The 55,406-nt window shown below is 66.9% G+C and carries 56 protein-coding genes (1 of these 56 only partly in view); 25 read left to right on the top strand and 31 right to left on the bottom strand.

The genetic code is table 11. From position 1 onward, the window contains the following. Positions 1-126 precede the first annotated feature (126 nt). Positions 127-1,041 carry a PfkB family carbohydrate kinase gene (locus tag CXY91_RS01200; RefSeq protein WP_158673219.1) on the bottom strand — a complete coding sequence of 305 codons (915 nt, stop codon included), beginning with the start codon at positions 1,039-1,041 and terminating at the stop codon, positions 127-129. A 288-nt stretch (positions 1,042-1,329) separates the two neighbouring features. Between CXY91_RS01200 and CXY91_RS01205 the strand changes: the two genes are divergently transcribed. Continuing rightward, complete coding sequence (locus CXY91_RS01205; protein ID WP_091829748.1) at positions 1,330-2,100, top strand: DeoR/GlpR family DNA-binding transcription regulator; 771 nt, start codon at positions 1,330-1,332, stop codon at positions 2,098-2,100. Between the two features lie 9 nt (positions 2,101-2,109). Here the strand turns inward: CXY91_RS01205 and CXY91_RS01210 are convergent, their stop codons facing one another. The 8 genes from CXY91_RS01210 to CXY91_RS01245 all read right to left on the bottom strand — a co-directional run bounded on the left by CXY91_RS01210 (position 2,110) and on the right by CXY91_RS01245 (position 10,685). After that, positions 2,110-2,601, bottom strand: a complete 492-nt coding sequence (locus CXY91_RS01210) for a GAF domain-containing protein (protein WP_100958964.1) — start codon at positions 2,599-2,601, stop codon at positions 2,110-2,112. Between the two features lie 375 nt (positions 2,602-2,976). Then, positions 2,977-4,302 carry an LLM class flavin-dependent oxidoreductase gene (locus CXY91_RS01215; RefSeq protein WP_100958965.1) on the bottom strand — a complete coding sequence of 442 codons (1,326 nt, stop codon included), beginning with the start codon at positions 4,300-4,302 and terminating at the stop codon, positions 2,977-2,979. Between the two features lie 282 nt (positions 4,303-4,584). After that, positions 4,585-5,580, bottom strand: a complete 996-nt coding sequence (locus tag CXY91_RS01220; protein ID WP_100958966.1) for a TRAP transporter substrate-binding protein — start codon at positions 5,578-5,580, stop codon at positions 4,585-4,587. Positions 5,581-5,619: 39 nt separating this feature from the next. Then, positions 5,620-6,903 carry a TRAP transporter large permease subunit gene (locus CXY91_RS01225; RefSeq protein ID WP_091829739.1) on the bottom strand — a complete coding sequence of 428 codons (1,284 nt, stop codon included), beginning with the start codon at positions 6,901-6,903 and terminating at the stop codon, positions 5,620-5,622. Then, positions 6,900-7,445 (bottom strand): TRAP transporter small permease, encoded by a 546-nt coding sequence (locus tag CXY91_RS01230; RefSeq protein WP_199777325.1) that lies wholly within the window; start codon positions 7,443-7,445, stop codon positions 6,900-6,902. The genes CXY91_RS01225 and CXY91_RS01230 overlap by 4 nt, the downstream gene beginning before the upstream one ends. Continuing rightward, entirely contained in the window at positions 7,442-8,410 is a 969-nt protein-coding gene (locus tag CXY91_RS01235; protein WP_100958968.1) for an amidohydrolase family protein, read from the bottom strand. Before CXY91_RS01235 ends, CXY91_RS01230 begins: the two co-directional genes overlap by 4 nt. 166 nt (positions 8,411-8,576) lie before the next feature. Then, positions 8,577-9,974: a flagellar biosynthesis protein FlgA gene (locus CXY91_RS01240; protein ID WP_100958969.1), complete on the bottom strand. Its 1,398-nt coding sequence runs from the start codon at positions 9,972-9,974 to the stop codon at positions 8,577-8,579. Between the two features lie 39 nt (positions 9,975-10,013). Further along, the gene (locus CXY91_RS01245) at positions 10,014-10,685 is read right to left on the bottom strand and encodes a cyclase family protein (RefSeq protein WP_100958970.1); all 672 of its coding nucleotides are present in this window, start codon (positions 10,683-10,685) and stop codon (positions 10,014-10,016) included. Positions 10,686-10,803: 118 nt separating this feature from the next. On the opposite strand from CXY91_RS01245, the gene CXY91_RS01250 reads away from it, so the two are divergent. Further along, positions 10,804-11,544 carry a GntR family transcriptional regulator gene (locus CXY91_RS01250; RefSeq protein WP_158673220.1) on the top strand — a complete coding sequence of 247 codons (741 nt, stop codon included), beginning with the start codon at positions 10,804-10,806 and terminating at the stop codon, positions 11,542-11,544. 7 nt (positions 11,545-11,551) lie between these two features. On the opposite strand, the gene CXY91_RS01255 is transcribed toward CXY91_RS01250, so the two are convergent. The 3 genes from CXY91_RS01255 to CXY91_RS01265 are packed head-to-tail and all read right to left on the bottom strand — an operon-like array spanning position 11,552 to position 14,419. Then, positions 11,552-12,436 (bottom strand): NAD(P)-dependent oxidoreductase, encoded by an 885-nt coding sequence (locus tag CXY91_RS01255; protein ID WP_100958972.1) that lies wholly within the window; start codon positions 12,434-12,436, stop codon positions 11,552-11,554. Beyond that, on the bottom strand, positions 12,433-13,215 hold the full coding sequence (locus CXY91_RS01260) for an enoyl-CoA hydratase/isomerase family protein (RefSeq protein WP_091829726.1): 783 nt from the start codon (positions 13,213-13,215) through the stop codon (positions 12,433-12,435). Before CXY91_RS01260 ends, CXY91_RS01255 begins: the two co-directional genes overlap by 4 nt. A gap of 10 nt (positions 13,216-13,225) precedes the next feature. Continuing rightward, a complete protein-coding gene (locus CXY91_RS01265; RefSeq protein ID WP_100958973.1) occupies positions 13,226-14,419 on the bottom strand; it encodes a CaiB/BaiF CoA transferase family protein in 1,194 nt (397 codons plus the stop codon). Between the two features lie 220 nt (positions 14,420-14,639). Between CXY91_RS01265 and CXY91_RS01270 the strand changes: the two genes are divergently transcribed. From CXY91_RS01270 to CXY91_RS01280, 3 genes are all read left to right on the top strand, one after another. Next, positions 14,640-15,467, top strand: coding sequence for a phosphogluconate dehydrogenase C-terminal domain-containing protein (locus CXY91_RS01270; RefSeq protein WP_100958974.1), 828 nt, complete (start codon positions 14,640-14,642; stop codon positions 15,465-15,467). An 86-nt stretch (positions 15,468-15,553) separates the two neighbouring features. Further along, positions 15,554-16,189 (top strand): pyridoxamine 5'-phosphate oxidase family protein, encoded by a 636-nt coding sequence (locus CXY91_RS01275; RefSeq protein WP_100958975.1) that lies wholly within the window; start codon positions 15,554-15,556, stop codon positions 16,187-16,189. Positions 16,190-16,246: 57 nt separating this feature from the next. Then, entirely contained in the window at positions 16,247-16,615 is a 369-nt protein-coding gene (locus CXY91_RS01280) for a winged helix-turn-helix domain-containing protein (protein WP_100959063.1), read from the top strand. A gap of 4 nt (positions 16,616-16,619) precedes the next feature. Here the strand turns inward: CXY91_RS01280 and modC are convergent, their stop codons facing one another. The 3 genes from modC to modA are packed head-to-tail and all read right to left on the bottom strand — an operon-like array spanning position 16,620 to position 19,221. Beyond that, entirely contained in the window at positions 16,620-17,711 is a 1,092-nt protein-coding gene (gene modC, locus CXY91_RS01285; protein WP_100958976.1) for a molybdenum ABC transporter ATP-binding protein, read from the bottom strand. Continuing rightward, on the bottom strand, positions 17,708-18,409 hold the full coding sequence (modB, locus tag CXY91_RS01290; RefSeq protein WP_100959064.1) for a molybdate ABC transporter permease subunit: 702 nt from the start codon (positions 18,407-18,409) through the stop codon (positions 17,708-17,710). The genes modC and modB overlap by 4 nt, the downstream gene beginning before the upstream one ends. Beyond that, on the bottom strand, positions 18,403-19,221 hold the full coding sequence (gene modA, locus CXY91_RS01295) for a molybdate ABC transporter substrate-binding protein (RefSeq protein ID WP_100958977.1): 819 nt from the start codon (positions 19,219-19,221) through the stop codon (positions 18,403-18,405). Before modA ends, modB begins: the two co-directional genes overlap by 7 nt. Before the next feature lie 115 nt (positions 19,222-19,336). Between modA and CXY91_RS01300 the strand changes: the two genes are divergently transcribed. After that, positions 19,337-19,543: a TOBE domain-containing protein gene (locus CXY91_RS01300; RefSeq protein WP_100959065.1), complete on the top strand. Its 207-nt coding sequence runs from the start codon at positions 19,337-19,339 to the stop codon at positions 19,541-19,543. Between the two features lie 367 nt (positions 19,544-19,910). After that, complete coding sequence (locus CXY91_RS01305) at positions 19,911-20,495, top strand: ankyrin repeat domain-containing protein (RefSeq protein ID WP_248307312.1); 585 nt, start codon at positions 19,911-19,913, stop codon at positions 20,493-20,495. Here CXY91_RS01305 and CXY91_RS01310 read toward each other — a convergent pair whose 3' ends face one another. Next, entirely contained in the window at positions 20,496-21,245 is a 750-nt protein-coding gene (locus CXY91_RS01310; protein WP_091829711.1) for a proteasome-type protease, read from the bottom strand. It abuts the gene before it with no gap. A gap of 129 nt (positions 21,246-21,374) precedes the next feature. Between CXY91_RS01310 and CXY91_RS01315 the strand changes: the two genes are divergently transcribed. After that, positions 21,375-22,298 carry a glutaminase gene (locus CXY91_RS01315; RefSeq protein WP_100958979.1) on the top strand — a complete coding sequence of 308 codons (924 nt, stop codon included), beginning with the start codon at positions 21,375-21,377 and terminating at the stop codon, positions 22,296-22,298. Between the two features lie 4 nt (positions 22,299-22,302). Here CXY91_RS01315 and sseA read toward each other — a convergent pair whose 3' ends face one another. Beyond that, positions 22,303-23,157 carry a 3-mercaptopyruvate sulfurtransferase gene (gene sseA / locus CXY91_RS01320; protein WP_100958980.1) on the bottom strand — a complete coding sequence of 285 codons (855 nt, stop codon included), beginning with the start codon at positions 23,155-23,157 and terminating at the stop codon, positions 22,303-22,305. Positions 23,158-23,368: 211 nt separating this feature from the next. After that, complete coding sequence (locus CXY91_RS01325; RefSeq protein ID WP_100959066.1) at positions 23,369-24,091, bottom strand: alanyl-tRNA editing protein; 723 nt, start codon at positions 24,089-24,091, stop codon at positions 23,369-23,371. Between the two features lie 158 nt (positions 24,092-24,249). Between CXY91_RS01325 and CXY91_RS01330 the strand changes: the two genes are divergently transcribed. After that, entirely contained in the window at positions 24,250-25,059 is an 810-nt protein-coding gene (locus CXY91_RS01330; protein ID WP_100958981.1) for an SDR family NAD(P)-dependent oxidoreductase, read from the top strand. A gap of 40 nt (positions 25,060-25,099) precedes the next feature. Here the strand turns inward: CXY91_RS01330 and aac(3) are convergent, their stop codons facing one another. Both aac(3) and CXY91_RS01340 read right to left on the bottom strand, forming a co-directional pair. Then, positions 25,100-25,930, bottom strand: coding sequence for an aminoglycoside 3-N-acetyltransferase (gene aac(3), locus CXY91_RS01335; protein WP_100958982.1), 831 nt, complete (start codon positions 25,928-25,930; stop codon positions 25,100-25,102). Between the two features lie 9 nt (positions 25,931-25,939). Beyond that, a complete protein-coding gene (locus CXY91_RS01340; protein ID WP_100958983.1) occupies positions 25,940-27,397 on the bottom strand; it encodes a cryptochrome/photolyase family protein in 1,458 nt (485 codons plus the stop codon). Between the two features lie 143 nt (positions 27,398-27,540). Between CXY91_RS01340 and CXY91_RS01345 the strand changes: the two genes are divergently transcribed. Further along, positions 27,541-28,131: a DUF2345 domain-containing protein gene (locus tag CXY91_RS01345; protein WP_100958984.1), complete on the top strand. Its 591-nt coding sequence runs from the start codon at positions 27,541-27,543 to the stop codon at positions 28,129-28,131. Between the two features lie 8 nt (positions 28,132-28,139). Here the strand turns inward: CXY91_RS01345 and CXY91_RS01350 are convergent, their stop codons facing one another. The 3 genes from CXY91_RS01350 to CXY91_RS01360 form a co-directional block, all read right to left on the bottom strand. After that, positions 28,140-28,862 (bottom strand): glycine-rich domain-containing protein, encoded by a 723-nt coding sequence (locus CXY91_RS01350; RefSeq protein WP_100958985.1) that lies wholly within the window; start codon positions 28,860-28,862, stop codon positions 28,140-28,142. A gap of 12 nt (positions 28,863-28,874) precedes the next feature. Continuing rightward, positions 28,875-32,060 (bottom strand): efflux RND transporter permease subunit, encoded by a 3,186-nt coding sequence (locus tag CXY91_RS01355; RefSeq protein WP_100958986.1) that lies wholly within the window; start codon positions 32,058-32,060, stop codon positions 28,875-28,877. A 133-nt stretch (positions 32,061-32,193) separates the two neighbouring features. Then, complete coding sequence (locus tag CXY91_RS01360) at positions 32,194-33,327, bottom strand: efflux RND transporter periplasmic adaptor subunit (RefSeq protein WP_091829693.1); 1,134 nt, start codon at positions 33,325-33,327, stop codon at positions 32,194-32,196. A gap of 249 nt (positions 33,328-33,576) precedes the next feature. Here CXY91_RS01360 and gatB point away from each other — a divergent pair, with 249 nt between their 5' ends. From gatB to CXY91_RS01380, 4 genes are all read left to right on the top strand, one after another. Beyond that, positions 33,577-35,058 carry an Asp-tRNA(Asn)/Glu-tRNA(Gln) amidotransferase subunit GatB gene (gene gatB, locus CXY91_RS01365; protein ID WP_100958987.1) on the top strand — a complete coding sequence of 494 codons (1,482 nt, stop codon included), beginning with the start codon at positions 33,577-33,579 and terminating at the stop codon, positions 35,056-35,058. Beyond that, entirely contained in the window at positions 35,055-35,561 is a 507-nt protein-coding gene (locus tag CXY91_RS01370; RefSeq protein ID WP_158673221.1) for a GNAT family N-acetyltransferase, read from the top strand. Before gatB ends, CXY91_RS01370 begins: the two co-directional genes overlap by 4 nt. A gap of 32 nt (positions 35,562-35,593) precedes the next feature. After that, positions 35,594-36,079, top strand: a complete 486-nt coding sequence (locus CXY91_RS01375) for a GNAT family N-acetyltransferase (protein WP_100959067.1) — start codon at positions 35,594-35,596, stop codon at positions 36,077-36,079. A 113-nt stretch (positions 36,080-36,192) separates the two neighbouring features. Then, the gene (locus CXY91_RS01380) at positions 36,193-36,900 is read left to right on the top strand and encodes a glutathione S-transferase N-terminal domain-containing protein (RefSeq protein ID WP_100958989.1); all 708 of its coding nucleotides are present in this window, start codon (positions 36,193-36,195) and stop codon (positions 36,898-36,900) included. 130 nt (positions 36,901-37,030) lie between these two features. On the opposite strand, the gene CXY91_RS01385 is transcribed toward CXY91_RS01380, so the two are convergent. After that, positions 37,031-37,405, bottom strand: coding sequence for a DUF2147 domain-containing protein (locus CXY91_RS01385; RefSeq protein ID WP_100958990.1), 375 nt, complete (start codon positions 37,403-37,405; stop codon positions 37,031-37,033). Positions 37,406-37,767: 362 nt separating this feature from the next. On the opposite strand from CXY91_RS01385, the gene CXY91_RS01390 reads away from it, so the two are divergent. Continuing rightward, positions 37,768-38,037, top strand: coding sequence for a sel1 repeat family protein (locus CXY91_RS01390; protein WP_244543676.1), 270 nt, complete (start codon positions 37,768-37,770; stop codon positions 38,035-38,037). 1 nt (position 38,038) lies between these two features. On the opposite strand, the gene CXY91_RS01395 is transcribed toward CXY91_RS01390, so the two are convergent. Beyond that, positions 38,039-38,581, bottom strand: coding sequence for a GNAT family N-acetyltransferase (locus tag CXY91_RS01395; protein ID WP_100958991.1), 543 nt, complete (start codon positions 38,579-38,581; stop codon positions 38,039-38,041). Between the two features lie 279 nt (positions 38,582-38,860). Here CXY91_RS01395 and ndk point away from each other — a divergent pair, with 279 nt between their 5' ends. After that, on the top strand, positions 38,861-39,283 hold the full coding sequence (ndk, locus tag CXY91_RS01400) for a nucleoside-diphosphate kinase (RefSeq protein ID WP_057192434.1): 423 nt from the start codon (positions 38,861-38,863) through the stop codon (positions 39,281-39,283). Positions 39,284-39,359: 76 nt separating this feature from the next. Here the strand turns inward: ndk and CXY91_RS01405 are convergent, their stop codons facing one another. Then, positions 39,360-40,184 carry a MipA/OmpV family protein gene (locus tag CXY91_RS01405; RefSeq protein ID WP_091829679.1) on the bottom strand — a complete coding sequence of 275 codons (825 nt, stop codon included), beginning with the start codon at positions 40,182-40,184 and terminating at the stop codon, positions 39,360-39,362. Positions 40,185-40,410: 226 nt separating this feature from the next. Between CXY91_RS01405 and CXY91_RS01410 the strand changes: the two genes are divergently transcribed. After that, positions 40,411-42,501 (top strand): molybdopterin-containing oxidoreductase family protein, encoded by a 2,091-nt coding sequence (locus CXY91_RS01410; protein WP_100958992.1) that lies wholly within the window; start codon positions 40,411-40,413, stop codon positions 42,499-42,501. Between the two features lie 169 nt (positions 42,502-42,670). Next, positions 42,671-42,982: a hypothetical protein gene (locus CXY91_RS01415; RefSeq protein ID WP_091829675.1), complete on the top strand. Its 312-nt coding sequence runs from the start codon at positions 42,671-42,673 to the stop codon at positions 42,980-42,982. A gap of 12 nt (positions 42,983-42,994) precedes the next feature. Here CXY91_RS01415 and CXY91_RS01420 read toward each other — a convergent pair whose 3' ends face one another. Continuing rightward, complete coding sequence (locus CXY91_RS01420) at positions 42,995-43,738, bottom strand: glutathione S-transferase family protein (protein ID WP_248307304.1); 744 nt, start codon at positions 43,736-43,738, stop codon at positions 42,995-42,997. An 85-nt stretch (positions 43,739-43,823) separates the two neighbouring features. Between CXY91_RS01420 and CXY91_RS01425 the strand changes: the two genes are divergently transcribed. Further along, complete coding sequence (locus CXY91_RS01425) at positions 43,824-44,570, top strand: helix-turn-helix transcriptional regulator (protein ID WP_091829673.1); 747 nt, start codon at positions 43,824-43,826, stop codon at positions 44,568-44,570. Positions 44,571-44,579: 9 nt separating this feature from the next. On the opposite strand, the gene purN is transcribed toward CXY91_RS01425, so the two are convergent. Together purN and purM are read right to left on the bottom strand one after the other, a co-directional pair. Beyond that, entirely contained in the window at positions 44,580-45,200 is a 621-nt protein-coding gene (gene purN, locus CXY91_RS01430) for a phosphoribosylglycinamide formyltransferase (protein WP_100958993.1), read from the bottom strand. Then, positions 45,197-46,267 (bottom strand): phosphoribosylformylglycinamidine cyclo-ligase, encoded by a 1,071-nt coding sequence (gene purM / locus CXY91_RS01435; protein ID WP_100958994.1) that lies wholly within the window; start codon positions 46,265-46,267, stop codon positions 45,197-45,199. Before purM ends, purN begins: the two co-directional genes overlap by 4 nt. Before the next feature lie 247 nt (positions 46,268-46,514). Here purM and CXY91_RS01440 point away from each other — a divergent pair, with 247 nt between their 5' ends. The 3 genes from CXY91_RS01440 to CXY91_RS01450 all read left to right on the top strand — a co-directional run bounded on the left by CXY91_RS01440 (position 46,515) and on the right by CXY91_RS01450 (position 48,894). Beyond that, a complete protein-coding gene (locus CXY91_RS01440; RefSeq protein WP_091829669.1) occupies positions 46,515-47,045 on the top strand; it encodes a CDP-alcohol phosphatidyltransferase family protein in 531 nt (176 codons plus the stop codon). 69 nt (positions 47,046-47,114) lie between these two features. After that, positions 47,115-48,209: an AI-2E family transporter gene (locus CXY91_RS01445; RefSeq protein ID WP_100958995.1), complete on the top strand. Its 1,095-nt coding sequence runs from the start codon at positions 47,115-47,117 to the stop codon at positions 48,207-48,209. Beyond that, positions 48,196-48,894, top strand: coding sequence for a P-loop NTPase family protein (locus tag CXY91_RS01450; RefSeq protein ID WP_100958996.1), 699 nt, complete (start codon positions 48,196-48,198; stop codon positions 48,892-48,894). Before CXY91_RS01445 ends, CXY91_RS01450 begins: the two co-directional genes overlap by 14 nt. A 4-nt stretch (positions 48,895-48,898) precedes the next feature. On the opposite strand, the gene CXY91_RS01455 is transcribed toward CXY91_RS01450, so the two are convergent. Continuing rightward, complete coding sequence (locus tag CXY91_RS01455; RefSeq protein ID WP_248307305.1) at positions 48,899-50,131, bottom strand: acyl-CoA desaturase; 1,233 nt, start codon at positions 50,129-50,131, stop codon at positions 48,899-48,901. An 82-nt stretch (positions 50,132-50,213) separates the two neighbouring features. Continuing rightward, the gene (locus CXY91_RS01460; RefSeq protein WP_100958998.1) at positions 50,214-50,843 is read right to left on the bottom strand and encodes a hypothetical protein; all 630 of its coding nucleotides are present in this window, start codon (positions 50,841-50,843) and stop codon (positions 50,214-50,216) included. A 148-nt stretch (positions 50,844-50,991) separates the two neighbouring features. On the opposite strand from CXY91_RS01460, the gene CXY91_RS01465 reads away from it, so the two are divergent. The 3 genes from CXY91_RS01465 to ppx all read left to right on the top strand — a co-directional run. Further along, positions 50,992-51,672 (top strand): TetR/AcrR family transcriptional regulator, encoded by a 681-nt coding sequence (locus tag CXY91_RS01465; protein ID WP_100958999.1) that lies wholly within the window; start codon positions 50,992-50,994, stop codon positions 51,670-51,672. A 145-nt stretch (positions 51,673-51,817) separates the two neighbouring features. After that, on the top strand, positions 51,818-54,034 hold the full coding sequence (locus CXY91_RS01470; RefSeq protein ID WP_091829656.1) for an RNA degradosome polyphosphate kinase: 2,217 nt from the start codon (positions 51,818-51,820) through the stop codon (positions 54,032-54,034). Then, positions 53,970-55,406: the 5' portion of an exopolyphosphatase gene (gene ppx / locus CXY91_RS01475; protein ID WP_100959000.1), read on the top strand. The gene runs 126 nt beyond the window's last position; only the first 1,437 of its 1,563 coding nucleotides appear in the window; its start codon is at positions 53,970-53,972; its stop codon lies beyond the right edge, outside the window. The genes CXY91_RS01470 and ppx overlap by 65 nt, the downstream gene beginning before the upstream one ends.

Below are 55,406 nucleotides of genomic sequence, written 5' to 3' on the forward strand. Positions count from 1 at the left end.
GGCTGGTCGGGCCGCTGCCTCGTCACGTTCGCAATGAATGCACGGCGCTTTCGTTATCGCAAGTGATATTATCGTTTTCGCGCATTGCAGCATAAGCCATGTTGCAATGCGCAATCGAAGCGGGCCTCAGCTCGGATAGGTCTCGCCGGTCGCAACCAGGGCCCGAACCGCAGCGCGATCGGGCATGCCGTCCCAGCCATTGGCACGCTCGGCCTTGAGCGCCGCGACGGCGGCTGCGAGGCGCGCTGCCTCGAGAGGACTCTGGCCCTCGCAGAGGCCAAGCGCATAGGCGCCGTGGAAGACGTCGCCGCAACCTGTGGTGTCCTTCGCCGCGACTTTGAAGGCGGGGACACCGACGAACTCGCCGCCGATCAGCCAGAGACTGCCGGCGCTGCCGCGCGTCACGGCGAAGACCTTGTCCGAGCCATCGGCGCAGCGCCGTAACAGCTCTTCGGCCGAGCCGTCGCCGGCGTAATCGCGCAGGCCCTCGGCCGAGAAGACGATGTGGTCGGCCTTGGCGATCAGGCGGCGATTATCCTCCGGCGTGCCGCCATCGACATCGAGGACGCTGGGAATGCCGGCGGCATGGGCGCGATCGAGGACGATTCCCGCGCCGCCCGGCCAGCGCGTATCAGCCAGCACGGCGCCTGCTTCATCGAGCCCATCCTGCGGCAGCACGCTCGCATCCTGCGACAGGCTGCGCCGGTTCGAGACGATGCTGCGCTCGCCGCGCCGGTCGACCAGGACGATTGCTCGCAGCGTGCGCCCTTCGGGCAGGATGGCGACGCCGCTACAGTCGACGCCGTGGCCGCGCAGCAGCCGCAGGCCCGTCTCGCCGGCGGCATCGGCGCCGACCCGGCCCCAATAGGAGGCTTGCCCGCCGAGATGGCAGATCGCCACCGCGGCCGTCGCGGCCGGTCCGCCGAAGCGCTCGGTATAGCCCAGCACGCCGGTCTTGATGCCGGCCGAGGGCAGGGCCTCGACCTCGAAGACCTCGTCCTGGACGAGGTTGCCGACGCAGACGATCAGGCGGCCGCTCATGCCCGCCATCCCGTGCCGGCAAAGGCGAGCAATTGGGAGAGGTGGGCATGGCGGCGGATCCGCCGGCTTCCTGGCCGCGTGGTCAGCATGTTTCGTCCCGCCGGATCTCATTCTCTATCGTGCTGGCAGGATCCGGTTGCGCAGCGAAAGTGATGATGCCCGACGCTTTCACTTTCGCAACACCATTTTCGCAAACGCGCATTGCGTGTAGAGACGCTGTGGTCGTAGAGAGTTCCAGCCAATCGGGCTATGAAGCCGGCCCGGATTCGGCTCTGAGGCAGGCCTGCAATGGAACCGCTGAGCAAACGTCACGCCGACATTCTCGATATCCTCGGCAAGCGCGGCTATGTCGCGATCGAGGAGATCGTCTCGGCCTTCAATGTCACACCCCAGACCGTGCGGCGCGATCTGCAGGACCTCGCAGACCGCGGCCTGCTGCGGCGCCATCATGGCGGAGCGAGCGCCAATCTCTCCACGGCGAACACCGACTACGGCTTGCGCGTCGTCGAGACGGCGGGCGAGAAGGCCGCGATGGCGCAGGCCGCCGCCGAGCTGGTGACGCCGGGCACCTCGCTGTTCATGACGCCCGGCACGACCATGGACGCGCTCGCCAAGGCGATCGCCGAGCGCCGCCCGCGCGGCCTGCGCGTCGTCACCAACAGCACGGCAGCCGCGGCGATCCTCGACAAATGCCCGGAGATCTCGATCCTGATCACCGGCGGGCACTGGCTCGGGCCGAACCGCGCCTGCGGCGGCATGCACGCCGCCGCCTTCATCGAGAATTATCGCTGCGACCTGCACATGACCAGCATCGGCGGCATCGATGCGGCCGGGAATCTGCTCGAATACCGCGACGACGAGGCGGTGGTCGGACGCACCATGCTGCGCAATGCCCGCCGCTCGGTGCTGCTCGCCGACCACACCAAGTTCAGCCGGGTGGCGATGTCGCGCCTGGCGCATCTCAGCGAGATCTCGACGCTGGTGACCGACCGCCAGCCGGCAGCGTCGACGGCGCAGATGATCCGCGACGCACGCTGCGAATTGATCGTAGCCAGCTGAGCGGCCCGATCAGAAGCGGTCGCTGGCTTCGAGATAGATATTGGCGATCGCTTCGATGCCGGCCTGGTCGTCGGCGTCGAAGCGGCCGGGGTCCGGACTGTCGAGATCGATCACGCCGATGACATCGCCATCGCGGATCAGCGGCACGACCAGCTCGGAGCGCGAAGCGGCGTCGCAGGCGATATGGCCGGGGAAGGCATGGACGTCCTCGACCAGAATGGATTCACGCTTGGCAACGGCCGTGCCGCAAACGCCGCGCCCGACCGGGATACGCACGCAGGCCGGCTTGCCCTGGAACGGGCCGAGCACGAGTTCGCCGCCGCGCATCAGGTAGAACCCGGCCCAATTCAGCCGCGGCATCGCGTCGAAGAGCAGCGCCGAAAGGTTGGCGGCGTTGGCGATCGCGTCGCGCTCGCCATGCAGCAGGCCTTGGAGCTGCTGGACGAGCTCCCTGTAGAAACCCGGCTTGTCGCTGGCCGAGATCGTCGCCGCTTGGAACATCGTCGCCTCCGTACCGTCGAGGCTGGATATGCGCCGCCCGCGCGGATTTTGCGAGGGTTATGACGGGTCGGAGGGTGGGGGGCAGCTGCGCGTCCAGAGCAGGAAGGCAGAGAGGCGCCGCAGCTGCCGTGTAGCGAAATAGAGGACGTAGACCATCATGCGTCTCCTGACTGGGAGCCCACGACAGTCTCGTGGCGCTTTTAGCTTTGGTGACGCGGTGCAAGCTGCTCCGGCAAATCCCGCGACCGGCTCGCATCGCTGCGGCTCGATATTCAGATCATTCGCAATCGCCGCTGCCGGGTCAATGAAACGGCTGTTCAAAGATTTGATGACAGCAGGCGCAATTGTCCCCGGCGGCGGTCTCCCGGGGAATATTCAGGCGAAATGCCGGTTGGCCGGCCGCGGCAGGCCGAGATGGTCGCGCAGCGTCGGCCCCTGATACTCCCGGCGGAACAGGCCGCGTCGCTGCAATTCGGGCACGACCTTGTCGACGAAGTCGTCGAGCCCCTCCGGCAGATAGGGGAACATCACGTTGAAGCCGTCGCTGCCGCGCTCGGTGAGCCATTGCTCCATCTCGTCGGCGATCGTCTTCGGCGTGCCGACGAAGGCGAGCCCGCCATAGCCGCCAAGGCGCTGGGCGAGTTGCCGGACGGTCAGGTTCTCGCGGCGGGCGAGCGCGATCGTCCGCTCGCGGCCGCTCTTGCTGTGGTTGGTCTCGGGAATCTCGGGAAGCGGGCCGTCCGGATCGAAGCCGGTCGCGTCATGGCCGAGCGCGATCGAAAGCGAGGCGATGGCGCTGTCATAGTGCACGAAGGAATCGAGCAGCGCCCGCTTCTCGCGCGCTTCCTCGACACTGTCGCCGACCACGGTCAGCACGCCGGGCAGAATCTTCAGGTGGTCGGGATTGCGGCCGGCCTGCTCCATCCGGCCTTTCACATCGGCATAGAAGGCCTGGCCGGCCGCGAGCGTGCCATGCGCCGCGAACACGACCTCGGCCGTCTCGGCGGCGAGCTGGCGGCCGGGTTCCGAGGCGCCGGCCTGGACGATCACCGGCCAGCCCTGCGGTGGTCTTGCGATGTTGAGCGGCCCGCGCACCGAGAGATGCTCGCCCTTGTGATCGAGCCGCCGCATTTTATCCGGGTCGAAATAAAGTCCGCTCTCGCGGTCGCGGATGAAGGCGTCGTCGGCGAAGGAATCCCATAGTCCGGTGACGACATCGTAGAACTCGCGCGCCCGGTCATAGCGTTCGCCGTGGTCGACCTCGGCGTCGAGGCCGAAATTCAGCGCGGCGTCCGGGTTCGAGGTGGTGACGATGTTCCAGCCGGCGCGGCCACCGCTGATATGATCGAGTGAGGCGAAGCGCCGGGCGATGTGATAGGGCGCGTCGAAGGTTGTCGAGGCGGTGGCGACGAGGCCGATCCGCTCGGTCACGCCGGCCAGCGCCGAGAGCAGGGTGAACGGCTCGAACGAGGTCACGGTATGGCTGCGCTTCAGGGCCTCGACCGGCATGTTCAGCACGGCGAGATGATCGGCCATGAAGAAGGCGTCGAATTTGCCGGCCTCGAGCTTTTGCGCGAAGCGCTTGAGGTGGCCGAAATTGAAGTTCGCATCGGGATAGGCGCCGGGATAGCGCCAGGCCCCGGTATGGATGCTGACGGGGCGCATGAAGGCCCCCAAGTGAAGCTGGCGCGCGATCGTCATGGCTGGCCTCGGCAGGCGGTTGCTCAGTGGAGGCTGAGCTATGCCTGAGTCCGTCGCTGCGCCATGGCGCCGCGCAAAAAGCCAACAACGTTCTCTCTAGGTCGACAGCTACGCCAAAATCGTCTCCCGGGGCTGTGAGATAGGGAGAATTGCTCTTCTGCCTGTCGAGCGCGTCATGGTCGGGCCTGTCCCGACCATCCACGCCTGTTTGGACACAATGCGGTGTTCAGCACGCGGATGCTCGCCACAAGGGCGAGCATAACGGCGTCGGTGCTGGCCTCCTCAGACCGCAGTCTTCTTGATCGCGTCCAGCACGTCGCTGCCGTACTTGCCGACGAACTCCTTCTCGACCTCGGCGGTGACGACCTTGGCGAAGGAATCGCGATCGGGATTCTCGACCGCCTGCATGCCGGCCTTCTTCAGCGCGTCGAGGCTCGAGCCTTCCGTGTCCTCGTTCATCTTGCGCTGGATGCCGGCGCATTCGAGGGCGATCGAGGCGAGCAGTTGCTGGATGTCGGCCGGCATCGCGTCGAACTTGCCCTTGTTCATCACGACCGGGCCGGTGGTGAAGGCGTGGCGCGTCAGCGAGAGATGCTTCTGCACCTCGTTGAACTTGGCGTTGAGGATCAGCGTCACAGGATTCTCCTGGCCGTCGACCGTGCCGGTCTCCAGCGCGGTGAAGAGCTCGGTGAAGGCCATTGGCGTCGGGATGGCGCCGAGCAGCTGGAAGGCCTTGATATGGGCCGGGTTCGGCGTGGTGCGGATCTTCAGGCCCTTGAGGTCGTTGGCGGTCGCGACCGGGCGGCGGTTGTTGGTGAGGTTGCGCCAGCCGATCTCCCAGGTGGCGAGCGCCTTCAGGTTCGAGCCTTCGAGTTCCTTGCGCAGGCCATCGCCGATCGGGCCGTCCATCACGGCCGCCGCGTGCTTGCGGCTCTGGATCAGGAAGGGCAGGTCGAGCACGTTGAGCTTGGGCGCGAGGCCGGTGAAGAACGGGTTGCCGGTCAGGCAGATGTCGAGCGAACCGCCGCGCACCGCGCTGATCGTCTGCGCGTCCGAGCCGAGCGCGCCGTTCGGGAAGACCTGGACCTCGTAGCGACCCTGGCTCTTGGCCTTGACCTGCTCGGCGAAGAGCAGCGCCGCCTTGTGCCAGCTGTCGGCCTCCGGATGCGGGTGGGCGAAGCGCAATTTCGTCGCCTGCGCCAGGGCCGGGCGGCCGATGGCGAAAAGGGCGATGCCGGCGCCAGCGCCGGCGAGGGCAGTCCTGCGGGTGATGGTCATGAGCGTCTCCTCCCTGTGTTGTCGTATGGGCGGGCGCGGTCAGCGCCCGTAGAGCCAGCGCGCCGGGACCGTGACGATTTCGGGCACGAAGATCAGCAGCAGCAGCACGGCGAGCTGCGCCAGCAGGAACGGCATGACGCCGCGAATGACCTTGTCCATCGGGATGCGGCCGACGGCGCAGACGACGTTCAGCACCGTGCCGACCGGCGGGGTCAGAAGGCCGATCGCGTTGTTGATGATGAACATCACGCCGAAATAGACCGGGTCGATGCCGGCCTGCTTGACGATCGGCATCAGCACCGGCGTCAGGATCAGCACGGTCGGGATGAAATCGAGCGCCGTGCCGACGACGACGACGAGGAACATCATCGCCAGCATCAGCAGCGTCTTGTTGTCGATCAACGGGCCGAGCAGGCTGGAGACCTGTGCCGGAATGTCGGCGATGGTGATCAGCCAGGCCGAAACCATCGCCGCCGCGACCAGGAACATCACGGCCGCCGAGGTCTTCAGCGCCGCGAGCAAGGCCGGGCGCAGATCCTCCAGCTTCAGTTCGCGATAGATGAAGCCGCCGACGAAGGCGGCATAGACCGCGGCGACCACTGCCGCTTCCGTCGGAGTGAACATGCCGGCTTTCATGCCGCCGATGATCAGGACGGGCAGGCCGAGCGCCCAGAGCCCGTCGATCACCGCATGCCCGATCTCGCGAATACTGGCTCTCTGGACGCGGGCGGCCGGCTCGTCGCGGGCGACGATGTACCAGGTGATCAGCAGCGCGAGGCCCATCAGGATGCCGGGCACGATGCCGGCGATGAACAGCCGCGTGATCGAGACGCCGGCGGCGACGCCGAAGACGACGAAGCCGATCGAGGGCGGGATCACCGGGGCGATGATGCCGCCAGCCGAGATCAGCCCGGCGGCGCGCGGCAGGTTGTAGCCGGCCTGCTTCATCATCGGCAGCAGGATCGCAGCGAGCGCGGCGGTGTCGGCGACGGCCGAGCCGGAAATGCTCGCCATGACCAGCGCCGCCAGCACCGCGACATAGCCGAGCCCGCCGCGGACATGGCCGACCAGCGTCACCGCCAGCGCGATGATCCGGCGCGACAGGCCGCCGGCATTCATCAGCTCGCCGGCGAGCATGAAGAAGGGCACCGCCATCAGCGGGAAGGAATCGGCGCCGCCGATCAGGTTCTGCGCCAGGATCTGCGAGTCGAAGGTGCCGAGCTGCAGCATCAGCGCGACGCCGCAGACCAGCAGCGCCATCGCGATCGGCATGCCGAGAGCCATCGCCCCGATCAGCGAGCCCAGGAAGATGAAGACGGTCACGAGCGCTTCTCCGCCGCCTGCTGGTTCTCGAAGGCGGTGAGCTCTTCCGATTCCGCCCCGACGACCAGTTCGTCATCCGGCATGCGGCCGGTCAGGAGCCGCGCCAGCGCGATCAGGTTGAGCGCGCCGATGCCGATGCCGCCGACGAGCCCGGCGAGATAGGTCACCGCGACGGGCACCCCGGTGACCGGCTGGTGGTTCTCGATATTGATCACGCCCTGCTGCCAGCAGCCGACGACCAACATGCCCATGCAGAGCAGCGAGAGCGCCTCGACTGCGAGCCGGCACCACCAGCGGCCATTGCGGCCGAGCATGGTGACGACGGTGGTCATGCCGAGATGCTGGCCCTCCTTCGCCACCAGGAAGGCACCGCCGAAGGTCAGCCAGACGAAGATCAGACGCGACAATTCCTCCGAGGAGATGATGCCGGAGCTGAAGGCATAGCGCAGCACGACGTTGCCGAAGACCATCGCGATCATCACGACAAAGCCGGCGATCAGCACGTCCTCGGTCAGGCGCAGGAGCAGGGCGCGCAATCTCATGGTGTCGCTCCGTTGCCAGCGAGCCCGTACCAGCGCGCGGCGTTGTCGTGGAACAGTGCGAGGCGTTCGATCGCCGGCCGCTCGCTGACCGCCGCCTTGAACACGTCGAAGATCGTGCCGAACGAGGCGCAGAGGCTGTCGACCGGGAAATTGCTCGCAAAAGCGCAGCGTTCGGCGCTGAAGGCCGAGATTACGCCCTCGATCACCGGTGCCTGCAGCTCAAGCGTCCAGGCCTGCCCGGGCACGCCGATGCCGGAGATCTTGGCGACGACATTGGGCTCGCGCGCCAGCCGTTCCAGCGCAGCCTGCCAGGCTGAAAGGCCCTCGGGGCCGCGATCGGCTGGCAAGCCGGCATGGTTGAGGATGATGGTGGTATCCGGGAAATCGCGAGCGAGCTCGGCGGCCTCACCCAGATGCCACCAGGGCGTCTGCAGGTCGAAGCTGAGCCCGGCGCCCGCCAGCAGGGCATAGCCGTCGCGCCACTTTTGATCACGCATCGAGCCCGGCGCGGCGAAATCCGGCCGATAATCCGCGCGGGGTAGGGCCTTGGGCTTGTGCCGGACGCTGCGGACCAGCGGCATCTCGCTATAGGCCGCGACGACCTCGCCGACATCGTCGCGATCGAGCCAGATCTGGCCGATCGCAGCACTCGGCAGGTCGTGCTCGCGCGCGACCTCGGAAGCCCAGCGCATTTCGCCGATCGGATCGCGCGGGTCCCATTCGCCTTCCATCAGCACGCTGCCGACGACGAGATGATCAGTGGTGGCGCGGCGATAATCGGCCGGCATGAAGTCGCGCTTGATCGCACTGTAGTCGCCATAGCGGAAGGCGACAGGATGGTCGCTCAGCCAAGGGTGATAATTGCGGGCGAGGTCGAAGAAATGGTGGTGGGCGTCGATGATCGGCAGGTCGTCATCGGCGCCGGAGGCGAGGAAGCGGGCGCGCTGGTCGGAGCTGGCCACCATGGCTCAGCTCCGCTGCGGCGGAAGGCAGATGTGGTTCGGGCTGTACCCGGCCGGTCCGGTGCTCGCGCCCGTCATCCCCTGCCTCCCGATCGTTTCCTCAGCGGTCGCCCGCCGCGATTAGTTCTATCTGAGTGTTGTATGCTGCATACAGAATGTTGCCGCAAAGTCAAAGCGCGCCGGGGTTGAACAGCGCATCCTGCTCGCGGCGCAGGCGAATCAGGGTCGTGCTTTCGTCGAGCGCGATGTCGGCGCAGGTGACCACCGCGCCGCGGGCGACCTTGCGCACCACCGGCCGGCCGGCGGTGAGGTAGTAGGGAACTGGCTCGTTTCGGCCGAGCGGGCGGGCGGAGGTCAATTGCGGCTCCAGCCCCTCGATCACATGGCGATAGCCCATGGTCAGCGTCTCGCCGGGCTCGAGATCGCGGCTCGCCCGCGCCGTCAGGTCGACGCGCGGAAGGACCTCGGCACCGCCTGTCGACTGGCCGAGCAGGGCGGCCGAGAGCGCCGACATCGGCGCCTCCGCCCCGAGCAGGTGCACAGGATTGTGCAGCAGGACGTAGCGGCCATCCGGCGAGCAGGGGATGCCCTTGCCGGCAAAGAGCTTGCCGGTGGCGAGGTCAGGCGTCTCGGCGATGACGAAGACGCCGCCGGCGAAGGAGAGCTCGTCCGGCCGTCGCAAGCAGTTGAACATGTCGACCCGGCCGATTCCCGAGAGCAGGCCGCCCTCGGCCGCCGGGCGGAACAGGCTCGGCAGCTCGGTGGTGCGAGCGATCGGTGCATGCATCGCGGCCACGTCCGGCATCAGCCCGGTATGGTTGGCGACGATGCCCATCTCGCAGAGATCCGGCACCGTGGCGCGCGGGAAGGGCAGCTTGGCGCGGGCGTCGAGCAGGCTGAGCGGATCGTTGCCGAGCTTGCCGAACGCCGCCGCGAAATTGGCGGCCGGAACGGCCTTTTCCCAGGCCGTGACCGTGCCGGCCTCAGAATCCCAGACGAAATCGGATTCAGACGACTTGCCGGCGGCGACAATCGGCAGCCCGAGCATGCGGGCCCAGCCGATAAGGCCGATCAGCAGGCTCGGCTGGTCGCCGTCGACCGGAGTATGCACGACGCCCTTCAGCCGGGCGCGATGCGCCAGGATCGGGCCGATGATGCATTCGGCTTCCTTGGTCACCATGACGAGATGGCGGCCGGCCTCGATCGCGGCGAGCGCGGTCATCGCCGCGCCTTCCGGGTCTCCGGTCGCCTCGACGACGACATCGACGGGCAGGCCTTCGAGATGGGCGGCATCGCCGATCAGCGCGACCAGCCCGCGATCGAGTGCCGCCTTGGCCTCGGTACCGCTATGGCAGTCGACGATCTCGCTCTCGTCGAGCCCGCCGGCGAGCGCGGCCTTGCGGGCGCGGCCGATGTCGAGGTCGCAGACGACGCGCGGCTCGATATGCGGCGCGCGGCGGGCCTGGCCGATGAAGCTCGCGCCGAACTCGCCGGCGCCGACCAAAGCAGCGGAGATGACGCGATCGGGCGCGCTGGGCTTCAGCGCGAACAGGTTCTCGATGTTCACTGGTGTCGCTTTCGTTCGAGCTGGGCAGGGCGGCGGCCGTCAGACGGCCAGGCCCTCGATGGCGTAGATGCGGGCAGGAGCGCCGTCGGCGTTCGGGATCAGCAGCGGCGCCGCCGAGAACAGGTTGCGCGGCGCCGTCAGCTTGCTGGTGTTGACGACGTATTCGATCAGCGTGACGCCATGGCTGAGCAGGACATGGTGCGTCACATGCTCGGGCTTTGGCACCTCCTTGCCTTCGAGCAGGAGCCGGATCGGGTAGTCCTGCGGGAAGTCGAAAGCGACGGCGCTCGGCTTGCGCTGCGCCAGCCACTGCGCCGCCTCCAGCGTCAGCCAGGGTGCTTCAGTCCAGAAGCTCTTATCGTTGTAATCGCGCCGGTCGTTCCACTGCGTCGCCAGCAGCAGGATCTCGCCATCGGCCCCGCCGGGATCGGCGGCGGCGAGATGCTCGGGGCCGATCGGCTGATTGGCCGGGCGCGCACTCAGATCGAGCACTCGGCAGGGCCCGACCACCTTACTGAGCGGCGTCGCCTCGATCGTCGGCGCTCCGGCGACGAAATGCGCGGCGGCGTCGACATGCGAGAAGCCATGGCAGGGACCGTTGATCTTCGAGACCCGGAACTGGTCGCCCGCCGCGATGTCGCCCTTGATCGAAAGCTCCACCGGCCAGCGGAAATGCGGCGCGATCGGCATGGAAAGGTCGACGATGTGCATGACGCGTCCGGATTGCGGAAAGGGGCGCCGGCAACCCGGCGGCTCCGTTCTAGAGGTCGAAATTCTTGTATGCAAGAATTTTTCGACAGCGGAGCGGCCACGCGATATACAGAGCGTCATGGATAGTCCGGCCGACACGACCCCGCTCGCAGCGCTTCTCGCCAAGGTTCCGCAGCCCGAGCCGGGCCGGCGCAAGGGCGCCCTGCACGGCAGCACGGTTGCGCAATTGCGTAATCTGATCGTCACGGGCGCGCTCGCGCCGGGGGCGAAGCTGAACGAGCGCGAGCTCTGCCTCCAGCTCGGCGTCTCGCGCACGCCGGTGCGCGAGGCGATCAAGACATTGACGCAGGACGGTTTGCTGCGCGCGCTGCCGAACAAGTCGTCCGTCGTCGCCGAGCTCGATGTCGGCGAGATCGAGGCGCTGATCGATGTCGTCTCGACGATCGAGGGCTTGGCCGGCGAGCTCGCCGCAGCGCGCGCCACCGATGAGGCCGTCGCCGAGATCGGCATGCTGCACTACCGGATGATGCTGCATCACACTCGCGACGAGCTGCCGGGCTATTTCGAGGCCAACAAAGCCTTCCACCGCCGCATTGTCGAACTCTCTGGCAATCCCGTGCTGCTCTGGATCTGGGAGTTGCTGGCGCTCCGGGTCGACCGCGCCCGCTATTCCTCGAATCTCTGGCCGAAGCGCTGGAAGATGGCGATCCAGGAGCATGAGCAGATCCTGGCGGCGCTGACCGCCGGGGATGCCGCACTGGCGAGCCAGCGCTTGCGCGAGCATGTCCGCAACGGCTTGTCAGGGCTCGTCGCGGCGCTGAAAGAGAGGGGTGAGGCCGCCAAACCGGGCAGCGCCTGATCGCAGGTCAGTGAGAGGGCTGCCCAACCTCCGGCAGCAGCTTCAGCACCGCGATCGCGTCGAGTTCGCTATCGCCCTGCGCGACCAGCATCCGATAAAGCGTCGTCGCCTGCGCGACCATCGGCATGGCCAGATGCTGCTCGCGCCCGGCCTCCATCAGCATTTCCAAGTCCTTCAGCACCTGCCGGGCATAGCCCTTCGGCGCGAAGTCGCGTGCGACCATGCGCGGCATCATCGCCTGCAGCACCGCCGAATTGCCGAGGCCGGGTGCCAGCGCGGCCGGGATCTTGCCAGCGTCGACGCCATAGGCTTCGGCCAGCCGCAGCGATTCCGCCACGACCACGTAGTTTGTCAGGCACAGTGCCTGGTTGACCAGCTTGGTCGCCTGGCCGGCGCCGACCGCGCCCATATGGGTGAAGAGACCGAGGCTCTCCGCCAATGGCCGCACCGCGGCGATTGCCTCCGGTGTGCCGCCGGCCATGATTGCGAGCTTGCCGGCCTCAGCCGCCGGCGGGCCGCCCGAGACAGGCGCGTCGATGAAGCCGATGCCGGCTTCCGCCAGCGCTGCCGCGAGCGCCTTGGTCACGCCGATCTCTGTGGTCGAGAAATCGATGACGATGGCGCCTAGCTGCAGCTTCGCCGAGAGGATGCCGCCGTCGCCGCTGACCACGGCCTGCACCGCCTTGGTGGTGGTCACCGCGATGCAGACGGGATTGGCGCCCTCGGCCACCTCGGCAGGCGAGGCGGCGAGGACGACGCCGAGCGCTTCGGCTTCAGCCCGCCGGGCCGGGTCGAGATCGTAGCCGACGACGCTGCGGCCGGTCGCGATCAGGCGCTTGCAGAAGCCCGCGCCCATCAGCCCGAGGCCGATGAAGCCGATGGTCTCGCTCATTTGCCTTGCCAGTTCGGCGTGCGCTTGCCGAGGAAGGCTTCCATGCCCTCGCGGAAATCGGCGCTGGTATAGCAGAGGGTGACGAGGTCATCGCCTTCGACATGAGCGCTCGTCGCCGCCGTGAGCCGGCGCAGCGCCTCCTTGGTGGCGCGCATGGTCAGCGGCGCGTGGCCGCGGATCGTCTCCGCCAGCTCCTTCACCCGCGCCATCAGCGCGGCATGGTCGGCGACGAGCTCGTTGTAGAGGCCGATGCGATGGCCCTCCTCGGCCTCGACCAGCCTTGCGGTGAAGATGATGTCCTTGACGCGGGCCGGGCCGAGCAGGCTGGCGAGCCGGGCGTAGTTCGCCATCGACAGGCAGTTGCCGAGCGTGCGCGCCACCGGGAAGCCGAAGCGGGCCGACTGCGTAGCGATCCTGAGGTCGCAGGCGCAGGCGATCGCCGCGCCGCCACCGGTGACCGCGCCGGCGATCGCTGCGATCGTCGGCACCGGGCAGCTCTCGATCGTGGTGATCACCCGCTCGATCCGGTTCTCATAGGCGAGGGCGTCCTCGGCCGTCTTGAACTCGCGGAACTGCGAGATGTCGGTGCCGGCGGCAAAGGCCTTTTCGCCGGCGCCCGTCACCACGAAAACCTTCGGCGCGCCGTGCTTCTCGGGATTGCCGAGGATCTCGGCCAGCCCTTCATACATGGCGAAGGTCAGGGCATTGCGCGCCTGCGGCCGGTTGAGCGTGACCGTGCCGACGCCATCGGCGACGTCGTAGAGGATTTCGTCGTTCATCGGATGCCTTTCAGATCGCGCCTTCGGCCTTGAGGCTGGCAACGGCCGCCTCGTCGAAGCCGAGCTCGGTGAGGATTTCGAGGTTGTGGTCGCCGGCGTCCGGCGTCGGCGTCGCGATGCTGGACGGCGTACGCGACAGGCTGACCGGCTCGCCGACGACGCGGATCTCGCCGAGCTTGGGATGCCGGACCGGCTGCGCGATGCCAAGGTGCTGCACCTGCGGATCATCGAACACGGCATCGACCGCATAGATCGGCCCAGCCGGCACGGAGGCCTTCTCGCAGGCGTCGAGCCAATAGGCGCTGTCCTGCGTCGACATGATCTCCTCGAGCAGCGCGCGCAGTTCCGGCCGCGCCGCGAAGCGCTTCTCCATATTGTCATAGCGCGGATCGGTCGCGAGCTCGGGCCGGCCGAGCGCGCCGCAGAAGGAGCGCCAGTGCCCCTCGGCGCCGACGCCGAGATTGATATGGCCGTCGCGCGTCGCATAGACGCCCATCGGCGTCGCATAGGGGTGGTCGTTGCCAGCCTGCGGCGGCACCTTGCCCTCGACCAGATAGCGCGCGACCTGAAAGTCCATCATGCCGATCTGCGCTTCGAGCAGCGAGGTCTGCACCCATTGTCCCTTGCCGGAGACGGCGCGCTCCTGCAGCGCCACCAATGCGCCGATCGCGCCATAGAGCCCGGCGGCAGAATCGGCGACGGCGATGCCGGCGCGCACCGGCCCCTGGCCGGGCAGGCCGGTGACCGACATCATCCCGCCCATGCCCTGCGCGATCTGGTCGAAGCCCGCGCGCAGCCGATAGGGGCCGCTCTGGCCGAAGCCCGAGATCGAGACCAGGATCAGGCGCGGATTGAGTGCATGCAGCGTCTCGAAATCGAGGCCGAGCCGCTCCTTCACATCCGGCCGGAAGTTCTCGACCAGGAGATCGGCATCGGCGATCAGCTTGCGCAGGATCGCCTTGGCCGGTTCCTTCTTCAGGTTGAGCGTCAGCGAGCGCTTGTTCCGGTGCAGGTTCTGCATGTCGTAGCCATGCCGCGGCCCGCTCATGTTCTCGTTCGGATCGATACCCGGCGGGCTTTCGATCTTGATCACGTCCGCGCCGAAATCGGCGAAGATGCGGGCGCAGGTCGGCCCGGCGCGTACGCGCGTCAGATCGAGCACGCGCAGGGCTTCGAGGGCGGTCGACGGCTTCGGGCGAGGCATGATGATCCGGATGCGTCACAAGGGCCGCGACTATCCCGTCATCGTCCCGGGGCGTCAATCTTTAGCTTCATCTTGCATGCAAGATCGGCAGACGAGCCATGCGCCAGCCGGACGACGGGAGGTGGCGAGCAGCGGAAAATCGGCGTTGACCTCCGGCGGAAAGCCCTGCGAGCTTGGCGGGACAGCGTCGGCAACGGACGCGGAAGCCCGGAGGATAACGATGACGGTGGTCGCACTGTTCGGCGCAGGCGGCAAGATGGGCATGCGCCTCGGCCGCAATCTCGCCCGCTCGCGCTTCGAGACCCGCCATGTCGAGATCAGCCCGGCGGGCCAGGATCGCATCCGCGAAGCTTTCGGTGCGGAGTGCGTCGATCCGGACGCGGCAATCGAGAGAGCCGACGTCGTGATTCTCGCGGTGCCGGATACCGCCGTCGGGGTTGTCGCGGCCGGCCTCGTACCGAAGCTCGCGGCCGGGACGATCGTCGTCATCCTCGACGCCGCGGCACCGCATGCCGGCCATCTCCCCGAGCGAGCCGACATCACCTATTTCGTCACCCATCCCTGCCACCCGCCGATCTTCAACGACGAGACCGAGGCGGCGGCGCGGGCCGACCATTTCGGCGGCATCGCGGCCAAGCAGCACATCGTCAACGCGCTGATGCAGGGGCCTGAGGCGCACTACGCCCTCGGCGAGGAGGTCGCGCGGGCGATCTGGGCGCCGGTGATGCGCTCGCACCGCGTCACCGTCGAGCAGATGGCGATCCTGGAGCCCGGCCTCTCGGAAACCGTCTGCGCCACCTTGCTCGATGCGATGCGCGAGGCGATGGAGGAGGCGATCGCCCGCGGCGTGCCGCGCGAGGCGGCGCGCGACTTCCTGCTCGGCCATATGAACATCCTGGCGGCGGTCACCTTCGGCGAGGTCCAGGGTGTGTTCTCGGACGCCTGCAACAAGGCGATCGTCTTCGGCAAGGAAACGATCCTCCGGCCGGACTGGAAACGCCTGTTCGAGCCGCAGGAGATCGCGGACAGCGTCCGGCGCATCACCTAGAGGTTGTGCGGTGAGGCTTCGGCAGCATTCGCAGGCATGTTATGGCTGCTTCGCCGGCTCGGCTGGCATGCCTGCGGAGACAAAAAATGAGCGCGATCAGCGAGAAGCCGGACACGACTGTCGATGATGCTGCCCAACTGCGCGCGCTCGTCGGCGAAGTGCACCCGCTGGCCGAGAAGAAGGTGCTCGACCGGCTCGACCGGTTTTGCCGCGATTTCATCGCGCTATCGCCCTTCCTCGTGCTGGCCAGCGCCGACAGCGAGGGCAGGGCGGATGCCAGTCCGCGCGGTGACGGACCGGGCTTCGTCCAGGTGCTCGACGAACGGACGTTGCTGATCCCCGACCGGCGTGGCAACAACCGGGTCGATTCCCTCGGCAATGTGCTGAGTGCGCCCGGTGTCGGCCTGGTCTTCTTCGTGCCGGGCATCAATGAGACCCTGCGCGTCAACGGCAGGGCGCGGATGACCACCGACGCCGCTCTGCTCCAACCCCTGGCGATGCAGGACAAGGCGCCGAAGCTCGGCCTGATCGTCGAGGTCGACGAAGCCTACTTCCATTGCGGCAAGGCGCTGATCCGCTCGAAGCTCTGGGCGCAAGGATCGCAGGTCGAGCGCGCGAGCTTCCCGACGCTCGGCCGCATCGTCGCCGAGCAGACCAGGGCGATCGATGCCGTCCAGGCCGACGCCACCATGGAAGAAGGCTACCGCACGCGGCTCTATTGAGCGCTGCGCAACCGCGGAGGGCCGACCTTGTCGAAGGCTGACCAGTCCCTGCCCGAGATGCGCTTCAGCTTCCGGCTCGACTTCACGCCGGGCGGGCGCCTCGGCCCCGGCAAGGTGCAGCTGCTGGAGGCGATCGGCGAGACCGGCTCGATCTCCGCCGCCGGCCGCTCGATGAAGATGTCCTATCGCCGTGCCTGGCTGCTGGTCGACGATCTCAACCGCATCTTCCGCTCACCACTGGTCGAGGCCCAGCCTGGCGGAGCGAAGGGCGGCGGCGCGCATCTGACGCCGCTCGGCCGCGAGATCGTCGCGAACTATCGCGCCATCGAGGCGAAGGCGTTGGAGGCAGGGGCGGCGGAGATCTCTGCGCTGCGTGCGGCAGTCTCGCCGAAGGCTCCGGTGCGCGCGCCCGGCGAGAAGTCCTGAACCCTCACGGCGTGCCGATCGAGACGCTCTTGATCACCGCATAGACCGGGCTGCCGGGCACCAGCCGCAATTGCTCGGCCGACTTCACGGTGAGGCGGGCGAGAAGGCCGACGCCATCGCAGTCGAGCCTGACTTCCAGCGCGCCACCATCGCCGTGAGGCGCCCCGATCGCCGAGACCCGTCCGGGCAGGACGTTGAGCGCGCTGATCCCGTCGAGCGGCTTCAGGCTCAGCATCACGTCGCTGGCGAGGATGCGCACACGCAGCGCCGTCCCTTCCGGCACCTTGCGCCGAGCGATCTGTAAAGGCCCCGCCGCGGTCTCCAGGACCGTCAGGCCGTGCTCCGGCTCATGGCGCAGCACGCGCGCCTCGAGGATCGCGCCGGCCTCCGCCGAGGTGGACAGGATCGGAACGTCGGGGCGCGACATCAATTCGGCCGTCGGCCCGCTCATCGAGACCTTGCCCTGCTCGAGGATGACGAGATGGGTGGCGAGCCGGGCCACCTCGGCGATGGAATGCGAGACATAGACGATCGGGATCCCGAAGCCGTCGCGCAGGCGCTCGATGTAAGGCAGGATCTCGGCCTTGCGTTGCTCGTCCAGCGAGGCGAGCGGCTCGTCCATCAGCAGCAGCCGAGGCTTGGCCAGCAGCGCCCGGCCGATCGCGACGCGCTGCTTCTCGCCGCCGGAGAGCCCGCCCGGCTGCCGTTCAAGCAGATGGCCGATGCCGAGCAGGTCGAGCACGTCGTCGAGCGTGCTGCCGCCATCCTCGGCCTTGGGCGCGAACCAGCGGCCATAGAGCAGGTTCTGCCTGACGGAGAGATGCGGGAATAGCCGCGCTTCCTGGAATACGTAGCCGATGCGGCGCTTGTGCTTCGGCACAAAAATGCCAGCGGCGCTGTCGACCATCACCCGCCCGTCGATGACCACGCGGCCCGCTTGCGGCCGGATCAGGCCCGAGATCACGTTGACCAGCGAAGTCTTGCCCGAGCCGGAGCGGCCGAACATCGCCGTCAGGCGCCCGTCCGAGGTGAAGTCCGCATCGAGCGCGAAGGCGTCCAGCCGGTGCGCCACGGAAACTTCGATAATGGCGCTCATTCGACGGCGATCCGCCGGCCGACCAATCGCGCCAGGAACTCCGAAGCGAACAGCGCCGCGACCGAGATCGCAATCGAGATCAGGGTCAGCCGCATCGCCCCGGCATCGCCATTGGGCACCTGCGTGAACGTGTAGATCGCCGAGGGCAGGGTCTGCGTCTCGCCGGGGATGTTGGAGACGAAAGTGATGGTCGCTCCGAACTCGCCCACGGCCTTGGCAAAGCACAGGATCATCCCGGCGAGGATGCCGGGCAGCGCGAGCGGCAGCGTCACCGTCAGGAACACCCAGAACGGACCGGCGCCGAGCGTTCCGGCCGCATCCTCGAGCTTGCGGTCGATCGCCTCGATCGAAAGCCGGATCGCCCGGACCATCAGCGGAAAGCCCATCACCGCGCAGGCCAGCGCCGCCCCCGTCCAGCGGAAGGACAGGACGATGCCGAACCAGTCATAGAGGAACTGGCCGATCGGCCCACGCCGGCCAAAGCCGATCAGCAGGAGATAGCCGGTGACGACCGGCGGCAGGATCAGCGGCAGGTGGATGACGGCGTCGAGCAGCGACTTGCCCCAGAAGCGGCCGCGCGCCAGCAGCCAGGCGATCGCGAGCCCCAAGGGTAGGCTCGCCAGCATGGCGGTGGTGGCGACGATCAGGCTGAGGCGGACGGCCGTCCACTCCTCCGGGGACAGCCAGTCGCTCACGATGAGGAAGCGGGCTTGTTCAGGACCGTGAAGCCCTGCTTCTCGAAGCTGGCCTTGGCGCCGTTGCCGCGCAGCCAGGTCAGAAAGGCCTGTGCGTCGGGATTGGCCGATTCCTTGGTGATGGCGACGGGATAGACGATCGGTGGGTGCGTATCCTCCGGGAAGGTCGCGATCACCTTGACCTTCGGGTCGGCGGCCGCGTCGGTGGTGTAGACGATGCCGAGCGGCGCCTCCCCGCGCGAGACCAGGAGCAGCGCGGCGCGGACATTGTCGGCTTGCGCCACCTTGTCCTTGACCTTGTCCCAACTGCCCAGCTTCTCTAGCGCCGCCTTGCCGTATTTGCCGGCCGGCACCGAATCGACATTGCCCATGGCAAGCCGGCCCTGGCCGAGCGCGGCGGAGAGGTCGACGCCCGGTGCCACGGTCGCCGTGGTCTTGGCGTCGGACGGCGCGATCAGCGCGATTCGGTTGGCGAGCAGGCTGACCCTGCTCTCCTTGACGATCAGGTTCTTCTGCTGGGCGTAGTCCATCCAGTTGAGATCGGCCGAGAGGAAGAGATCGGCCGGTGCGCCGTGCTCAAGCTGCTTCGCCAGCGCATTGCTTGCCGCATAGGAGATCTTCGGCGCGGGCTTGCCGCTATCCTTGACCCAGTTGGCCGTGGCCTCGTCGAGCGCGTTCTTCAGGCTCGCGGCGGCGAAGACCACCAGTTGCTTGCTCTGGGCGAAGGCCGGGCCGGTGAAGCAGGCGACGCCGATCAGCAACGCGCCCGTGAAGCCCAGGAAGCTGAAGCCCACGTTTCGGCGGTTCGATGACATGAGGGGCCTCGCTGCGGCAGCCGTCGCTATGTGCGGCTGAATATAACGGCGAGTGCCCAAAGGTCGAGTCCGTCTGGTGCGGACTTGGCGAGGACGTCAGATCGGGGAGACCAGACTGAAGATTTCAGCCCGCAACCCGCTCAATGGCACCGTCGTCGAGATCGTGAAGGGCGCGACCACCGCCCATGTGAAGCTCGATCTCGGCGGCGCGATCGTCATCTCGGCGATCAGCAATGCCGCGGTCGACGAGCTCAAGCTCGCAGTCGGGCGACAGGCCTATGCCGTGGTGAAGACTTCCGACGTGATGATCGCGATCGATTGATCGTTGCGTGGCCGATGCCGGCCGGGCTAGCCTTCCCGCAAAAGAAAAAGGCCCACGCCGGAGCGCAGGCCCAAGTCTAGGGAGGAAACGCCCAAGGAGGGCGCCGCAACATCGCTGCTGCGGTGCACAAGAGATAGGGCGCTTCGGGCCGGCCTGCAAGAGGGAAGGGACAGCAGGGCTGACCTTAATTTGTGCAAGATGCGATTTTTCGCGCCGTTCGGGCGAAGTGGCGGATAAGGGACAGATGCCTGGGACGAAACGACGCGGGGCGAACGTTTGCCGAAATGGATTTTCGGCGCTGCTGATCACTTTGGCAGTGAGCGCGGGCGGGACTGCCGGTGCTCAGGTTCCGCCATCGTTGGCAGAGGTGTCAGCCTATGACGGGCTGCACCTGTCGGCTTATCGTGGCGATCTTGCAGCCCTTCGGCAGGCGATCGCGACCGGCCGCGGCCTCGAAACCCGCGACGGCGAGGGCCGCACCGCACTGCTGGCCGCCGCCCATGCCCGCCAGCGCGAGGCGATGCAGGAGCTCGCCAAGGCGGGAGCCGATCCGCGCGCGCTCGACAACCGCGCCTATGACGCGATCACCATCGCGGCGGTCGCTGACGATATCGAGACCATGCGCACTGCGCTCGCCATCGGTGGCGACCCGCGCGCCATCACCAGCCCCTATCTCGGCACGGCTCTGATCGCAGCTGCCCATCTCGGCCATGACGGCGTGGTGCGCGAATTGATCGCGGCCGGCGCGCCGCTCGACCATGTCAACAATCTCGGTTGGACCGCCCTGATCGAGGCGGTGATCCTCGGCAATGGCGGGCCGCGCCATGTCGAGACGGTGAGGGCACTGGTCGGGGCAGGTGCACGGCGCGACCTCGCCGATCGCGATGGTGTAACCCCGCTCGATCATGCCCGCCGCCGCGGCTACGCGGCGATGGTCGCGCTGCTGCAGTAGTCAGGCGGGGAAATCCGGCGCCGGCAGGCTCGCGACCAGCGCGCTAAGCCCGTCACTGTAGCGTTGGCGTAAATCGGCCCAGTAGGGATGGTGGCTGTCGTATTTGGCGAGATGCTTGGTCGAGAAGCTGTCGGCCTCGTAGCGCAAGAGGTCGATAGGCGGTGCGACCGAGAGGTTCGACCGCACCGTCGCATCGAAGGACAGCAGAGCGAGCTTGGCCGCCTCGTCGAGGCCGCTGGCCTCCTGCAGCGCCCGGTCGAGGATCGGTTTGCCGTATTTTGTCTCGCCGAGCTGCAGGAACTGCGTGCGCCCGGAGGCCTCGACGAAGTTGCCTGCCGAATAGACCTGGAAGAGGCGATGCGGCTCGCCGGCGATCTGGCCGGCGACGATGAAGGAACCGTTCGGATCGCCATAGGGTTCGACGAAGCTGCGGTTGAGCCGAAGCACCTCGCGCAGCACGCCGCCGACGATCTGCGCCACGTCGAACATGGTCCGCGCCGCCAGGATGTCGCGGTTCTCGCCGCCCGCGGCGCTATCCTGCTTATGGCGGGTGTATTGCCTGATCATCGTGATCACGGCCTGCGTCGTCGCCAGGTTTCCGGCCGAGAGGATCGCGATCACGCGCTCGCCCGGCACCTCGAACAGAGCGAGCTTCTTCACCACCGCGATCTGGTCGACGCCGGCGCTGGAGCGCGAATCGGAGGCGAGGATCAAGCCCGACGGCAGCAGGATCCCGAGGCAATAGGTCATGCGTGGCTCCCCGGCACGGGCGGCAGCATGCGCAGGGGCAGGGACTTTGCCAAGCTCTCTCGGCCGCGATTGCGGCACGGTCGGACGAATGCCAAGGTCACCTTGACCAGGCCGTGGCGGAGTTCGGACATGCGCAACCTGTCGGACATCGTCGCGAGCGTTCATGCCGACATGGCCGAGCATATCGGCGCCGGCAAGGTCGCCGACTACATCCCGGCATTATCGCGGGTCGATCCCCGCCGTTTCGGGCTCGCCGTCGTCACCTGCTCCGGCGAGCATGCGCAGGCAGGCGACGCCAATGTCCCGTTCTCGATCCAGAGCATCTCCAAGGTCTTCACCCTGACGCTCGCGCTGGAGCGGGTCGGTGCCCGGCTCTGGCACCGGGTCGGGCGCGAGCCGTCGGGATCGCCATTCAATTCCATCGTCCAGCTCGAGCAGGAGCGCGGCGTGCCGCGCAACCCGTTCATCAATGCCGGAGCGCTGGTCGTCACCGATGCGCTGCTGACCGGCCGGACCCCGAGGAAGACGGCGGCCGAGATCCTCGCCTTCCTGCGCAAATGCTCGGGCGATCGCGCGGTCGCGATCGACCAGGAAGTGGCGGGCTCGGAAGCACAGACCGGATTCCGCAATGCCAGCCTCGCCAATTTCATCCGCGCCTTCGGCAATCTAAAGAATCCGGTCGCCGAGGTGCTCGACGTCTATTTCCATCAATGCGCGCTGAGCCTGAGCTGCGTCCAGCTCGCCCGCGCCGGTCTCTTCCTCGCCGGTGACGGCGTCGATCCCTTGACCGGCGCCGTCGTTTGCCGCCCGGCGCGGGCGCGCCGCGTCAAGGCGCTGATGATGACCTGCGGCCATTACGACGCGTCCGGCGAATTCGCCTTCAAGGTCGGCCTGCCCGGCAAGAGCGGCGTCGGCGGCGGCATCCTCGCCATCGTGCCGAAGCAGGCGGCGATCGCGGTCTGGTCGCCCGGCCTCAACGCCGCCGGCACCTCGCATGTCGGTGCGCTCGCGCTCGAACGCCTGGTCGAGCGCACCGGCTGGTCGGTTTTCTGAAGCTTCAGCCCTTCGCCGGCCCGGTCGCGATGGGACGGTCGCTCGCGCCCCATTCCGACCATGAGCCGTCATAGACGGCACGGGTCGGCTTGCCGATCGATTCCAGCGCCGTCGACAGGATCACGGCGGAGACGCCCGAGCCGCAGGTCGTCATCACCGGCCGGTCAAGATCGACGCCGGCATCCTTGAAGGCGGCGAGGATGGCTTCGGGCGATTTGAGCTTGCCTTCCGCCACCAGCGCCGAGGAGGGCAGATTGAGAGAGCCGGGAATGTGGCCGGAGCGCAGGCCGGCGCGCGGCTCCGGCGCTTCGCCTCGGAAGCGGTCGGCGGCGCGCGCATCGACGACCTGGGCCGAATTGCTCGCGATGGCGCGCTCGATGTCATGGGCGTCGGCGACGGCGGAATGGTCGAGCCTGGCGGTGAAGCTGCGCGGCGTCCGCGGTCGTGGCGGACCGTCCTCGACCGGCCGGCCCTCGGCCAGCCATTGCGGCAGGCCGCCATCGAGGATGACGACGTCCTTGGCGCCGAAGGTACGGAACGTCCAGCGCACGCGCGGCGCCGAGAACAGGCCGAGCCCATCATAGACGACGATACGCATGCCGTCGCCGATGCCCATGGCGCCGACCGCGGCGGCGAAGGCGTCCGGCCGCGGCAGCATGTGCGGCAGGCTCGAGCTCTTGTCCTTGACCGCGTCGATGTCGAAGCGCACTGCGCCAGGAATGCGCTGCTGCGCATATTCAGCGTCCGCGTCGCGGTTCTGAGCCGGCAGGTAGTACGAGCCGTCGAGCACGACGATGTCGGGGGCGTCGAGCCGCTCGGCCAGCCATTGCGTGGAGACGAAGATATCGTTGCGGGCCATGCGCGGGTCCTCGAAAGAGTCTGTTTTCATAACGTTATGGCGGAAAGCTCAAGCCAGTGTCCCGATTCTGAAATTCGCCACTGCCAGATATCAAGCGCGGAGCGAATTTCAGAATCATAGGGGACACGGGCAACTCATAGGTTTTCTAGTGTCGTTTTTTGATTTCGAAGTTCGCGCTTCACTTGATATCGAACGAAAGCGAACTTCGAAATCACGACACTAGCGCGATGCGCACGCGCCGGTTCTGCTTGCCCTTCTTCTCGACGTCGGTGACCACGACCGCGCCGATCTCGGCGGTGTTGCGCACATGCGTGCCGCCGCAGGGCTGCAGGTCGATGCCATCGATCGAGACCAGCCGGACTCGCCCCGAGCCGCGTGGCGGCTTGACCGACATGGTCTTGACCAGGCCGGGATTGGCATCGAGCTCCTCGTCGGTGATCCAGCGCTCGCTGATCGCGGCGTTCTTGGCCACCAATGCGCCGAGCTTCTCGGTCAACTCCGCCTTGTCGAGACCGCCCTCGGGAATGTCGAAATCGAGCCGGCCGTCGCCGCTATCGCCGATCGCGCCACCGGTGACCGGATAGGGCAGGACAACGCTGAGCAGATGCAGCGCGGTGTGGATTCGCATGCGTTTCAGCCGGCGTTCCCAGTCGAGCTTCGCCGTCACGGTATCGCCGACAGCGGGCGTGCCTTGGCCTTCGAGCGGGACATGCAGGATGCGGCTCTTGTCCTCGGGATTGTAGATCGCCGTGCCGATCGTGATCTCGGTGCCGTCGCTGCGGACGAGGATGCCGGCATCGCCCGGCTGGCCGCCACCGGTGGCGTAGAATACGGTCCTGTCGAGCTCGATGCCGCCGCGCTCGTTGATCGCGACGACGGTCGCGGGGGTCTCGGTGAGATAGGCGTCGTCTCGGAACAGCAATTCGGTCGGCATCGCGATCTCCTTCATCGCCCGAGGTTATCGCAGGCGCGGCCGGTGCGGAAAAGATGGTGGGTAGCCAGGCGGAGATGCCGCTGGCAGGGCTTCCGCTGCGGCCTCCGCATCACTAGGGTCCGGCCAGGACTGCCGCGGCATGGAGGCCCGAACGCAACATGACCCCGCCGCGCATGCAGCCCAAGGACGGCATCGCCTGGGTGACCGGGGCGAGTTCGGGGATCGGCGCGGCCGTGGCGCTGGAGCTGGCGCGCCGCGGCTGGACGGTCGCGGCGACTGCGCGCCGGCTCGACAAGCTCGAGGCGCTGGCGCTCGGAGCAGACGGGTTGCCGGGGCGGATCGTCGCCCATGTCGGTGATGTCGTCGATCCCGCCGCGATGGCGGCGGTGGTCGAAGGCATCGAGAGCGTGCATGGGCCGATCGCGCTCGCCTTCCTCAATGCCGGCATCGCACCGCGCAATGGGCCGGGCCTGATCGACGTCGCGGCTTTCGAGCAGGTTTTCGCGGTCAATCTCATCGGTGTCGTGCGTGGTGCCGCCGCAGTCGCCGAACGCATGGCCTCGCGCGGCAAGGGCCAGATCGCGGTCAATGCCTCGCTGGCGGGCTACCGCGGCCTGCCGGGCGCAGCGGCTTATGGCGCTTCCAAGGCCGCCGCGATCCATCTTTGCGAAGCATTGAGGTTCGATTGCGAGCGGCAAGGCATCCGCCTGCAGCTGATCAACCCCGGTTTCGTCGACACGGCGATGACCAAGCGCAACAGCTTTCCGATGCCGTTCATGCTGACGCTCGACGAAGCGGCGACGCGGGTCGTCGACGGCTTCGCCCGCGGCGGCTTCGAAGTCGCCTTTCCCCGCCGACTTGCCTGGCTGATGAAGGCGCTGCGGCTGCTGCCCTATCCGGTCTATTTCTGGATGGTGCGCAGACTGGCCGGAGAGCATCGCGGCGGCCGGCGTGACGGCGCGGTGTAACCGCAGAAGATTCCTGACCCAATGGCTTGCGCCAGGAAGCTCATAATCGAAGTGAGGACGAGCCGAACCGTGATTCCAGCCAATCGACGCCGAAGGCGGTGATTGCCGCAGCCTCGACCAGCACGGAATGAGCGGCGCCGATCAGGCCTTGCCGGCCCTCGCCGGCGGCAAGGAATTCCGTGACGATCCCCGCAAAATAGTCATCGTCCAGCCCCGCCACGATCGGGTCGCTGGTGTCGAACTCCTCGATCATGCGCCACTGCGCACCGGTCGGCGTAGCCAGCGGGACCTCTAGCCGCCGGATGCGCTTGCCGGGTATGTCGGCCAGATGTTCGGCATGGTGCAGGAGGGTCAGCGTATCGAGCGGCGCCCCGAGCATCAGCACCTTGCCGCCCCCCTCGACCAGCTTCGCCAATGGCGAGCCCGCGCCATAGCCGTAGTCGAGCGGGTGGTCGGCGGTGAACCACTCCGCCTTCGCGCCGAGCGCCACGAGCGAGGCGCCGGGATTGCCGCTGCGCAGCGCGCCCGGCGTGGTCCGCAGGAACTCCGGCAGCACGCCATTGTCGCGGATCGCGCGCGAACGCTGCGGGTCGAAGGGCGGGATATGCTCGCGCCATTCCGGCGGAACGCGGCCTTCGTCGTCCACGAGGTCCTCGTAACGCGCTTCCCAATCAGCATAGGCGAGGACAGTCCCCGCGGGGCCGACTGCGTCGCACAGCGCGGCAATGATCGTGTCGGGGCCGTCGAGCAGGCGGCCGACCTTGCTCACGGCGGCGTGGACCATGACCGCGTCGCCGGGTGCGAGGCCGAGCCGGGACAGGTCGGCCGCGAGCGAGGCTCGCGTGACGAAGGAGGCGGGAGGCGATGCCATGGCGGTCAGCTATTCCGAACGAAGGGCAGCGAAGGCGTCGAGGGCGCGCTGGCGGCCGAAGTCGAGGGCGATGATCGGTGTCGGATAGTCGCTGCCGAGGAGGATCCCGGCCTTTTTCAGTTCGCCCGCAGGTGCATCCCATGGACGGTGGATGAACTTGTCGTCCAGCTCTGCCAGCTCGGGAACGAAGCGCCTGACATAAGCGCCCTTCGGATCGAATTTCTCGCCCTGTGTCACCGGGTTGAAGACGCGGAAATAAGGAGCCGCATCGGCGCCGGAGCCGGCGACCCATTGCCAACTCGCCGGGTTGTTGGCCGGATCGGCATCGACCAGCGTGTCCCAGAACCAGGTTTCGCCGGCACGCCAGTCGGTCAGCAGATGCTTGATCAGGAATGAGGCCGTGATCATTCGGACGCGGTTGTGCATCCAGCCGGTCTGCCAGAGCTCGCGCAGGCCAGCATCGACGATCGGATAGCCGGTCAGGCCCTTCTGCCATGCCGCCAGGCCGGCTTCGTCGGTCTCCCAGGACATCGCGTCGAAACGGCGATCATAGTTGACGCTGGCGAGCTCGGGATTGTGGAAGAGCAGATGGTAGGAGAATTCGCGCCAGCCGATCTCGCTGAAGAATTTTTCGACATCGCTGGCCGAGCCCGGCGTTCTGCCTGCCTCCTCTGCAGCCCGGGTTGCATGCCAGATCTGGCGCGGGCTGATCTCGCCGAAGCGTAGGTGCGGCGACAGCCGCGAGGTCGACAGCCGATCCGGCAGGTCGCGGGCCTCGCGATAGCCGGCGATCGTTTCGTCGAGGAAAGTATCGAGCCGATCCCGCGCCCCATCCTCGCCCGGTGTCCAGGCTTCACGCAGCCCACCGGCCCAGTCGGGCTTCGTCGGCTCCAGAGCGAGACCTGCGACCGTGAGAGTCTGTTCACGCAGGGCCGCTGGCAGCCTCGTTTTGCTCAGCCTGGCTGGGGCAGGGAGCGGAGCCGACGGCTCGCCGCTTTCGCGCACGGCGCGCCAATAGGGCGTGAACACCTTGAATGGTCCATCCGCCTTGGTCTTAACCTGCCAGGGTTCGTTGAGCAGGTTGGCGTTGAAGCTCTCGACCGCGACGCCGGCCTCGGTCAACTCGGCCTTGAGCGCCTTGTCGAGGGCGATAGCGGCGCTGTCATAGCGCCGGTTCCAGGCGACATAGCCGCTGCCGGTGCGCTCGACGACATCGGGCAGCAGCTCTGCCGGATCGCCGCGCAGGATCAGCAGTTCGCCGCCTTTCGCCGCGATGGCGTCCGACAGTGCCCGCAATGAGCGCGACAGCCACCAGCGCGCCGCTCCCCCGAGTGGCCGGCGCTCCGTCGATGTGTCGAGGATGTAGACGCAGGTGAGAGGGCCGTGCTCGCTCGCCGCTCTCAAAGCTGGATTGTCGGACAGGCGCAGATCGTCGCGGAACCAGAACAGGGCAGGACGTGCAGTCACTTAGGTCAGCCTTCTCTATGCGATGCTCTGATACGCCGACGGGGTTGGACTGGTTTCGTGGCGCAAAGGGATAGTGCGTCACGAGCCGCAGCGGTTTGTGATAGATTGGGCCGGCTGCGCCCGAAAGAAGGGGGGACGAATTCATGGCTACGCCGGAAGTCGAGGCGCTGAGCCGGCGGATCGCCGTCCTCGAGGCGCAACTCGCAGCTTTGCTGCAGGCCTTCAATGTCGGGCGCGGTGGCGCGGTCGCGATCACGGCCCCGGCCGGGCTCTCGATCTCCGTCGGCGGCACCTGCACCGTCAATGTCGGTGCCGAACTCGCGCTGACCGTCGGGAGCAATTTCCGCACGTCCGTGGGCTCGGCCTATGTCGTGAATGTCGGCAACGCCTTCCGAACGACTGCGGGCACGAGTATCGGCATCATCGCGGGCACTGCGCTGAGCATGAACGCCAATCGCGAGATCAGCCTGGCGACGCGCGCCTTCGAGGTTGCGGCTGCGGTCAGCATCGATCTCGACAGCAGCAAGGACTTCGAGATCGCCAGCGGCAAGGCGCTCGTGGTGAAAGCTGCCGACAGCATCCTGCTCGACACCGGTTCGGCCGAACTCAACCTGAAGAAGGATGGCTCCGTCGACCTCAAGGGCAAGGACGTCACGATCAAGGCGAGCGGCAAGATCAATGCGACGGCGAGCTCGGACGTCGTGATCAAGGGCTCGAAGATCAAGCAGAACTGAGCCGCTACTCAGTCGCCGCCACCCCCGCCGCAGCCCCCACCATCGCCTCCGCCGCTGTCGCCGCCGCTGCTGTCGAAACTGGCGTCACCGGAGGACCTGCTGCTGTCGCCGAAGCCGTCCGTGCCTCCGTCGATAGAAGAGCTCGAGAAATCTCCGCCGCATTGCGTGCCGCGGCCGCCATTGCGCCGCAGCGCCTCGCAGTCGGGCGCATAGGCGAAGCCGTTTGCGATCCTGAGCTTGGTGTCGAGCGCGAAGAGCAGCGGCAGGCGCGTCGGGCGGACCGGGTCGATGTTCTCGTCGCGGCAGCATTGCCACCAGACGCGGCGCAGGGCCGAATTGTCGCGCCGCGCGCCCTCGCGCAGCATGACGGCCGGCGTGTGATGCAGGAAGCGCCCGAAGGCCTGGTTGCAGAATCGGCCGTAGTCGCGGGTGTAGAGGATGAACTCGTGCCAGAGATCGTCCGCGACCTGCGAGGGCATCGCGACCTCGCGCCGCCCGGAATTGAGATAGGCCAGAAAGAATTGGCGCAGGCCCTCGGAGACCAGCGCCGACTCCTTGCGGGTGAAGCCGGGGTGCTGCTGGGCGAGCTTGTCGAGCAGCCCCCGTGGCCAGGGGTAGCGCCGGATGAACTCCGCCCGGCGCAGGCGCTTGTACGAAGCGAGCGCATTGCCCGCGACGAGCAGGAGAACGACCGCCACCACCATGCCGATGATGATGGTGGCGGCGTTCATCGTGTTCGCTCGTCAGTGCGCCTGTGGCGTCGCCTGCTTCGGCTCGGCCGGCTTCTTCTTGCCGCCGAGCGAGGCGAGCCAGCGCACCACGACGTAGAACACCGGAGTGAACAGCAGGCCGAACAGCGTGACGCCGATCATGCCGGAAAACACCGCGATACCCAGCACCTGCCGCATTTCCGCGCCGGCGCCGACAGACGTCGTGAGCGGCAGAACGCCGAGGATGAAGGCCAGCGAGGTCATCAGGATCGGCCGCAGCCGGGTCCGGGCTGCCGCGATCGCGGCATCGCGCCGGCTCATGCCTTCGTCCTCGGCCTGCTTGGCGAACTCAACGATCAGGATCGCATTCTTCGCCGCGAGGCCGACGAGCACGACAAGGCCGATATCGACGAGCACGTTGCGGTCGAAGTCCTTGTAGCCGACGCCGATCATCGCCGCGAGGATACACATCGGCACGATCAGGATGACCGCCAGCGGCAGGGTCCAGCTCTCGTACAGCGCCGCCAGCAAGAGGAAGACGCAGACGACGGCGAGGCCGAAGGCGATGATCGCGGTATTGCCGGCGAGCTTCTCCTGCAGCGCGATCTCCGTCCATTCGAAGCCGAAGCCGGCCGGCAGCACCTGGTTCGCGATCTTCTCCACTGCCGCGATGCCCTGGCCGGTCGAATACCCGCGCGCCATCGACATCTGCACTTCAGCCGCCGGATAGAGGTTGTAGCGCGGCACGCGATAGGCGCCGGTCGTGTCCGAGAAGGTCGCCACCGAGCCGATCGGCACCATCTCGCCATCGGCATTGCGCGTCTTCAGATCGGCGACGTCGCGGATGTCGAGACGCTGGGGGTTGTCGGCCTGGGCGGTGACCCGGAAGGTGCGGCCAAGGATGTTGAAGTCGTTCACATAGGCCGAGCCCATATAAATCGACAGCGTCTCGAACACGCGTGTCACCGGGACGCCGAGCATCTCCGCCTTGGTGCGGTCGATATCGGCATAGATCTGCGGCGTCTTGGTCGAGAACAGCGTGAACGGCTGCTGGATGCCGGGCGTCTGGCCGGCTGTCCCGGCCACGGCCCAGGTCGCGCCTTCCAGCGCTGCCAGTCCCTTGCCGCCACGATCCTGGACATAACCCTTGAGACCGCCGCCATTGCCGATGCCGGGAACCGCCGGGGGCTCGATGATCAGGGCGAAAGCCTCGCCGATCGAGAACAGCTGGGTGCGCAGGTCGTTGAGGATGCCCTGGGTGGTGAGCCCCTGCTTGGCCCGCTCCTTGAAGTCGGTCAGCGTGACGAAGGCGACACCGGCATTCGGGGCGAGCGTGAAGGTCGCGCCGTCGAGGCCGGCGAAGGCGACGGCATGGGCGACGCCCGGCCGTGACAGGAGGACATCGGTCGCCTTGCGGATGACGGCATCGGTTCGGGGCAGAGACGAGCCGGGCGGCAGCTGGAAGACCGCGATGAAGTAGCCGCGGTCGAGCTGTGGGACGAGGCCGGTCGGGATTGCCGCGAGGCGTTGGCCGGCGACCGCGATCAGGCCCGCATAGACCAGCAGCATGATCACGCCGAAGCGGATCAGGCGCGAGGTCGCCGAGCCGTAAGCGTGCGAGAGCCAGTCGAAGGCCTTGTTGAAGTACTTGAAGAACCAGCGCAGCGGCGCACTCAGCACAGCCAGGAAGCCCTTCGGCTCCTCATGGCTGTGCGGCTTCAGGAGGATTGCGGCCAGGGCCGGCGACAGGGTCAGGGAGACGAAGCAGGAGATCGCCGTCGAGGCCGCGATCGTGACCGCGAACTGCTGGTAGAACGTGCCTTGCAGACCGGTGATGAAGGCGGTCGGAATGAACACGGCGCAGAGCACGAGGGCGATCGCCAGCAGCGCGCCGCCGACCTCGTCCATCGTCTTGTGTGCTGCGTCGACCGCGCTCATTCCCTGCGCCAGATAGCGCTCGACGTTCTCGACCACGACGATCGCGTCGTCGACGACGATGCCGATCGCCAGCACGAGCGCCAGCAGCGAGATCGTGTTGAAGGAGATCCCGACCGCACTCATGATCAGGAAGGTGCCGACCAGCGACACCGGGATCGCGATGATCGGGATGATCGCGGCGCGCCAGGTCTGCAGGAATAGGATCACCACGATCACGACCAGCACGATCGCTTCGAGCAGGGTCGCGACGACGGCCGAGACGGATTCCCTGATGAACTCGGTCGGGTTGTAGACGATGGTGTACTCCACGCCGGCCGGGAAGGTCTTCGACAGCGTCTCCATCGTCTTGATGAGCGCTTCCGAGGCAGCCAGCGCGTTCGTGCCGGGGCGCTGGAAGACGCCGATCGCGACGGCCTCCTTGTTGTCGAGATAGGAGTTCGACAGGTAGTCCTGCGCGCCGAGCTCGACCCGGGCGATGTCGCGCACGCGGATCGTGCCGCCGTCGGCATCCGAGCGGACGACGATGTTGTAGAACTCGTCGATGCTGGTCAGGCGCCCGAGCGTGTTGACCGAGAGCTGGAAGGCCCCGTCCGACTTCGCCGGCGGCTGGTTGATCGCACCCGCCGCGACCTGGATGTTGGCGGCGCGGATCGCGGCGACGACATCGCCTGCGGTCAGGTTGCGTGCCGCGACCTTGGCGGGGTCGAGCCAGACGCGCATCGCATAGTCGCGCGCACCGAAGACCTGGACGTCGCCGACGCCCTCGACGCGGGTCAGCACGTCCTTGACGTTCAGCGTGGTGTAGTTCGAGACGTATTGCTGGTCGCGCGAGCCGTCCGGGGACAGCATGTGGATGACCATCAGGAAGTCCGGCGAGGCCTTGCGGACCTGCAGGCCGAGCGTGCGGACTTCCTGCGGCAGGCGCGGCTCGGCCGCGGAAACGCGGTTCTGCACCAGCACCTGAGCCTGGTCGACGTCGGTGCCGGCCTTGAAGACGACGTTGATCGTCACGCGCCCGTCGCCGGTCGACTGCGACGAGATGTAGAGCATGTCGTCGACGCCGTTGACTTCCTGCTCGATCGGCGCGGCCACCGTCGAGGCGACGACCTCGGCCGAGGCGCCCGGATAGTTCGCGGTGATCGTGACGGTCGGCGGCGCGATCTCAGGATATTCTGCGATCGGCAGGGTGCGCAGCGTGATGGCGCCGGCGATCGTCAGCAGCACCGAGAGCACGGTCGCGAAGATCGGCCTGTCGATGAAGAAATGGGCGAAGCGGAACATGCGATGGTCCTGGCCTTAAGCAATTCCAGGAAAAGTGGAGACCAGTTTTCCGTTCAAAATTGCGGCGAATACGAAGGCTTGGGCAGGGTGGGCGGACAATGCCGTCCGCTCTTGGTACGGCCTGTTGCGGCCGTCAGTTGGCGGCGGCCGCCTTGATCTCGGTCGGCTGCGGCGTCACGGCGACACCCGGGCGCACCATCGGATTGGCGATGCCGTTCACGATCACCTTGTCGCTCGCAGCGAGGCCCTTGGTGATGACGCGCAGCCCGTCGCTGATCGCGCCGAGTTGTACCGGCTTCGGCACCACCTTGTTGTCGGCGCCGACCGTGAACACGATCTTGTTGGCCTGGTCGGAGACGATGACCGCATCCGGCACCAGCAACGCGTCGCCTTCGCCGGCGAAGAGGCGCAGCCGCCCGAAGGTCCCAGGCGTCAGCTGCCCGTCGGGATTCGGGAAGACGGCGCGGGTCCGGATCGTCGCCGAGCGGGCGTTCAATGCGTTGTCGACGAAGTCGATCTTGCCTTCGCGGTCCCATTTGGTTTCGCTCGAAAGCCGCACGCGTACCGGCGTGCCGGGCTTGCGCAGATCCTGCGACTTTGCATAGCGCAGATAGTCGGCCTCCGAGGCGTCGAAGACGAACTTGATCGGATCGACGGCGACGATCGTGGTCAGCAGTGTCGCGCCCGACTGGCCGCCGGCGATCAGGTTGCCCTGGTCGACGCGCTTGTTCGAGACGCGGCCGGCGAGCGGCGCGCGGACCTGCGTCCACTCGAGGTTGAGTTCGGCCGTCTTCAGATTGGCCTCGGCCGCCTGCTGGCTGGCGATCGCGCCGTTGAGGTTGGCACGGCGCTGGTCGATGTCGCGGGCGGTGATGGTGCGGTTCTGCGTCAGCGCCTCGGCGCGCTCGACCTCGTTCTGGTTGAGGTCGACCTGTGCCTTGGCGCGCGCCACCTCGGCTCTGGCCGCATCGACGGCGAGCTTGTAGGGCCGCTGGTCGATGGTGAAGAGCAGGTCGCCGGCCTTGACCAGGTCGCCGTCGCGGAAATGCACCGAATCGAGGAAGCCGGAGACGCGGGCGCGGACCTCGACCTGTTCGCTCGCTTCGAAGCGCCCGGTGAACTCGTCCCAGTTGGTGACGCGCTTGGCGAGCGGGGTCGCGACCGTGACCGGCGGAGCCGGCGGTGCGCCTTGGGCGAGGGCCTCGGCTGAGAGGGCCGGGAGCAGGGCCGCCAGGGCAACAATGGCCCGGCTGGAGCGGCGGATCATGTGAAACTCCGAAAATGCGGGCGCGGCGCAACCTTCACGGTTTCCGGCCAATGCGCAACAACTCCATCATACTGACGATTGTCAAGTTTCTTCACTCGACATTTTGCTGCAATTTTCACCCCAACAGGCCATGTTCGCTCCATCGCGGGCTGAAACCGGTACAACAGGCGCTTGCTGGCGACGGGCCGAAGCTCTACCTGAGGGACGCACGCGACAGCGTCAGCAGCAACATCTCGTGGAAGTCCCCTCATGAATGCGCATGTCCGTCCCGCCGACCCGAAGAAGCTGATCAAGGGTGCGACCGGCGACTGGGAAATCGTGATCGGCCTCGAGATCCACGCGCAGGTTACCTCCAACGCCAAGCTGTTCTCGGGATCCTCGACCGCTTTCGGCGGCGAGCCGAACGCCCATGTCAGCCTCATCGACGCGGCGATGCCGGGCATGCTGCCGGTGATCAACGAGGAATGCGTGCGCCAGGCGGTCCGCACCGGGCTTGGCCTCAACGCACAGATCAACAAGCGCTCGGTCTTCGACCGCAAGAACTATTTCTACCCCGATCTGCCGCAGGGCTACCAGATCAGCCAGTACAAGCATCCGGTCGTCGGCGAGGGCGAGATCGCGGTCGACCTGTCGCCGACCGAGCAGATCAGCGTCGGCATCGAGCGCCTGCACCTCGAGCAGGACGCCGGCAAGTCGATGCACGACCAGCACCCGACCATGAGCTTCGTCGATCTCAACCGCTCGGGCGTGGCGCTGATGGAGATCGTCTCCAAGCCGGATTTGCGCTCAGCCGACGAGGCCAAGGCCTATGTCTCCAAGCTGCGCACCATCCTGCGCTATATCGGCTCCTGCGACGGCGACATGGAGAAGGGCAACCTGCGCGCCGACGTCAACGTCTCCGTGCGCAAGCCCGGCGCGCCCTTCGGTACGCGCTGCGAGATCAAGAACGTCAACTCGATCCGCTTCATCGGCCAGGCGATCGAGGTCGAGGCCCGCCGTCAGATCGGCATCCTCGAGGATGGCGGCACGATCGATCAGGAGACCCGCCTCTACGATCCCGGCAAGGGCGAGACGCGCTCGTTGCGCTCCAAGGAAGAGGCGCACGACTATCGCTACTTCCCCGATCCGGACCTGCTGCCGCTCGAATTCGACGACGCCTTCGTCGCCGGGCTGAAGGCGCAGCTGCCGGAGCTGCCTGACGCCAAGAAGGGTCGCTTCATCGCCGAATATGGGCTCTCGCCCTACGACGCCTCGGTGCTCGTCGCCGAGCGCGATCAGGCCGACTATTTCGAGGCGGTCGCCAAGGGCCGCGACGGCAAGGCCGCCGCGAACTGGGTGATCAACGAGCTGTTCGGCCGCCTCAACAAGGAAGGCAAGGACGTCTCGGCCTCGCCAGTCTCGGCGGCGCAGCTCGGCGGCCTGGTCGACCTGATCGGCGAGGGCGTGATCTCCGGCAAGATCGCCAAGGACCTGTTCGAGATCGTCTGGACCGAGGGCGGCGACCCGCGCGAGATCGTCGAGGCCCGCGGCATGAAGCAGGTCACCGATACCGGCGCGATCGAGAAGGCGGTCGACGAGATCATCGCCGCCAACCCGGACAAGGTCGAGCAGGTCAAGGCGAAGCCGACCATGCTGGGCTGGTTCGTCGGCCAGGCGATGAAGGCCTCGGGCGGCAAGGCCAACCCGCAGGCGCTGAACGAGATCCTGAAGAAGAAGCTGGGCATCGAGTGACGCAGAAGGACTTGATCATCCGCGATGCTGAGACCGCCGATCTGCCGGCGGTCCGCTCGCTGTTGGTCGAGACCTGGCACGACGCCTATGACGGCATCTATGGCTGGCGCCGCGTGGCCGAGATCACCAATGCCTGGCACTCGCTCGATGCGCTCGCAGCCCAGCTCGGCCGCGACAGCGGCGTCTTCCTGGTTGCGCTTCTGGGCGAGGAGATCGTCGGCACCGCCTCCGCCCGGAGCGAGCCAGACCGGGCGGCGATGCTGACGCGGCTCTATGTATCGCCGGCGCGGCAGGGCGAGGGCATAGGACGCACATTGCTGCAGGTCGCGCTCGCCTGCTTTCCCGATGCGCCGGTGGCCCGGCTGGAGGTCGAGAGCCAGAACGAGCTCGCCATCGCCTTCTACGAGCGCATGGGCTTCTTCCTCCAGCGTCAGGCCCGCTTCGACGGACGCGAGGACACGCCCAACACGCTGATCATGGCCAAGCGGCTCGTTATGATCTGAGCGCTCCTGGCGGATTCCTGATGGAGACGACGATGGCCGAGGCAGCCGATCATGCCGCTGTGACCATGCGCGAGGCGCGGCGCGAGGACGTTCCACGCATCGCCACCCTGATCATGCTGGGCGCCGCCATGCAGACGCGCACGCTCGCCGAGATCGAGGAGGAGGCGCAGAACCCGGCCTATCTCGCTGCCTTCGCGGAAGTCGACGCCAGCCCCTACAACACGCTCTTCGTCGCCGAGCTCGACGGCAAGGTTGTCGGCACCTTGCAGCTCACGCTGATCCCGGGTCTGGCCTATCGTGGCCGCAAGCGCGCCAAGCTCGAAAGCGTCCACGTTCACCCCGACCTGCGCGGCCGGCGCGTCGGCGAGGCCATGGTCGCCCATGCCGTCGAGGTCGCCCGCCGGAAGGGCGCCGGCCTCGTCGAGCTCACCTCGGACAAGGCGCGCGAGGCGGCGCATCGCTTCTATCTCCGCATCGGCTTCAGCCAGACCCACGAAGGCTTCAAGCTGGCGCTGTAAACGCGCTGTCCGCATGCCGCGCCCGCTCCGGGCGCACGGCGCCGGCGCTTACGCTGGCCGGACCCGCGACCTAGATGTCCTGTCGACCCGCAACAACCCGCGAGGACTGGGACATGGCAGCAGTGCAGGGCAAGCCGATCGATCTCCATTACTGGCCGACGCCGAACGGCTGGAAGATTTCCATCATGCTCGAGGAAACGGGGCTGCCCTACAACGTCATCCCGGTGAACATCGGCAAGGGCGACCAGTTCAAGCCGGAGTTCCTGGCGATCTCGCCGAACAACCGCATGCCGGCGATCGTCGATCCCGAGGGGCCGGACGGCAAGCCGATCTCGGTCTTCGAATCCGGCGCGATCCTGCAATATCTTGGCCGCAAGACCGGACAGTTCTATCCGACCGACGAGCGCGGCCGCGTCGCCGTTGACGAGTGGCTGTTCTGGCAGATGGGCGGCTTCGGCCCGATGCTCGGCCAGACCCACCATTTCCGCATCTACGCGCCGGAGAAGGTGCCCTACGCGATCGACCGCTACACCAACGAGGCCAACCGCCTCTATGGTGTGCTGAACAAGCGTCTCGAAGGCCGCGACTACATCTGCGACGACTATTCGATCGCCGACATGGCCTGCGTCGGCTGGGCCCGGGGCTGGGAGCGCCAGGGCCAGGACATCAAGCAGTTCCCCAATGTCGGGCGCTGGCTCGACACGGTGCTGGCGCGCCCGGCGGTCCAGCGCGGCCTCAAGGTCGCCGAGGAACTGCGCAACCCGGCGGGCATCTCGACGCCGGAGGAAAAGGCGGTCCTGTTCGGCCAGAAGGCGCGCTGAGGCGCCGACTTGGCACTGTCGTCATGCTCGGCCGTGTGCCGAGCATCCACGTCTCTGACGTCGCATGCGAGCGGCGAAGCAAAGGCGTGGATGGTCGGGACAAGCCCGACCATGACGGGCGAGCCTGGTTTCAGTTGCTGCGCGACCACTTCACAGAGCGGCAGATCAGCCCGCCCATGACGCAGCCGGAGGTGGTCAGCGTGTCGCCCGAGAGCGACATCGTGCCGGAATAGGTCTTGCCGTCCTCCGGGTTGAAGGCGCTGCCATTCCACTTGCCGGCACTGGCCGGCTTCATGTCATAGAAGATTCGCTGGCCGACCTTCGCGGGGCCATTGGCCTCCTTGAGCCAGGAGATCGTGCCGCACATCGCCTCGCCGCATTTGGTGAAGCGCACCTTCGAGGCGCCGGTGTCGCGCAGCCAGGTGCCGGTGACGTCCTGCGCCGCAGCGGGAACGGCGACTGCGAGCAGCAGGCCGGCAGCGGTGATGATGGGGCGAATGGCCATGGCGTTCCTCCTCGGGATGGCGATCTTCGTCGCTCAGATGGTTCAGATGTAAACCATATCCGAACCGGCGCCGGCTTCCAAGATGGCAAGTCATGAAGGGCCGCTCGTCGCGCTGACCTTGGGGCAAGGTGAATCGCAGGTTGACGCGCCGGTCGCTGCCGGATTCCCATCCTATTGAAATTGCTGATGAATTGGCCCGATGAATCTGAATCGAATCTTGCTTTAACCGCTCGTTTGCGACTCGTTGAGCTTCGATTCATCTCAAAATTTAGCGGGTTGTTTTACTGCCCGGCCCGAACCTCTCCTCACGAGTTGCGGCCTCCAGACGGGCTGGCATCGAAGGGAAACAGGGAGAGTTTGTCATGGCACGCATGGAAATGAGCGCAATCCCGGCCTCGCTGGCGATCCCGATGGAAGCCTCCGCCGACGCCTATTACGAGCTCGGCCTGATGCATGCGTCCGGCCGCTCCGGCCCGGTCGATCTGGTCGCGGCGCAGACCTGGTTCAACGTCGCCTTCGCCAAGGGCTGCGCCCGCGCCGCGGCGCATCGTACCGAGCTCGCGCTCGAGATGAGCCGTGACGAGGTCGCCGAGGCGCTGCGCGAGGCGCGCAGGTTCCTGACCCGGCACTGAATCAGACCCGCAGCCGCGCCATCGTGAGCGCATCGACATAGCTGCCGGCACGGAAAGCGTAAGCGCGCAGAAGACCCTCCGGCTCGAAACCGAACTTGCGGTAGAGCGCAATAGCCACCGCATTGTCGGAGTAGACCGTCAGTTCCAGCCGCTTCAGTCCGAACCAGTTGTCGGCGGCGTCGACGAGTTCGCCGAGCAGCGCCGTGCCGACGCCGGTGCCATGGTGATTATCGTGCACGCCGATGCCGATATAGGCGACATGCGCCCGCCGGCCGCGATAGCGCTCGATGCCGGCCTGACCGATGAGTTCGCCATCGCGCAATGCGACGATGTTAAGTCCCTCGGTATCCGGATTCTCCAGCCAGCGCCGCGTCACTTCTGTTCGCTGATAGGGCAGGCGCAAGGTTCCGGCGCGAAAACGCGGCAAATTGACCAGCGTCGTCAGCGCTTCCACATCATCGCTGCGCACAGCCCGGATCAGCAGCCGGCCGGAGCCAGGTGACTGCTCCGCTTCGTCGGATGGATCGGCTCTTTCGATTGTCATGTCTGCTCTCCTGGATAGCCGGGAGAGCTGAATTCGATCGAACCCTGCTCGCCGCGGCAGGGTGCGTGGGGGATGATCGCGGCGCGGTTAGCGCAATGCCGATCCCGCACACCCTTCCGGGTGCGTCGACATCAGGATTACGAGGGCAGCCGCGGCGATCATGGCGCGGATCATAACGGCGGATCGCGGGCCTGCAAGGTGCGTCTCAGCCTTGTGGCCGGGGGAGGGCGCCGCTATAAGCGCGCCGCATTCCCCGATTTTCCCGCAAGGATCACAACGATGGCTGTCCAGCGTACCTTCTCCATTCTCAAGCCCGATGCGACGAAGCGCAATCTCACCGGCGCGGTCAACGCGGTCATCGAGAAGGCCGGCCTGCGCATCGTCGCGCAGAAGCGCATCCAGATGACCACGGCGCAGGCGCAGACCTTCTACGCCGTCCACAAGGAGCGCCCCTTCTTCGGTGAGCTCGTCGAGTTCATGACTTCGGGCCCGGTCGTCGTGCAGGTCCTCGAAGGCGAGGACGCGATCGCCAAGTACCGTGAGGTGATGGGCGCGACCAACCCGGCCAATGCCGCCGAGGGTACCGTCCGCAAGCTCTTCGCCCAGTCGGTCGGCGAGAACACCGTGCACGGCTCGGACGCGCCGGAGACCGCCGCGATCGAGATCGCCCAGTTCTTCGCTGGCAACGAGATCGTCGGCTGAGCCGATCGTCTGTTCCGGAAACAAGAAGGGCGGGTCCGCTGGACCCGCCCTTTTTCGTTGCGTGGCTTGAAGCGCCTCAGAACCCGAGATCGAAGGCGTAGCTCGCCGAGATGCCGAAGGTGACGGAGTCGCGGTCGCCGAAGGCCTTGACGATCGGCGCCTTGGCGGCGTCGCCCATCAGGCGCTTGTATTCGACATAGGCGGTGGTCTGCAGCTTGTCGGACCAGTGATAGGTCGCCTGCGCGATCGCGCCAATCGAGTGCACGCCGGCATTGTAGCGCTGCAGCAGGCCGCCGGTGCCCGCGGTCGTGCCGCCGAAATAGGTGCGGACATAGTCGGCGCCGACGATGGTCATGCGCGGGCCGACGCCGAGCGACCACGAGCCGATGCGCTGGAACACGTCGACCTTGGCCTCGGCGACCATCGCGTCATGGGCGACGATGCCGCGGCGCAGGTCGATGCGGGTGCGCAGCCAGGAAGTGGGGTAGAACTCGACGAAGGCGCCGGCCTCGGCACCGAATTTGGTGTCGGGCACGCCCATGATGCGCAGGGCGACATTGGTATCGGCCTTGCGCTGCCAGAGCAGGTTGCCGGAAAAGCCGACGCGCCAGGCCTGGCCGGAGAAGAAGCCGATGCTGATCGCGTCGTCCTCGGAGGTCCACCAGGTGCTCTTGGTGCCGCGCCCCAGAGAGATGATCGGCCGCGGCCGGAAGACGTAGTCGTTCGATCCGGAATAGTCCGGCTGGTAGCGCAGGCCGGCGCCCAGCGTCAGGTGCCAGTTCTGCACCTGCTCGGGCGAGGTGTATTGCGCATACTGGGAGGACTGTGCCTTCGCCGGGGCGGTCAGCGCCAGGGAAAGGCATGCGGCCGCAAGGCCGGCAAGGAACGCAACGCAACGCATCGTCAGAACTCCGGCGCGTGAGCGCCTTGGACTACTCGGATGCCGTCAACTTGAATCATTAGTCTTAACCCGGAGTTGACGAGCAGCCGCCAGCGGCACCGCTGCTCGTATGGCTGATGGCCCGGCCGAATCCCCAGCCGCCGGTGACCCGCACCTTGCCCTGCCGCCGCAGGGCAATGCAACCGCCCCGCTTCCGCCAAACCTGGACCTGTTCTAGGAAGGAGGCATGACAGAGCTTCCTCGTATCGCGCGCCTGCCTTCGGTCTGCCCGCATGATTGCCCCTCGGCCTGCTCGCTCGAGGTCGAGGTCATCGACGGCCGGACGACGGGCCGTGTCCGCGGCAACAAGCGCCAGAGCTACACGGACGGTGTGATCTGCGCCAAGGTCGCCCGCTACGCCGAGCGCATCCATCACCCGGACCGGCTGCTGCATCCGCTGCGCCGCACCGGCCCGAAGGGCTCCGGTGCCTTCGAGCGCATCTCCTGGGACGAGGCGCTGGACGAGATCAGCAGGCGTTTCCTCGCGATCGAGGCCGAGCACGGCGCCGAGGCGGTCTGGCCCTATTACTATGCCGGCACCATGGGCCTCGTGATGCGCGACGGCATCAATCGCCTGCGCCATGCAAAGCGCTATTCCGGCCAGTTCTCGACGATCTGCACGACCACCGCCTGGACCGGCTTCATCGCCGGCACCGGCCGGCTCGCCGGCCCAGATCCGCGCGAGATGGCGAAGTCGGATTGCGTGGTGATCTGGGGCACCAACCCGGTGCACACGCAGGTCAACGTCATGCACCACGCCGTCAAGGCGCGGAAGGAGCGCGGAGCGAAGATCGTCGCGATCGACATCTATCGCAACGCCACGCTCGACCAGGCTGATCTGCCGCTCGTGCTCAAGCCCGGCACAGACGGTGCGCTCGCCTGCGCCGTCATGCATGTGCTCTTCCGCGACGGCCATGCCGACCGCGACTATCTTGCCCGCTTCGCCGATGCGCCGGAGGAGCTGGAAGCCCATCTCGCCACCCGCACGCCGGAATGGGCGGCGGCGATCACCGGCCTCAGCGTCGCCGATATCGAGGAATTCGCCACCCTCGTCGGCACGCGCAAGAAGAGCTTTTTCCGGCTCGGCTACGGCTTCGCCCGCCAGCGCAACGGCGCGGTCAACATCCACGCTGCCTCCTGCATCCCGACCGTGACCGGGGCCTGGCAGCACGAGGGCGGCGGCGCCTTCCACTCGAACAGCGGCATCTACAAATGGCGCAAGGGCCTGATCGAGGGCCTCGACAAGGTAGACCGCAATGTCCGTCAGCTCGACCAGTCGCAGATCGGCCGCGTCCTTACCGGCGATGCGCAGGCGCTGCGCCAGGGCGGACCGGTCAAGGCGCTGTTCATCCAGAATACCAACCCGGTCACGGTCGCGCCCGAGCAGGAGCTGGTGAAGCGCGGCTTCGCGCGCGACGACCTCTTCACCGTCGTGCACGAGCAGTTCATGACCGAGACCGCTGCGATGGCCGACATCGTGCTGCCGGCGACGCAGTTCATGGAGCATGACGACCTCTACCAGGGCGGCGGCCACCAGCACATCATGTGGGGCGGCAAGCTCGTCGACCCTCCGGGCGAATGCCGCTCGAACCATGAGGTGATCTGCGCCCTGGCGCAGCGCCTCGGCGCCGAGCATCGCGGCTTCGGCATGACGCCGCGTGAGCTTGTCGACTGGACATTGCGGGAGACCGGCCGCGGCACGCTCGAGGAGCTGGTCGCCAATGATTTCATCGACGTGCAGCCGGATTTCGAGACGGCGCATTATCTCAAGGGCTTCGGCTGGCGTGACGGCAGGTTCCGCTTCAAGCCGGACTGGACCAAGGTGCCGAACAGCAACGAGGGTCTTGTCGGTCCGCATGAGGCGCTGCCCTCGCTGCCCGATCATTGGGATGTGATCGAGCAGGCGGATGAAGAGCATCCGTTCCGGCTCGCCACGAGCCCGGCCCGCAATTTCCTGAACTCCAGTTTCACCGAAACGGCGACCTCGCAGAAGAAGGAGGGTGCGCCGACATTGATGCTGCATCCTCTCGACGCGGCGGCGCTCGGCATCGCCGCGGGCGACCATGTCACGGTCGGCAACCGGCGTGGCACGGTCGAGCTCGACGCGGTGCTGTTCGACGGCCTGGTGCGCGGCGTCGTCATCGCCGAATCGATCTGGCCGAACGGCGCGCATCGCGGCGGCCGTGGCATCAACACCATCACCGGCGCGGATTCGCCCGCGCCTTATGGCGGCGCCGCTTTCCACGACAATAAGGTCTGGATTCGCAAGGCGGTGTGACCTTTGCGTCATTGCTTTTTCGGCGGCGCTATGGACGATCCGCGCCGGGCGACGGCATGGCCTGTCGGGGAGATTCGGGTCTCCCGGGCTTGAGCCGCGGAAACGGACAGTGCGAACGATGACGAAGCGGCGGGTTGGTGCGGTCCTCTGGGCCGCGGGATTGTCTTTGTTGGTTTCCGCGGGGGCGGCGCTGGCCGCCGGCAGCACGAGCTCGCTACCGGCGCCGGACCCGACGGCGAAGAACCTGACGCCCTACATGATCCAGCTGCGCGCTTTTGACGCCTGCCTGGTCACCCAGTCGCGGCTGATGAACACGACCCGCGAGGCGGTGCACACCCCGTGCAGCTGCTATGCCAAGGGTACGGTCAACGCCATGACCAAGGACGAGCTCCAGGCCTTCCGCGACACCGGCTATTTCAACGACTCGGCCCGCGAGAAGGGCTACGACTTCATCGACCGCTGCAAGCTGAAGCGGCCCTGACGGGTCGGCGGGCTACGCCGCCTCGTCCTTGAAATAGCGCGAGCGCATGCGCCCGGCATAGGCGACGAGGTTGGCGTTCTCCTGCAGCGCGCTGCGGATCGGCGAGTCGAAGACGTCGCACAGTCCGGCGATCATGAAGGCGCCGAGCGTCGCATCGGCCCCGGATGGATCGGGCCCGGTCAGGTAGGGTTTGCCGCCCAGGATTCCGGCGATCGCGCCGAGCGCACGCCGCCCCAGTTCCAGCCGCTCGGCGTCGCTGTGGCGGCCGATGCCGTGGCCATGCAGGTTGCGGCTGATCCGGCGCTTGATCATCGCGATGACCAGCGGCCGCAGCGGCGCGGGCACGGCGTCGAAGAAGCGGCGCGGCCCCCGGTCGAAATTGGCAGGATTGGTCCAGCGTTCCTGCACCACCAGCCAGTAGACCTGATCCTCGAGCATCTTCTCGACCGCCCAGGCCGTGCCGCGCTGCTCGGCTGACAGGCCCTTGTCGAAATCGACCCCATAATTCCGCTCCAGATACATCCGGATGAAGGTGGTGTCGGGAATGGTCTTGTCGCCGTCGCGCAGCACCGGGAGCTTGCCCTTCGGCGCCTTCTGCAGATTGCCGCGTACGCGGCGATAGGGCAGGCCCGACATCTCCATCAGGATGATGCCTTTCATGCAGAACGGGCTCGGGTCGGGTTGGCCGAAGGCGGGCCCGAAGACGTGAAGCTCCAGCATGTTTCCTCCCCAGCCGATGCATTCGGTATGCAGCATGCTGCTGACACGCTCCTGACAATTCATGTCAGGGCGAGTAGAGCAGGATGAGCTTACGCCATCTTCCTATCAGCGGAACTATGCCATGCAGCGCGCTGAACGCTTGCTCGATCTGATTCAGGGGCTGCGCCGCCGGCGTCGCCCCGTCACGGCCGAGACGCTCGCCTCCGAACTCGATGTCTCCGTCCGCACCGTCTATCGCGACATCGCCGCTTTGCTCCGTCAGGGCGTGCCGGTACGCGGCGAGGCCGGCATCGGCTATGTCCTTGACGCCGGCTTCGACCTGCCGCCACTGATGTTCTCGCCCGACGAGATCGAGGCGGTTTTGGTCGGCATGCGCTGGCTCTCGGAGCGCGCAGATCCGACGCTGGCGCGCGCCGCCGAGGACGTCGTCGCCAAGGTCGCAGCGGTTCTGCCGCCGCATCTGCGTCCGATCCTGCTCGACGGGGCGCTGTTCGCGCCGGCCTATTGCAAGGATTCGGCTGTTGTCGACCAGGTCGACGCCGCTGCGATCCGCGCCGCGATCCGCAATGGCCGCAAGCTCGACATCGCCTATCGCGACGAGGCCGGCGCAGAATCGCGGCGGATGATCTGGCCGATCGGCATGACCTTCTTCGACCGGGTCCGCGTCGTCATCGCCTGGTGCGAGCTCAGGCAGGCCTTCCGCCATTTCCGCACCGACCGCATCGCCGAGCTTACCGCCCGCGAGGAGCGCTATCCCGCCCGCCGCGCCGACCTCTTCCGGCGCTGGCAGAAGGAGGAGCAGGAGGCTGCCACACGCCGGGCGATGGAGCAGCACAGCGTGCAGGGTGAGGCGGTGCCGGTGCAGTAGGCATCTTGTTCAGCGGCCGATTGCCACTCCGTCTTCCAGCCTGGTCGCTCCGGACGCCACGAGCGCCAGCGCCTGCGGGTAGATTCTGTGCTCCTGCTCCAGCACGCGCGCCGACAGGCTTGCCTCGTCGTCACCGGGCAGGACCGGCACCTTGGCTTGCAGGATGGTCGGGCCGGCATCGAGCTCGGGCACGACGAAATGCACCGTGCAGCCATGTTCGGTGACGCCGGCTGCCAGCGCCCGCGCATGGGTGTGCGTGCCGCGGAAGTCCGGCAGCAGCGAGGGGTGGATGTTGATCAGCCGGCCCTGCCAGCGCGTCACGAACCAGGGTGTCAGCACCCGCATGAAGCCGGCGAGCGCGACAAGCTCGATGCCGTGGGCCTGCAGCTCGGCGTCGAGGGCTCGCTCGAAGGCTTCGCGGTCCTTGCCGAAGGGGCGGTGGTCGACGCTGGCCGTGGCGATGCCGGCGGCCGCCGCCCGCTGCAGCCCGCCGGCATCCGGCAGGTTGGCGGCGACCAGCACGATCTCGGCCGGAAACTCGACAGCCCTGGCCGCCTCGATCAGCGCGACCATGTTCGAGCCACGACCGGAGATCAGGATCGCGGTCGGCACCCGCCTTGCCGTGCTCACAGGGCGAGCTTCCCGCGATACGTGACGGCCTCGTCCGCGCCGCGTGCCGTGACTTCGCCGAGGCGTACCGGCTTCTCGCCGGCCTCGGCCAGCGCCGCCATGACCGCATCGGCCTGAGCGGCTTCGGCGACGACGATCATGCCGATACCGCAGTTGAAGGTGCGCAGCATCTCGCGCTCGGCGACGCCGCCGACCTTTGCGAGCCAGCCGAACACCGGCGGCACGGCGATCGCCGGCAGGTCGATTGCGACACCGAGATCGTCGGGCAGCACGCGCGGGATATTGTCGGGGAAGCCGCCGCCGGTGATGTGGGCAAGCGCCTTGATGCCGGGCGCCGCCTTCAGCGCCTGCAGCAGGCTCTTCACATAGATCCGGGTCGGCTCCAGCAGCGCTTCGGCCAGCGTCTGCTCCGGCGCGAAGGGGGCGGGCGCCTCCCAGCCGAGGCCCGAGAGGGCGACGATGCGGCGGACCAGCGAATAACCGTTCGAGTGCACGCCGGAGGAGGGCAGGCCGAGCACGACGTCGCCCGCGACGACATCGGCGCGCGGCAGCAGCGTGCCGCGCTCGGCGGCGCCGACGGCAAAGCCGGCGAGGTCGTAGTCGCTGCCGGCATACATGCCCGGCATCTCGGCGGTCTCGCCGCCGATCAGGGCGCAGCCGGCCTGGCGGCAGCCCTCGGCGATGCCGCGGACGATCTCGACGCCGGCCTGCGGGTCGAGCTTGCCTGTGGCGTAGTAGTCGAGGAAGAGCAGCGGCTCGGCGCCCTGGACGACAAGATCGTTGACGCACATGGCGACGAGGTCGATGCCGATGGTCGAATGCCGGCCGCTTTCGATCGCGATCTTGACCTTGGTGCCGACGCCGTCATTGGCCGCGACCAGGATCGGATCGCTGAAGCCGGCCGCCTTCAGATCGAACAGGCCGCCGAAGCCGCCGATCTCCGCGTCGGCGCCGGGCCGGCGCGTCGAGCGCACCAGCGGCTTGATCGCGTCGACCATGGCGTTGCCGGCATCGATGTCGACGCCCGCCTGCGCATAGGTCAGCCCATTGGCGCCCGGTTTGGTCATCGGCACTCGCTCCTAAAGCCCGTTCCGATCGGCTTGCTGCGCAAGCTGATCGGTCAAACGGTCTTTAAACCATAAGTGAGAGACGGATTCACCGATCAGGTCGTTTCGACCTGATCGGATCCGGCTCTTGCTTCGCGAGCGAATAGGCAAGGGCAGGGCGGGGGGCAAGCCCTTCCGCGAAAGCGTTTCGCACTTCTCCCGCCCATGTTCTACCCTGAGACGCGATTCCGTCGGCAGGTTTCCCGCGATGACGCTTCCGAACCTGATCACCATCGCCCGGCTGATCCTCGTGCCGCTGGTGATCGTCATGATCGTCAACGGCCGCTGGGACGAAGCCTTCTTCCTTTTCGTCACGGCCGGCGTCTCCGACGCGATCGACGGCTTCATCGCCAAGCGCTTCGACATGAAGAGCGAGCTCGGCGCCTATCTCGATCCGCTCGCCGACAAGGCGCTCATCGTCTCGATCTACATTACCCTCGCCATCATCGGCATCATTCCGGTCTGGCTGGTGATCGTCGTCGTCTCCCGCGACCTGATGATCGTCACGGCGGTCATCCTGTCCTGGCTGTTGGAGAAGCCGGTGACGATCGCGCCCATTGTCGTCAGCAAGCTCAACACCGCCGCCCAGCTGGTCTTTGCGGCGCTGGTGCTCGGCTCGAAATCCCTGGAGATCGACGTCGGCGCCATCATGCCGGCGGCGCAGATCCTCGTTGCGGCCTTGACGCTAGCCTCCATGGGCGCCTACCTCGCGCTCTGGCTGCGGCACATGGCGGGCTGACCCAGAACCTTGGATGATCTGCGGTGGATCACCATAATCAAGCGCCATGGGTCGTGTAGAGGCGAGTGCATGAGTCTTCAGCGTCAATTGCTCTTCTGGTTGCTCGCCCTCGCCGTTCTCGTGCTCGCGCTGGTGCTGTTCCGGGACGTGCTGCTGCCCTTCATCGCAGCGCTGGCGCTGGCCTATCTGCTCGATCCGCTGGCCGATCGGCTGGAGCGCTGGGGCCTCAGCCGGCTGACCGCGACGATTGCGATCCTCTGCCTCTTCCTGCTCGTCTTCATCGTTGGAACGGTGCTGCTGGCACCGTTGCTCAGCCAGCAACTCGCCGGGCTGGTGGCACGTCTGCCGGGCGATGCCGCCAAGCTGCAGGCGCTGATCATGGAGCGCGGCGCGCCGCTGATCGAGCGCTTCGGCGGCGCCAAGCTCGCCGAGGATGCGCAAAGCTCGCTCGGCAATCTCGTCGGCGAGGCGACCAAATGGGCCGGCGGCTTGCTGGCCTCGCTCTGGTCGGGCGGCACCGCGATCATCGGCGTGTTCTCGCTCCTGGTGCTGACCCCAGTCATCGCCTTCTACCTGCTCGCCGATTGGGACCGCATGGTCGCGACCGTCGACGGCTGGCTGCCGCTCGACCATCGCGACACGATCCGCGGCCTGCTGCACGAGATGGACACGGCCATCGCCGGCTTCCTGCGCGGACAGGCACTGGTCTGCCTGCTGCTCGGGACGTTCTATGCGATCGGGCTGTCGCTGGTCGGCGTCAATTTCGGCGCGCTGATCGGCATCATCAGCGGCTTTCTGTCCTTCATTCCGTATGTCGGTTCTCTGACCGGCCTCGTGCTCTCCGTCGGTGTTGCCACCGTGCAGTTCTGGCCGGATTGGACCATGCCCTTGCTGACGCTCGGCGTCTTCGCCGCCGGCCAGTTCATCGAGGGCAATATCCTCCAGCCCAAGCTCGTCGGCGATTCGATCGGCGTGCACCCGGTCTGGCTGATGTTCGCGCTGCTCGCCTTCGGCTCCCTCTTCGGCTTCGTCGGCCTGCTGCTCGCCGTACCGCTCGCGGCGGTCATCGGCGTGCTCGCCCGCTTCGTGCTGCGGCAGTATCTGGCCAGCCCGTATTATCGCGGCCACACCGGCCAGGTGACTGTGCCCCGTGCCGAACCCTGAGCCGCCGGCGAAGCCGCGCCAGCTCGCCTTCGACCTGCCGGTCGACAGCCGTCACGGCGTCGAGGATTTCCTCGTCGGCCCCTCGAACGAGCTGGCCTACGGGCTGATCGAGAGCTGGCCGGGCTGGCCCGCCTCCTGGCTGCGGCTGATCGGGCCGGAAGGGGCGGGCAAGACCCATCTCGCCGCGATCTGGGCGGCGCGTGCCCATGCCTGGACGCTCTCCGCCGCCGAACTCGACGAAGCCAAGGTGCCGCATCTGGCTTCGGGCAGCGCGCTGGTGATCGAGGATTGCGACCGCGCTCCGCTCGACGAGCCGGCACTGTTCCATCTGCTCAACGCCACCAAGGCGCGCGGCGCCTCGGTGCTGCTGACGGCGCGGACCGAGCCGGGACAATGGGGCCTGAAGGTGCCGGACCTGCTTTCGCGCCTGCGTCTGGCGCCGCAAGCCGAGATCGCGCCGCCAGATGATGCGCTGCTGCGCGCGCTTCTGGTCAAGCTCTTCGTCGATCGTCAGCTCATCGTCGACACCGGCACGATCGAAGCGCTGGCGCTGCGAATGGAGCGTTCCTTCGCCGCGGCGCGCGATCTTGTCGACGCGCTCGACAAGCTTTCGCTCGAGCGTGGCCGGCGCGTCACTCGCGCCATGGCCACCGAGGTGGTCGCCTCGCTTTTCCCGGACGAGTGATCGCTCAGGCCTTCGCCGTATTCGCCGTGCCGGTCAGGCGGGCGTGGATCGTCTCGATCAGGAGGTCGTGCGCCCGCGCCGCGATCGCGTCGAGCGACGGCGTCTTGACGAACATTGCGGCTGCCTTCTCGGCCAACTCTTCGCGGCTCGGCAGGGTCGGCATGTGCCACTGCGCAATCGCGTCCTGCGCCTGCGCCTGCATCGCATGCAGTTGCTCGCTGGCCCGCGCCTGCAGCGCGGCGAGCGCCTCGCGGAACTCGGGTAGCGTCAGCGTCGGCAGATGCAGCTCGGGCAGGCCGGGCACGTTGGCATAGGCGTCACGCACGGATTGGACGATGCGCTCGACCGGGACGGAGGCGGCGAGCCGCTCGGCCGAGCGCTCGATCACCCGCGGCGGCAGCGCCTGCGACCGTTCAACCACCGCCTGAGGCGGAGCCCGCAGGTCCCAGACCAGGCGCAGCTTCGACAGGCCGAGGATCAGGTAATAGGTCGGGTCCCACTGCCACCAGCGAAAACCCTGGCGGACGCTGTATTGATAGGCGTGATGGTTGTTGTGCCAGCCTTCGCCCATGGTGATGATCGCCAGCCACCAGTTGTTCCGGCTCTCGTCGCCTGTGACGTAGTGTTTGTCGCCATGCACATGCGCCAGCGAGTTGATGCAGAAGGTGCCGTGGTAGACCGCGACCGTCGACCAGAAGAAGCCGACGAACAGCCCGCTCCAGCCATCGACGGCAAAGCAGATCAGCGCCAGCGCGAAGGCCGGCAGCAATTCGAAGCGATGCAGGAAATTGAGCTCGGGGAAGCGCGTCAGGTCGGTGACGGTCGAGGTATCGCAGCGGTCATGGCCGTTGCTGAAGATCCAGCCGACATGGGAATAGAAGAACGAGGTCTGCACCGGAGAGTGCACATCGTGCTCGGTGTCGGAGAAGCGGTGATGGTGCCGGTGCTTCGAGGCCCACCAGATCACACTCTTCTGCGCCGTCGACTGGGCCAAGAAGGCGAGGACGAACTGGCCGATCCTGCTGGTCTTGTAGGTCCGGTGCGAGAAATAGCGGTGGTAGCCGCCGGTCACCGCGAACATGCGCAGCCAGTACAGGCCGAAGGCGAGCCAGAGCGAGGTGGCGCTGACGCCGCTCCAGAGCGCCCCGAAGCAGGCCAGATGCGCCAGTACGAAGGGAATGGCCGAGGGGTAGACGATATCGCCGTGGTCGTCGGCGTGCTGGTTCTGCTCTGACAAGTTGGCTCTCTGGACTACGTTTGAAGGCATGCGGGATTCACATGCCGACCAAACAGCAGGGGCGTGACGGGTGCAAGCGCCGTCAGCGTCGCAGCACTGGAAATGGCAGGACGTTGACGATGAGGCGCAGCGCGGCGGCGCCGAGCAGCGCTGCGATGAAAGGCCAGTACGCCATGTCGAGCTGCGCGCGCTTGCCGAAGGTGACCATGAAGCTCAGCCAGATGTACCAGGCGCCGAACAGATGCAGCCGACGCCAGGCGACCGCGCCGATCAACGCGGCCGTCCGGTCGAACGAGGTCGCCGCCATCGCCGCGATCACGAGATAGGCGCTGCCGCCGGCGACCAGCATGCTCGACCCGCCCAGTTCCGCGAACAGCTTCGGATCGGTGACGGCGAGCGCGATGATGGCGATGGCGTGCAGCAGGTGCGAGACCGCGAAGCCGAGGCCGAGCTGCCGCCGGTTGCGCAATTGCCAGCGCGTCCATGGATTCGGCCGGATGCGAAACATGGCGGAGGCAGTAAAGGCGAGGAGGAAGAGGGCGAGCGAGGTCCGCGCTGTCAGCCGGATCGCCATGCGGATGCCTTCGCTGCCGCCAGTCGAGGCGAAGGCGGCAAGGGCTGCAATCGTCAGGATGGCGGCGAGGGCACCCAGCAGGGGCCAGCCGTCGAGGCTTGGTGGACGAACCGGGCTGCTTTTTGCTTCGTTCGACATTGTCGCTACCCGCTTGCGTGCTTCAAGATGTAATCAACGATTACATTCGGCGAGGGGGATGGCAATGGAATGTAATCGATGATTACATAACCGTGATGAGCGGCCCGATGGCTGCAGGGGAATGGCAATCTGGTCTAGGCTCGCTGCGATGAGCACGGCGAAAGCGAGTCGGACGGGATCGGGCGAGAGCGGGGCAAGCGGCTCGTCCTATCATCATGGCAACCTGCGCGAGGCGTTGATCGCGGAAGGGCTGGCGCTGGCTGCCGAAGGCGGGCTCGAGGCGGTCAGCATTCGCGAAGTGGCGCGCCGCGTCGGCGTCTCGCCGGCGGCTCCCTTCCGGCATTTCCCCGACAAGGTCGCGCTGATGACGGCGGTGGCCGAGGAGGCGATGGCGCGCTTCCAGGTCGAGATCGCTGCCGCGTTGGCTCGCGAGACCAGCGACGATCCGATCCGGCGCATCCGCGCCATCGGCAAGGCCTTTCTCGACTGGGCGAGGCGCAATCCGACGCATTTCGAGATCATCTCTTCGCGCCGGGCGATCGATTTCGCCGGCTCGGCCTCGCTCGGCGCAGACAATGCCCGGATCCAGGCGCAGATGGTGAGCCTGCTGGAGGAGGCGGGCCGGCGCGGGCTCCTGAGGGTCGACGACCCGCAGCTGATCCAGACCACCGGGCGGGCGCTGGTCTACGGCCTGGCGCGCATGCTGATCGACGGGCAGTTCCCGAGTTGGGGCGTCGCGGAGGACGAGGCCGAGGATGTGATGGAACGCTCGCTCGATCTTTTCCTCGCCGGCTTGCTGAAACATCCGGTGACAGGAGAGCGTTCATGACGCTTGCGCCTCGCATGTCATCGAACCGTCACGCTACGATGGCTTCAAGGCGAGGGCGGCCACTGCGGCTGCAAGCAAACCGACACAGAACACAGCTACAGGACCGGCAGTGGCACGAGCGGCGTCGACAGCGAGAGCAAAGCGCATGACCCAAGATGTGGCGGAAGCGCCGGTTCCGAAAACGGCAGTGCCGGCTTCCGAGGCTGCGGTCCTTCATCTGGACGAAGATCTCCGGCAGTCGCCGAAGCGCTTCATGAATCGCGAACTGTCCTGGCTGCAGTTCAACCGGCGGGTGATGGAGGAGGCCTCCAACCGCAACCACCCGCTGCTGGAGCAGCTGCGTTTCCTCTCGATCTCGGCGAACAATCTCGACGAGTTCTTCATGGTCCGCGTCTCCGGCCTGCGCGAGCAGCTCAAGGCCGGCGTGGTGACGCCGAGCCAGGATGGCCTCAGCCCGGCCGAGCAGCTTGCGGCCCTCGGCGAGGCGGTCTCGGCCCTGACCCGCGACCAGCAGATCCGCTGGACCGAGCTGAAGCAGGACCTGGAAGCGAACCGGATCGTGCTGTTGCGCCCCGCCGATATCGGTGCGCAGGACCGCATCTGGCTGGAAGACCGCTTCCTGCACTATGTCTTCCCGGTGCTGACTCCGTTGGCGATCGACCCGGCCCATCCCTTCCCGTTCATCCCCAATCTCGGCTTCACCATCGCGCTGGCGCTGGAACGCGTCAGCGACGGGCGCGCGCTCGATGCGCTGATCCGCGTGCCGGTGAAGATGGACCGCTTCATCGAGTTGCCCGATCTGGCCCGCGAGGGCGTCCAGCGCTTCATCATGCTGGAGGACCTTGTCGCGCTGTTCATCGGCAAGCTCTTCCCCGGCTACGAGGTCAAGGGCACGGGTTCCTTCCGCATCATCCGCGACTCCGACCTCGACATCGAGGAGGAGGCGGAGGACCTGGTCCGCGTCTTCGAGACCATGCTGAAGCAGCGCCGCCGCGGCGTCGTCATCCGTCTCGAGCTCCATGCCGACATGCCCGCCCATCTGCGCAGCATGATCATCCGCGAACTCAAGGTCGATCCCGACGAGATCGTGGTCGTCGATGGCATGATCGGCCTGAACGAGCTGTCCCAGCTCGTCGGCGTCGACCGCCCGGACCTGAAGTTCAAGCCCTATAATGCCCGCTTCCCCGAGCGCATCCGCGAGCATGGCGGCGACTGCTTTGCAGCCATCCGCCAGAAGGACCTCATCGTCCACCACCCCTATGAGAGCTTCGACGTCGTCGTGCAGTTCCTGCAGCAGGCGGCGCGCGATCCCAACGTCGTCGCGATCAAGCAGACGCTTTATCGCACCTCTTCGAACTCGCCGATCGTCCAGGCTCTGGCCGAAGCGGCCGAGGCCGGCAAGTCGGTGACGGCGCTGGTCGAGCTCAAGGCGCGCTTCGACGAAGAGGCGAACATCCGCTGGGCCAAGGATCTGGAGCGCGCCGGCGTGCAGGTCGTCTACGGCTTCATCGAGCTCAAGACCCACGCCAAGCTTTCGATGGTGGTCCGCCGCGAAGCCGGGCAGTTCGCAACCTACTGCCATATCGCGACCGGCAACTACCACCCGATCACGGCGCGCATCTATACCGACGTCTCCTTCTTCACCGCCGATCCGGTGATGGCGCAGGATGTCGCCCGTGTCTTCAACTTCATCACCGGCTATGCCGAGCCGGCCGAGCTCGAGCGCATGGCCGTCTCTCCGGTCAACCTGAAGAAGCGCCTGCTCGACGATATCGCCGAGGAGGTCGCGCATGTGAAGGCCGGCCGCAAGGGCGCCATCTGGGGCAAGTGCAACTCGCTGGTCGATCCCGAGATCATCGACGCGCTCTACGACGCCAGCCAGGCCGGCGTTCAGATCGACTTCGTCGTGCGCGGCATCTGCTGCCTCAGGCCGGGCGTGCCGGGGCTCTCCGACAATATCCGCGTCAAGTCGATCGTCGGCCGCTTCCTCGAGCACACCCGCGTCTACGCCTTCGGCGCCGGCCACGGCATGCCCTCGGCCAAGGCCAAGCTCTATATTTCTTCGGCCGACCTGATGCCGCGCAATCTCGACCGCCGCGTCGAGGCGCTGACGCCGATCCTGAACGCGACAGTCCACCAGCAGATGCTCGAGCAGATCATGCTGGCGAACTTTCTCGACAACGAACAGAGCTGGACCATCTTGCCCGATGGCGGCTCGCGACGCATTGTCCCGCCATCGGCCGAAGAGTCGTTCAACGCCCACAAGTATTTCATGACGAATCCGAGTCTGTCAGGTCGTGGCAAATCTCTCTCCAGTTCGAGCCCTCGCAGCCTCTCCCGCCGCGCCGGCAAGAAGGCCTGAGCAGGCTTCGGGCCGTCTGAGCGTCGACGACACCATCGCGATCATCGACATCGGTTCGAACTCGGTCCGTCTCGTCGTCTATGAGAACCTGTCGCGGGCGCCCGCGCAGGTCTTCAACGAGAAGGAGATGGCTGGGCTCGGCCGGCAGGTCGCCTCGACGGGCATGCTGGCGCAGGATGCGATCGACAAGGCGCTCTCGGCGCTGGTGCGTTTCCGCATCCTCTGCGAGGCGATGCATGTCGGGCAGCTCAGGGTCATCGCCACCGCGGCGGCCCGCTATGCCTCGAACGGCCCCGACTTCATCGCGCGCGCCGAGGCCGCCGTCGGCCAGCCGATCGAATTGATCTCCGGCGACCGCGAGGCCTATCTCTCGGCGCTCGGCGTGATCTCCGGCTTCGACCAGCCGCACGGCGTCGTCGGCGACCTCGGCGGTGGCTCGCTCGAGCTGATCTCGGTCGACGGCGACAGGGTCGGGGAGGGGATCAGCCTGCCGCTCGGCGGCCTGGCACTGATCGACCGCTCGCGGAGCTCCATGAAGGCGGCCGAGAAGATCGTCCGTGACGATCTCGACCATCACCCGCAGCTCGCCGCCATGCGCGGGCGCGATTTCTACGCCGTCGGCGGAACCTGGCGTGCGCTCGCGACCCTGCATCAGCGCCAGTCTGGCTACCCGCTCAACGTCATGCACGGCTATATCGTGCCGGCGCGCGAGGCGAGCGACTTCGTCCGGCTGGTAGAACGCGCCGACGCCTCGATGCTCGAAGCGATCGAGGCGGTCTCTTCGGCGCGGCGTCCGCTTCTCGCCTATGGCGCGCTGGTGCTCGACCAGATCATCAAGCGCGGCCGGCCGCGCAATGTCGTGATTTCCGCCAATGGTGTCCGCGAAGGCCTGCTGCACGAGCAGCTCGACGAAAGCGAGCGCTCTGCCGACGCGTTGCTGCGCGGCGCCGAGGACTACAACAAGCTGCGTGCGCGCGACCCGCGCCATGCCGCCGACCTGATCGCCTGGACCGACAAGCTCGTCGCCAGCGCCTACCCGCACGACGATCCTGCTTTGCAACGGCTGCAGCTCGCCGCCTGCCTGCTCTCTGACATCGGCTGGCGCGCCCATCCCGACTATCGCGGCGAGCAGACGCTGAACGTCATCGCCCATGCTTCGTTCAGCGGCGTCGATCATGCCGGGCGCGCTTTCCTGGCGCTGACGGCGTTCTATCGCTATGCCGGCCTGAAGGCCTCGGCGCCGGTGGCGGAAGGGCTGCGACGGCTGCTGACGGTGCGCCTGCTCGAGCGCATGCACATCCTCGCTGCGGCCTTCAGGGTCGCTTATCTGATCTCGGCCGGCATGCCCGGCATCCTGTCGCGGGCGCCGCTG

Origin of the sequence: Allobosea sp. FBZP-16 (assembly GCF_002831785.1) — a bacterium.
Classification (GTDB): domain Bacteria; phylum Pseudomonadota; class Alphaproteobacteria; order Rhizobiales; family Beijerinckiaceae; genus Allobosea; species Allobosea lupini.

Excerpts from the sequence above, each read along its gene's own strand:
- CXY91_RS01355 (WP_100958986.1), bottom strand. The coding sequence starts at position 32,060 with ATGTTCCGCTTCGCCCATTTCTTCATCGACAGGCCGATCTTCGCGACC.
- CXY91_RS01345 (WP_100958984.1), top strand. The coding sequence starts at position 27,541 with ATGGCTACGCCGGAAGTCGAGGCGCTGAGCCGGCGGATCGCCGTCCTC.
- CXY91_RS01420 (WP_248307304.1), bottom strand. The coding sequence starts at position 43,738 with ATGCTGCATACCGAATGCATCGGCTGGGGAGGAAACATGCTGGAGCTT.
- CXY91_RS01265 (WP_100958973.1), bottom strand. The coding sequence starts at position 14,419 with ATGCCTCGCCCGAAGCCGTCGACCGCCCTCGAAGCCCTGCGCGTGCTC.
- CXY91_RS01245 (WP_100958970.1), bottom strand. The coding sequence starts at position 10,685 with ATGCACATCGTCGACCTTTCCATGCCGATCGCGCCGCATTTCCGCTGG.
- CXY91_RS01405 (WP_091829679.1), bottom strand. The coding sequence starts at position 40,184 with ATGCGTTGCGTTGCGTTCCTTGCCGGCCTTGCGGCCGCATGCCTTTCC.
- CXY91_RS01215 (WP_100958965.1), bottom strand. The coding sequence starts at position 4,302 with ATGACGATCGCGCGCCAGCTTCACTTGGGGGCCTTCATGCGCCCCGTC.
- CXY91_RS01260 (WP_091829726.1), bottom strand. The coding sequence starts at position 13,215 with ATGAACGACGAAATCCTCTACGACGTCGCCGATGGCGTCGGCACGGTC.
- CXY91_RS01325 (WP_100959066.1), bottom strand. The coding sequence starts at position 24,091 with ATGCCGACCGAATTGCTGTTCCGAGACGACGCCTATCTCACCGAGACC.
- CXY91_RS01360 (WP_091829693.1), bottom strand. The coding sequence starts at position 33,327 with ATGATCCGCCGCTCCAGCCGGGCCATTGTTGCCCTGGCGGCCCTGCTC.
- CXY91_RS01410 (WP_100958992.1), top strand. The coding sequence starts at position 40,411 with ATGACAGAGCTTCCTCGTATCGCGCGCCTGCCTTCGGTCTGCCCGCAT.
- CXY91_RS01350 (WP_100958985.1), bottom strand. The coding sequence starts at position 28,862 with ATGAACGCCGCCACCATCATCATCGGCATGGTGGTGGCGGTCGTTCTC.
- CXY91_RS01425 (WP_091829673.1), top strand. The coding sequence starts at position 43,824 with ATGCAGCGCGCTGAACGCTTGCTCGATCTGATTCAGGGGCTGCGCCGC.
- modA (WP_100958977.1), bottom strand. The coding sequence starts at position 19,221 with ATGTCATCGAACCGCCGAAACGTGGGCTTCAGCTTCCTGGGCTTCACG.
- modC (WP_100958976.1), bottom strand. The coding sequence starts at position 17,711 with ATGAGCGCCATTATCGAAGTTTCCGTGGCGCACCGGCTGGACGCCTTC.
- CXY91_RS01395 (WP_100958991.1), bottom strand. The coding sequence starts at position 38,581 with ATGACAATCGAAAGAGCCGATCCATCCGACGAAGCGGAGCAGTCACCT.
- CXY91_RS01445 (WP_100958995.1), top strand. The coding sequence starts at position 47,115 with ATGAGTCTTCAGCGTCAATTGCTCTTCTGGTTGCTCGCCCTCGCCGTT.
- CXY91_RS01385 (WP_100958990.1), bottom strand. The coding sequence starts at position 37,405 with ATGGCCATTCGCCCCATCATCACCGCTGCCGGCCTGCTGCTCGCAGTC.
- CXY91_RS01270 (WP_100958974.1), top strand. The coding sequence starts at position 14,640 with ATGACGGTGGTCGCACTGTTCGGCGCAGGCGGCAAGATGGGCATGCGC.
- CXY91_RS01250 (WP_158673220.1), top strand. The coding sequence starts at position 10,804 with ATGGATAGTCCGGCCGACACGACCCCGCTCGCAGCGCTTCTCGCCAAG.
- CXY91_RS01330 (WP_100958981.1), top strand. The coding sequence starts at position 24,250 with ATGACCCCGCCGCGCATGCAGCCCAAGGACGGCATCGCCTGGGTGACC.
- CXY91_RS01200 (WP_158673219.1), bottom strand. The coding sequence starts at position 1,041 with ATGAGCGGCCGCCTGATCGTCTGCGTCGGCAACCTCGTCCAGGACGAG.
- CXY91_RS01390 (WP_244543676.1), top strand. The coding sequence starts at position 37,768 with ATGGCACGCATGGAAATGAGCGCAATCCCGGCCTCGCTGGCGATCCCG.
- CXY91_RS01230 (WP_199777325.1), bottom strand. The coding sequence starts at position 7,445 with ATGAGATTGCGCGCCCTGCTCCTGCGCCTGACCGAGGACGTGCTGATC.
- CXY91_RS01280 (WP_100959063.1), top strand. The coding sequence starts at position 16,247 with ATGCGCTTCAGCTTCCGGCTCGACTTCACGCCGGGCGGGCGCCTCGGC.
- CXY91_RS01205 (WP_091829748.1), top strand. The coding sequence starts at position 1,330 with ATGGAACCGCTGAGCAAACGTCACGCCGACATTCTCGATATCCTCGGC.
- CXY91_RS01275 (WP_100958975.1), top strand. The coding sequence starts at position 15,554 with ATGAGCGCGATCAGCGAGAAGCCGGACACGACTGTCGATGATGCTGCC.
- gatB (WP_100958987.1), top strand. The coding sequence starts at position 33,577 with ATGAATGCGCATGTCCGTCCCGCCGACCCGAAGAAGCTGATCAAGGGT.
- CXY91_RS01315 (WP_100958979.1), top strand. The coding sequence starts at position 21,375 with ATGCGCAACCTGTCGGACATCGTCGCGAGCGTTCATGCCGACATGGCC.
- CXY91_RS01465 (WP_100958999.1), top strand. The coding sequence starts at position 50,992 with ATGAGCACGGCGAAAGCGAGTCGGACGGGATCGGGCGAGAGCGGGGCA.
- purM (WP_100958994.1), bottom strand. The coding sequence starts at position 46,267 with ATGACCAAACCGGGCGCCAATGGGCTGACCTATGCGCAGGCGGGCGTC.
- CXY91_RS01255 (WP_100958972.1), bottom strand. The coding sequence starts at position 12,436 with ATGAGCGAGACCATCGGCTTCATCGGCCTCGGGCTGATGGGCGCGGGC.
- CXY91_RS01210 (WP_100958964.1), bottom strand. The coding sequence starts at position 2,601 with ATGTTCCAAGCGGCGACGATCTCGGCCAGCGACAAGCCGGGTTTCTAC.
- CXY91_RS01375 (WP_100959067.1), top strand. The coding sequence starts at position 35,594 with ATGGCCGAGGCAGCCGATCATGCCGCTGTGACCATGCGCGAGGCGCGG.
- sseA (WP_100958980.1), bottom strand. The coding sequence starts at position 23,157 with ATGGCCCGCAACGATATCTTCGTCTCCACGCAATGGCTGGCCGAGCGG.
- ndk (WP_057192434.1), top strand. The coding sequence starts at position 38,861 with ATGGCTGTCCAGCGTACCTTCTCCATTCTCAAGCCCGATGCGACGAAG.
- CXY91_RS01470 (WP_091829656.1), top strand. The coding sequence starts at position 51,818 with ATGACCCAAGATGTGGCGGAAGCGCCGGTTCCGAAAACGGCAGTGCCG.
- CXY91_RS01220 (WP_100958966.1), bottom strand. The coding sequence starts at position 5,580 with ATGACCATCACCCGCAGGACTGCCCTCGCCGGCGCTGGCGCCGGCATC.
- CXY91_RS01460 (WP_100958998.1), bottom strand. The coding sequence starts at position 50,843 with ATGTCGAACGAAGCAAAAAGCAGCCCGGTTCGTCCACCAAGCCTCGAC.
- CXY91_RS01310 (WP_091829711.1), bottom strand. The coding sequence starts at position 21,245 with ATGACCTATTGCCTCGGGATCCTGCTGCCGTCGGGCTTGATCCTCGCC.
- CXY91_RS01235 (WP_100958968.1), bottom strand. The coding sequence starts at position 8,410 with ATGGTGGCCAGCTCCGACCAGCGCGCCCGCTTCCTCGCCTCCGGCGCC.
- CXY91_RS01380 (WP_100958989.1), top strand. The coding sequence starts at position 36,193 with ATGGCAGCAGTGCAGGGCAAGCCGATCGATCTCCATTACTGGCCGACG.
- CXY91_RS01440 (WP_091829669.1), top strand. The coding sequence starts at position 46,515 with ATGACGCTTCCGAACCTGATCACCATCGCCCGGCTGATCCTCGTGCCG.